52 protein-coding genes, 1 tRNA gene and 1 pseudogene (2 of these 54 cut by a window edge) are annotated in these 56668 nt (G+C 59.6%); 27 read left to right on the top strand and 27 right to left on the bottom strand.

Annotation, left to right across the window (positions count from 1 at the left end; genetic code table 11):
• Position 1: a 1-nt sliver of a molybdopterin molybdotransferase MoeA gene (moeA, locus tag ACNA0I_RS03065; RefSeq protein WP_415804577.1), read on the bottom strand. 1292 nt of this gene lie to the left of the window's left edge; only 1 of the gene's 1293 nt is visible here; only part of the start codon is in view: it crosses the left edge, with 1 base visible at position 1; its stop codon lies off the left edge, out of view.
• Positions 1-591, bottom strand: coding sequence for a molybdenum cofactor guanylyltransferase MobA (gene mobA / locus ACNA0I_RS03060; RefSeq protein ID WP_415804576.1), 591 nt, complete (start codon positions 589-591; stop codon positions 1-3). Before mobA ends, moeA begins: the two co-directional genes overlap by 1 nt.
• Positions 592-833: 242 nt before the next feature.
• Here mobA and apbC point away from each other — a divergent pair, with 242 nt between their 5' ends.
• The 12 genes from apbC (at position 834) to ACNA0I_RS03000 (ending at position 12740) form a co-directional block, all read left to right on the top strand.
• Positions 834-1922 (top strand): iron-sulfur cluster carrier protein ApbC, encoded by a 1089-nt coding sequence (gene apbC / locus ACNA0I_RS03055; RefSeq protein WP_415804575.1) that lies wholly within the window; start codon positions 834-836, stop codon positions 1920-1922.
• Between the two features lie 10 nt (positions 1923-1932).
• On the top strand, positions 1933-2493 hold the full coding sequence (locus ACNA0I_RS03050) for a DUF3305 domain-containing protein (protein WP_415804574.1): 561 nt from the start codon (positions 1933-1935) through the stop codon (positions 2491-2493).
• Entirely contained in the window at positions 2490-3173 is a 684-nt protein-coding gene (locus tag ACNA0I_RS03045; RefSeq protein WP_415804573.1) for a DUF3306 domain-containing protein, read from the top strand. The genes ACNA0I_RS03050 and ACNA0I_RS03045 overlap by 4 nt, the downstream gene beginning before the upstream one ends.
• Before the next feature lie 78 nt (positions 3174-3251).
• A complete protein-coding gene (locus ACNA0I_RS03040; RefSeq protein ID WP_415804572.1) occupies positions 3252-5348 on the top strand; it encodes a 4Fe-4S binding protein in 2097 nt (698 codons plus the stop codon).
• Entirely contained in the window at positions 5345-5965 is a 621-nt protein-coding gene (locus ACNA0I_RS03035) for a TorD/DmsD family molecular chaperone (RefSeq protein ID WP_415804571.1), read from the top strand. Before ACNA0I_RS03040 ends, ACNA0I_RS03035 begins: the two co-directional genes overlap by 4 nt.
• 142 nt (positions 5966-6107) lie before the next feature.
• Positions 6108-6314, top strand: a complete 207-nt coding sequence (locus tag ACNA0I_RS03030) for a twin-arginine translocation signal domain-containing protein (RefSeq protein ID WP_415804570.1) — start codon at positions 6108-6110, stop codon at positions 6312-6314.
• A gap of 11 nt (positions 6315-6325) precedes the next feature.
• Positions 6326-9292: a formate dehydrogenase subunit alpha gene (locus ACNA0I_RS03025; protein ID WP_415804569.1), complete on the top strand. Its 2967-nt coding sequence runs from the start codon at positions 6326-6328 to the stop codon at positions 9290-9292.
• 10 nt (positions 9293-9302) lie between these two features.
• On the top strand, positions 9303-9947 hold the full coding sequence (gene fdh3B, locus ACNA0I_RS03020; protein WP_094819611.1) for a formate dehydrogenase FDH3 subunit beta: 645 nt from the start codon (positions 9303-9305) through the stop codon (positions 9945-9947).
• Complete coding sequence (locus tag ACNA0I_RS03015) at positions 9944-10171, top strand: hypothetical protein (RefSeq protein ID WP_415804568.1); 228 nt, start codon at positions 9944-9946, stop codon at positions 10169-10171. The genes fdh3B and ACNA0I_RS03015 overlap by 4 nt, the downstream gene beginning before the upstream one ends.
• A gap of 12 nt (positions 10172-10183) precedes the next feature.
• Complete coding sequence (locus tag ACNA0I_RS03010) at positions 10184-11398, top strand: formate dehydrogenase subunit gamma (protein ID WP_415804567.1); 1215 nt, start codon at positions 10184-10186, stop codon at positions 11396-11398.
• A gap of 74 nt (positions 11399-11472) precedes the next feature.
• Entirely contained in the window at positions 11473-11859 is a 387-nt protein-coding gene (locus ACNA0I_RS03005) for a hypothetical protein (RefSeq protein ID WP_415804566.1), read from the top strand.
• Positions 11856-12740 (top strand): formate dehydrogenase accessory sulfurtransferase FdhD, encoded by an 885-nt coding sequence (locus ACNA0I_RS03000; RefSeq protein ID WP_415804565.1) that lies wholly within the window; start codon positions 11856-11858, stop codon positions 12738-12740. The genes ACNA0I_RS03005 and ACNA0I_RS03000 overlap by 4 nt, the downstream gene beginning before the upstream one ends.
• A 49-nt stretch (positions 12741-12789) precedes the next feature.
• Here ACNA0I_RS03000 and ACNA0I_RS02995 read toward each other — a convergent pair whose 3' ends face one another.
• Positions 12790-13932: a substrate-binding domain-containing protein gene (locus ACNA0I_RS02995; RefSeq protein WP_415804832.1), complete on the bottom strand. Its 1143-nt coding sequence runs from the start codon at positions 13930-13932 to the stop codon at positions 12790-12792.
• Positions 13933-14177: 245 nt separating this feature from the next.
• Here ACNA0I_RS02995 and ACNA0I_RS02990 point away from each other — a divergent pair, with 245 nt between their 5' ends.
• From ACNA0I_RS02990 to ACNA0I_RS02980, 3 genes are read left to right on the top strand one after another with little or no spacing between them, the layout of a single operon-like run.
• On the top strand, positions 14178-14921 hold the full coding sequence (locus ACNA0I_RS02990) for an ABC transporter permease (protein ID WP_415804564.1): 744 nt from the start codon (positions 14178-14180) through the stop codon (positions 14919-14921).
• Positions 14918-15676 (top strand): ABC transporter ATP-binding protein, encoded by a 759-nt coding sequence (locus ACNA0I_RS02985; protein WP_415804563.1) that lies wholly within the window; start codon positions 14918-14920, stop codon positions 15674-15676. Before ACNA0I_RS02990 ends, ACNA0I_RS02985 begins: the two co-directional genes overlap by 4 nt.
• A 29-nt stretch (positions 15677-15705) precedes the next feature.
• Positions 15706-16491, top strand: coding sequence for an ABC transporter substrate-binding protein (locus ACNA0I_RS02980; protein WP_415804831.1), 786 nt, complete (start codon positions 15706-15708; stop codon positions 16489-16491).
• A gap of 60 nt (positions 16492-16551) precedes the next feature.
• Here ACNA0I_RS02980 and ACNA0I_RS02975 read toward each other — a convergent pair whose 3' ends face one another.
• From ACNA0I_RS02975 to ACNA0I_RS02965, 3 genes and pseudogenes are all read right to left on the bottom strand, one after another.
• Positions 16552-17370: a DUF4377 domain-containing protein gene (locus ACNA0I_RS02975; RefSeq protein ID WP_415804562.1), complete on the bottom strand. Its 819-nt coding sequence runs from the start codon at positions 17368-17370 to the stop codon at positions 16552-16554.
• Positions 17371-17510: 140 nt separating this feature from the next.
• Positions 17511-18116 (bottom strand): DNA-3-methyladenine glycosylase I, encoded by a 606-nt coding sequence (locus ACNA0I_RS02970; RefSeq protein ID WP_415804561.1) that lies wholly within the window; start codon positions 18114-18116, stop codon positions 17511-17513.
• A gap of 82 nt (positions 18117-18198) precedes the next feature.
• Positions 18199-18684, bottom strand: a pseudogene (locus tag ACNA0I_RS02965) (methylated-DNA--[protein]-cysteine S-methyltransferase); the annotation flags it as partial.
• A gap of 270 nt (positions 18685-18954) precedes the next feature.
• On the opposite strand from ACNA0I_RS02965, the gene ACNA0I_RS02960 reads away from it, so the two are divergent.
• From ACNA0I_RS02960 to ACNA0I_RS02940, 5 genes are all read left to right on the top strand, one after another.
• Entirely contained in the window at positions 18955-19968 is a 1014-nt protein-coding gene (locus ACNA0I_RS02960; RefSeq protein ID WP_415804560.1) for a pyridoxamine 5'-phosphate oxidase family protein, read from the top strand.
• A 106-nt stretch (positions 19969-20074) separates the two neighbouring features.
• Positions 20075-20929, top strand: coding sequence for a helix-turn-helix domain-containing protein (locus ACNA0I_RS02955; RefSeq protein WP_415804559.1), 855 nt, complete (start codon positions 20075-20077; stop codon positions 20927-20929).
• Positions 20930-21032: 103 nt separating this feature from the next.
• Positions 21033-22106 (top strand): uroporphyrinogen decarboxylase, encoded by a 1074-nt coding sequence (gene hemE / locus ACNA0I_RS02950; protein WP_415804558.1) that lies wholly within the window; start codon positions 21033-21035, stop codon positions 22104-22106.
• A 350-nt stretch (positions 22107-22456) separates the two neighbouring features.
• Positions 22457-24538 (top strand): primosomal protein N', encoded by a 2082-nt coding sequence (locus ACNA0I_RS02945; protein ID WP_415804557.1) that lies wholly within the window; start codon positions 22457-22459, stop codon positions 24536-24538.
• A 12-nt stretch (positions 24539-24550) separates the two neighbouring features.
• Positions 24551-26608, top strand: coding sequence for a UvrD-helicase domain-containing protein (locus tag ACNA0I_RS02940; RefSeq protein ID WP_415804556.1), 2058 nt, complete (start codon positions 24551-24553; stop codon positions 26606-26608).
• A 31-nt stretch (positions 26609-26639) separates the two neighbouring features.
• Here the strand turns inward: ACNA0I_RS02940 and ACNA0I_RS02935 are convergent, their stop codons facing one another.
• From ACNA0I_RS02935 to ACNA0I_RS02895, 9 genes are all read right to left on the bottom strand, one after another.
• Positions 26640-27869, bottom strand: a complete 1230-nt coding sequence (locus ACNA0I_RS02935; protein ID WP_415804555.1) for an MFS transporter — start codon at positions 27867-27869, stop codon at positions 26640-26642.
• A 9-nt stretch (positions 27870-27878) separates the two neighbouring features.
• Positions 27879-28784: an amidohydrolase family protein gene (locus tag ACNA0I_RS02930; RefSeq protein ID WP_415804554.1), complete on the bottom strand. Its 906-nt coding sequence runs from the start codon at positions 28782-28784 to the stop codon at positions 27879-27881.
• 73 nt (positions 28785-28857) lie between these two features.
• A complete protein-coding gene (locus ACNA0I_RS02925; RefSeq protein ID WP_415804553.1) occupies positions 28858-29988 on the bottom strand; it encodes a M20 family metallopeptidase in 1131 nt (376 codons plus the stop codon).
• A gap of 36 nt (positions 29989-30024) precedes the next feature.
• Positions 30025-30930: an alpha/beta hydrolase family protein gene (locus ACNA0I_RS02920; RefSeq protein ID WP_415804830.1), complete on the bottom strand. Its 906-nt coding sequence runs from the start codon at positions 30928-30930 to the stop codon at positions 30025-30027.
• 5 nt (positions 30931-30935) lie between these two features.
• Positions 30936-31937, bottom strand: a complete 1002-nt coding sequence (locus tag ACNA0I_RS02915; protein ID WP_415804552.1) for an ABC transporter ATP-binding protein — start codon at positions 31935-31937, stop codon at positions 30936-30938.
• Positions 31934-32917, bottom strand: a complete 984-nt coding sequence (locus ACNA0I_RS02910; protein WP_415804551.1) for an ABC transporter ATP-binding protein — start codon at positions 32915-32917, stop codon at positions 31934-31936. Before ACNA0I_RS02910 ends, ACNA0I_RS02915 begins: the two co-directional genes overlap by 4 nt.
• Positions 32917-33834, bottom strand: coding sequence for an ABC transporter permease (locus ACNA0I_RS02905; RefSeq protein WP_415804550.1), 918 nt, complete (start codon positions 33832-33834; stop codon positions 32917-32919). The genes ACNA0I_RS02910 and ACNA0I_RS02905 overlap by 1 nt, the downstream gene beginning before the upstream one ends.
• Before the next feature lie 4 nt (positions 33835-33838).
• Positions 33839-34816: an ABC transporter permease gene (locus ACNA0I_RS02900; protein ID WP_415804549.1), complete on the bottom strand. Its 978-nt coding sequence runs from the start codon at positions 34814-34816 to the stop codon at positions 33839-33841.
• Between the two features lie 144 nt (positions 34817-34960).
• A complete protein-coding gene (locus ACNA0I_RS02895; RefSeq protein WP_415804548.1) occupies positions 34961-36574 on the bottom strand; it encodes an ABC transporter substrate-binding protein in 1614 nt (537 codons plus the stop codon).
• A gap of 405 nt (positions 36575-36979) precedes the next feature.
• Here ACNA0I_RS02895 and ACNA0I_RS02890 point away from each other — a divergent pair, with 405 nt between their 5' ends.
• Complete coding sequence (locus tag ACNA0I_RS02890; protein WP_415804547.1) at positions 36980-37903, top strand: LysR family transcriptional regulator; 924 nt, start codon at positions 36980-36982, stop codon at positions 37901-37903.
• Between the two features lie 214 nt (positions 37904-38117).
• On the opposite strand, the gene ACNA0I_RS02885 is transcribed toward ACNA0I_RS02890, so the two are convergent.
• The 3 genes from ACNA0I_RS02885 to ACNA0I_RS02875 form a co-directional block, all read right to left on the bottom strand.
• Entirely contained in the window at positions 38118-39743 is a 1626-nt protein-coding gene (locus ACNA0I_RS02885) for an ABC transporter substrate-binding protein (RefSeq protein ID WP_415804546.1), read from the bottom strand.
• A 479-nt stretch (positions 39744-40222) separates the two neighbouring features.
• Positions 40223-40456, bottom strand: a complete 234-nt coding sequence (locus tag ACNA0I_RS02880) for a hypothetical protein (RefSeq protein WP_415804545.1) — start codon at positions 40454-40456, stop codon at positions 40223-40225.
• 96 nt (positions 40457-40552) lie between these two features.
• Positions 40553-41452 (bottom strand): NAD(P)H-hydrate dehydratase, encoded by a 900-nt coding sequence (locus tag ACNA0I_RS02875; protein ID WP_415804544.1) that lies wholly within the window; start codon positions 41450-41452, stop codon positions 40553-40555.
• A 108-nt stretch (positions 41453-41560) separates the two neighbouring features.
• Between ACNA0I_RS02875 and ACNA0I_RS02870 the strand changes: the two genes are divergently transcribed.
• On the top strand, positions 41561-42394 hold the full coding sequence (locus tag ACNA0I_RS02870; protein WP_094823678.1) for an enoyl-CoA hydratase/isomerase family protein: 834 nt from the start codon (positions 41561-41563) through the stop codon (positions 42392-42394).
• A 35-nt stretch (positions 42395-42429) separates the two neighbouring features.
• Here the strand turns inward: ACNA0I_RS02870 and ACNA0I_RS02865 are convergent, their stop codons facing one another.
• Together ACNA0I_RS02865 and ACNA0I_RS02860 are read right to left on the bottom strand one after the other, a co-directional pair.
• Positions 42430-43173 carry an enoyl-CoA hydratase-related protein gene (locus ACNA0I_RS02865; protein WP_415804543.1) on the bottom strand — a complete coding sequence of 248 codons (744 nt, stop codon included), beginning with the start codon at positions 43171-43173 and terminating at the stop codon, positions 42430-42432.
• Between the two features lie 19 nt (positions 43174-43192).
• Complete coding sequence (locus tag ACNA0I_RS02860; RefSeq protein ID WP_415804542.1) at positions 43193-44188, bottom strand: NAD(P)H-dependent flavin oxidoreductase; 996 nt, start codon at positions 44186-44188, stop codon at positions 43193-43195.
• A gap of 156 nt (positions 44189-44344) precedes the next feature.
• Here ACNA0I_RS02860 and ACNA0I_RS02855 point away from each other — a divergent pair, with 156 nt between their 5' ends.
• From ACNA0I_RS02855 to ACNA0I_RS02840, 4 genes are all read left to right on the top strand, one after another.
• Positions 44345-44965, top strand: coding sequence for a TetR/AcrR family transcriptional regulator (locus ACNA0I_RS02855; RefSeq protein WP_415804541.1), 621 nt, complete (start codon positions 44345-44347; stop codon positions 44963-44965).
• 69 nt (positions 44966-45034) lie between these two features.
• Positions 45035-46183 (top strand): acyl-CoA dehydrogenase family protein, encoded by a 1149-nt coding sequence (locus ACNA0I_RS02850; RefSeq protein ID WP_415804540.1) that lies wholly within the window; start codon positions 45035-45037, stop codon positions 46181-46183.
• Positions 46184-46424: 241 nt separating this feature from the next.
• Positions 46425-47645: a CaiB/BaiF CoA transferase family protein gene (locus ACNA0I_RS02845; RefSeq protein ID WP_415804539.1), complete on the top strand. Its 1221-nt coding sequence runs from the start codon at positions 46425-46427 to the stop codon at positions 47643-47645.
• An 11-nt stretch (positions 47646-47656) separates the two neighbouring features.
• On the top strand, positions 47657-49183 hold the full coding sequence (locus ACNA0I_RS02840; protein ID WP_415804538.1) for a 3-hydroxyacyl-CoA dehydrogenase: 1527 nt from the start codon (positions 47657-47659) through the stop codon (positions 49181-49183).
• A 121-nt stretch (positions 49184-49304) separates the two neighbouring features.
• Here the strand turns inward: ACNA0I_RS02840 and ACNA0I_RS02835 are convergent, their stop codons facing one another.
• A complete protein-coding gene (locus tag ACNA0I_RS02835; protein WP_415804537.1) occupies positions 49305-50234 on the bottom strand; it encodes a c-type cytochrome in 930 nt (309 codons plus the stop codon).
• A 213-nt stretch (positions 50235-50447) separates the two neighbouring features.
• Here ACNA0I_RS02835 and ACNA0I_RS02830 point away from each other — a divergent pair.
• Positions 50448-50522: transfer RNA gene (locus ACNA0I_RS02830), tRNA-Arg, on the top strand.
• A gap of 205 nt (positions 50523-50727) precedes the next feature.
• Here ACNA0I_RS02830 and ACNA0I_RS02825 read toward each other — a convergent pair.
• The 6 genes from ACNA0I_RS02825 to ACNA0I_RS02800 form a co-directional block, all read right to left on the bottom strand.
• The gene (locus ACNA0I_RS02825; RefSeq protein WP_415804536.1) at positions 50728-51120 is read right to left on the bottom strand and encodes a hypothetical protein; all 393 of its coding nucleotides are present in this window, start codon (positions 51118-51120) and stop codon (positions 50728-50730) included.
• 57 nt (positions 51121-51177) lie between these two features.
• Entirely contained in the window at positions 51178-51771 is a 594-nt protein-coding gene (locus tag ACNA0I_RS02820) for a hypothetical protein (protein WP_415804535.1), read from the bottom strand.
• A 135-nt stretch (positions 51772-51906) separates the two neighbouring features.
• The gene (locus ACNA0I_RS02815) at positions 51907-52359 is read right to left on the bottom strand and encodes a type III secretion system chaperone (protein ID WP_415804534.1); all 453 of its coding nucleotides are present in this window, start codon (positions 52357-52359) and stop codon (positions 51907-51909) included.
• Between the two features lie 36 nt (positions 52360-52395).
• Complete coding sequence (locus ACNA0I_RS02810) at positions 52396-54603, bottom strand: hypothetical protein (RefSeq protein WP_415804533.1); 2208 nt, start codon at positions 54601-54603, stop codon at positions 52396-52398.
• A 113-nt stretch (positions 54604-54716) separates the two neighbouring features.
• Positions 54717-56339: a cache domain-containing protein gene (locus ACNA0I_RS02805; RefSeq protein ID WP_415804532.1), complete on the bottom strand. Its 1623-nt coding sequence runs from the start codon at positions 56337-56339 to the stop codon at positions 54717-54719.
• Between the two features lie 163 nt (positions 56340-56502).
• Positions 56503-56668, bottom strand: partial view of an ATP-binding protein gene (locus ACNA0I_RS02800; protein WP_415804531.1) — the 3' end only. 308 nt of this gene lie beyond the right edge of the window; the window shows 166 of its 474 coding nt (coding positions 309-474); its start codon lies beyond the right edge, outside the window — the gene reads right to left on this strand; its stop codon occupies positions 56503-56505.

The following is a 56668-nucleotide window of genomic DNA, read 5'->3' as shown; positions in this document are numbered from 1 at the left end:
TCAGGACAGTTGTTGCAATTCGGCCAGAGTGTTGGCACCGGCAAAGGCCTGCGCATCTTCGAAGGTTACGTCGATGCAGCGGTGTTGAGCCGTCCAGACGTCGATTTTGCGCTGGCCGCTATGTAAAAACTCCAGCAAACTGGATAGCAGCGACGTTTTCATCAGGCAGAAAACGGGCTGGGTACGTAACTTGCCATCTTGTTGCGTGGCGGCCATGGCGATGTCGGCGTCTTGTTCGGTGAGCGCTTGGGCCAGACGTTGCACCAGATCGAGCGGAAACCGGGGACAGTCGCACGGCACCGTGACCAGGTAAGAGGTTTCGCAGCGCTCCAGTCCGGCAGCCAATCCCGCCAGGGGGCCGGCAAAGTCCGGCAGGTTGTCTGGCCAGACGGCGACCCCCATGGCCTCGTAGGCGCCCAGATTGCGGTTGGCGTTGATCATGGTGTCGCCGACCTGAGGTGCGAGACGCATCAACGCATGCAAGGCCATGGGCATGCCTTGGTAGTTCTGCAGTCCTTTGTCTACGCCGCCCATGCGGCTGCCCCTTCCACCCGCGAGGATGAGGCCCGTAATATCGTTAGTATGGATCATGGCACGCGATAAAACGCGCCGCGCATAGCGCCGCGCAATGGCGGCCAGTATAGACCAGCCTCATTGCGCGGGCCGAACAGGCGCTAGACCCAACTGCCGCTCTGCTAACATGCCCGAAGGTAGCCGCCTAGCCGCTTTGGCGCGAAATCGCTCCCGCCGGGGGCAGCAAACCAAAGGCGCGGCCTTCGTCGTCTTTATTAACGACTCCTTTCTCTTTCGCTGATTTCAGAGACAGACCCTTCATGGTCACTTCCGATACTTTGCTTCAGGCCCTGCAGGCCGTCATTGATCCCAACACGGGCAAGCCCTTGGCCGACGCCAAGGCGGTGAAAAACCTTCAGATTGATGGCGCCGATGTGGCGTTCGATGTGGAACTGGGTTATCCGGCCAAGAGCCAGGTCCCGGCGTTACGCAGCGCATTGATTGCGGCAGCGAAATCGCTGCCGGGTGTGGGCAATGTGTCCATCAATCTGCGTTCAGTGATTGTGGCGCATGCAGCACAGCGCGGGGTGGCATTGCTGCCCAACATCAAAAACGTCATTGCGGTGGCGTCAGGCAAAGGCGGCGTGGGCAAGAGCACCACGGCCGTGAATCTGGCGCTGGCGCTGGCGGCCGAAGGCGCCCGGGTCGGGATTCTGGATGCGGATATCTATGGCCCCAGCCAATCCATGATGATGGGCATCAACGCGCGCCCGCAGAGCGAAGACGGCAACACGATGGAGCCCCTGGAAAACTACGGGGTGCAGGTGATGTCTATCGGCTTTTTGGTCGATGCCGACGAGGCCATGATCTGGCGTGGCCCGATGGCGGTGCAGGCATTGGAGCAATTATTGCGCCAGACAAACTGGAAAGATCTGGATTATCTGGTGGTGGACATGCCACCGGGCACGGGTGACATTCACCTGTCGCTGAGCCAGAAAGTCCCGGTGACCGGTGCTGTCATCGTCACGACGCCTCAGGACATTGCCTTGCTGGATGCGCGCAAGGGCGTCAAAATGTTCGAAAAGGTCGGGGTGCCGATCCTGGGCGTGATCGAAAACATGGCGGTTCACGTCTGTAGCCAGTGCGGCCATGCCGAACATATTTTCGGGTCGGGTGGAGGCCAGAAGATGGCGGCCGATTATCAGTTACCGTATTTGGGCGCCTTGCCCTTGGACATCAATATCCGTCTGCAGGCCGACGGGGGCCAGCCTTCTGTGATCGCGGATCCGGATGGCGAGGTCGCGGGTTTGTACAAGTCCGTTGCGCGCCACGTGGCGGTGTCGGTGGCTGGCATGGCCAAAGACCATTCTTCGAAGCTGTCGGCGATTTCGGTCAGTCGAGCGAAGTAGGTAAAGCGTCATGAGCGATTCCTTGCCTCTCAGTCTGGATGTAGCGGTGGTGATGCGCAAGGAGCGCATCATCGGCCCCATGAGCCGCTGGCAGGAATGGCGCTGGGTGCTGGATGATGTGGTCGTCAACGAAACGGCATTCGGGCCGACGGCACGTCTTTTATATAAGGACGATACCCAAGAGCGCTGGCTGCACCCCGGATATACGGTGCGCTTGTTCAAAGACGACGCCGAAGGCTATGTGTTGAACGCAACGACGGCGGCGCCATGCTGGTTTGTGCTGTGGCGTATGCATGACGCCGAAGATGGCGGCGAGCCCCAGGCCCGGCCCGAAATTGTGACGCTGAGCTACCACGATGCGGGCCGCTGGCTGGATGCTCAGGAAACGGTGGAGCAGGTGCCCGCGCCGCCGTCGGTGGTGCAATGGATGAATGCCTTTATTGCCGCGCATTATGTGCCCGAACCTAAACGGCGCAAGCGTCCGGCTAGTTTCCAATCACTGCAGGACCGTTTTGGTAACCCTGCTTCGGTGTCGACGCTAAAGAAGTTCCGCGGTGAGGGTTCGTCATGACGACGGACGATCGAAGCGGTTTTCTGCATCGCTGGTCCAGACGCAAGATCGAGGCCCGCGAGGGAGGAACCCCGGACGAGGACCCCCAGCAGCACGCGCCTGCGGCGCAAGCTGCTGAGGGTGAGGTTGCGGCAAAGGATCCCGCTAGCGGCGAATTTTCGCAGCGGACATCTGCGGCCTCGCCTGCAGAGGCCGTGTCGGAAACGGGCAACCGTGACGCCGGGAGCGAGGAGCCGCCGTTGACGCTGCAGGACGTGCAGGCACTGACCCGGGATTCGGATTTTGCACCATTCATGACGCGGCAGGTCGCGCCTGAGGTCAAAAACGCCGCTTTGAAAAAACTGTTTTCCGATCCTCATTACAACGTGATGGACGGCCTGGACATCTATATCGATGACTATTCGAACCTGGAGCCGTTGCCGGCGCCCATGTTGCGGCGCTTGGTGAGTGCGCAGGCGCTGAAGATGTTTGAAGCCGCCGTGGAGGATAGCGAAAGCCCCATCGCCGAGGGCGGGGAGGCAGACCCGAATGCGGCGGACAGTGAGCCCAGGCACGCAACGGGTCAGGCCGAGACGGAGGATGAGCGCGAGGCAGAGCGTGGAGAGGTGGCATCTGAAGCAGACCCAGCAGCACAGGCAACGGCCGAATCAATTCGAGCCGTCAAATCATCGACGTCATGACATGAATGCGTCTCGGTTCTTTTTCCGCATCGCGTCAGCGTAAACTCCTGTCGTTGGACCTTTTATTTTCTTGCGCTCATGACGACTTTAATCTGTGACTGCAACCGCACTATGCCGCTGGCTCCCGACGAGTTGAGCCGCGCGTTGGGCGAGCCTTTGGCTCCCCATTCGTTGCTGTGCCGCAGTCAAGCGGGCGATTTCCAGCAAGCGATCCGCGGCTCGGATCAGGTCGTGGTGGCCTGTACGCAGGAAACACGGCTGTTTGGCGAACTCGGGCGTCGCACCGAAGGCGCGATCGCGCCGGTGCGCTTTGTGAATATTCGTGAGACAGGTGGTTGGAGCCGGGATGCCAGTCAGGCCATGCCTAAATTGGCCGCTTTGCTCGCCGCGGCACATCTGCCTGAACCGGATCCGGTGGCGACGGTAACGTATCGCAGCGCGGGTCGCTTGTTGATCATAGGGCCGCTGGACCGTGCCGAGCAGGCGGCGGCGCTGCTGGACGATGTGCTGGAAGTCACCTTGTTTGCGGATGGCCACGGCCATGCAGGCGGTACGCAGGCACGTCAATACCCTGTGCTCGCGGGCAAGCTCGATCGTTTGCAGGGCAGGTTGGGGGCGTTTGAGCTGTCCTGGTCACAGCACAATCCGATTGATCTGGATCTGTGCACGCGCTGCAATGCGTGTGTGGCGGCCTGTCCCGAAGGGGCGATCGGCCTGGATTACCAGGTGGATCTGACACGTTGCACCGGGCATCGAAGCTGTACGGCGTCCTGTACGGTGGCGGGCGCGATTGATTTCCAGCGTCCGCCCAGGCAACTGACGGAAACCTTCGATCTGGTGCTGGATCTCGGAACGACGCCGCAGTATCACCGTCATGAGCCGCCACAGGGGTACTTCACCTGGCCCGACAATGCGCCGGGGACATTGCTGAAACTGCGCGAGATGGTGGGCGAGTTCGAAAAGCCAAAATTTTTCGACTACAAACAATCTCTGTGCGCGCATAGCCGTAACGAAACGGTAGGCTGCCGGGCGTGTGTGGATGTTTGCTCCGCAGAGGCGATCAGCAGCGACAAGCATCACCAACGGATCGTGGTAGATCCGCATTTATGCGTAGGATGTGGCGCCTGTACGACCGCGTGCCCGAGCGGAGCGCTGTCCTACACGTATCCGCGCAATCCCCATCAAGGACTGAAACTGCGCACGCTCTTGGGGACGTATGCCCAGGCTGGTGGACGCCATGCCGTACTGCTGTTGCATAGTCAGCAAGCCGGCCAGCAACTGGTCGAGGCGCTGGGCCGCGCGGCGCAGTTGAGGCAGGCGCAGGGCGTGCCTGCCAATGTGATTCCGGTTTCGCTGTGGCATACCGCTGGCGTGGGAGCGGACCTCTGGTTGTCGGCTGTTGCGTTTGGCGCGACCCAGGTGGCGGTATTGCTGACAGGCGAAGAGGCGCCGCAGTATCAAGCGGCCCTGAAGGCCCAGATGGATATCGCGCAGCGCATCCTGAATGGCTTGGGTTATGCGGGACAGCATTTGCATTTGCTGCAGGCGACAGACGTCGGGGCGCTGGACGGCGCTCTGCAGGAAGTGGCGAGCCGGCGGCCCACCGCGCCTGCCGAACCCGCCCGTTTTGCAGTGGCACCGGAAAAAAGGACGACGCTCAGTCTCGCGCTGGATCATTTGGTGGCCTTGGCTCCCGAGCCTTTACCCGAGGCGATCGATTTGCCGGGTGGAGTACCGGGCAGCGGGTCGCCGTTCGGTGCGATCACGGTCAGCGCCGATGCCTGTACGCTGTGCATGAGTTGTGTGAGCGCCTGCCCGGCCAACGCACTAAAAGACAACTCGCAGCTCCCGCAGCTGCGTTTCATCGAAAAAAATTGCGTACAGTGCGGCCTGTGCGAGCAGACCTGCCCCGAAGACGCGATTCAGCTGGTCCCACGGCTATTGCTGTCCGAGCGCCGCAAGGAGGCCGTGGTTCTGCATGAGGCCCAGCCATTCCATTGCGTTCGGTGCAACAAGGCCTTTGGTACGCAAAAGGGCGTGGAAACCATGTTGCAGCGTCTGGGCGGACACGCGATGTTCCAGGGTGCGGCGCTTGAGCGCTTGAAAATGTGCGGCGACTGCCGTGTTATCGATATGTATTCGTCTCCCAACGAGATCCGCATTACTGATCTATGACGATTATTCCTCCTACCGCCACCGAACTTGCCAGCCATGACGAAGACTTTGCGCGGGCAGAGATCTATAGCCTGCTGGCGCATTTGTTCTATGCGCCGCCTGCGCCAGAGCTACTGGCACAGTTGCGGGAGGCCGATGACGACGATTCGGATAGCGTGCTGGCGCCTTCGTGGAACGCCTTGCTCGCTTGCGCGCGCGAGCTGGACGTGACCGCCATACAGGCCGAGCACGATACGTTGTTCGGGGGGGTCGGCAAGCCGGACGTTTATTTGTTCGGATCGCATTACCTCGCGGGTTTCCTCAATGAGAAGCCTTTGGTCCGCTTGCGCGATGACCTGGCTGCGTTGGGGCTCACGCGTGATCCTGCCATGCCGGAAACCGAAGATCACATCGCCTATTTGTGCGAAGTCATGCGTTTCCTGATCACGGGCGCGAATGCGGACACGTCGAATCTGGCTCGGCAGCGGGATTTTTTTTCGGCGCACATCCGCCCGTGGGCAGACGATTTGTGCGCTGCAATCATGCAGCAACCGGCTGCACGATTTTATGCGCGCTTGGCTGAATTTTTCCGGGATTTCAACAACATAGAAGCACAGGGCTTCGACATGTTGCCTTAGCTTGGGCGAATTGCGGTCGGGAAGGCAGCTTTGACGTTGCGTGACCAATAGCCATACTCATGAAAGGGAATTGGCCCTTTGTCTGTTATCGCGGTACAGTATGCAAAGAGTTTCATATCTAGTAGCCCCGGAGGGGATCGACATGTCACAAAAGAATCCTCGACTTTCGCGCAGGATGTTCTTGGCCGGTGCAGCCACAGCGGGAGCTGCGGCTGCTGGTGCGGCCGTACTGCCTGAAAACCGCCAGACTGCTCAGACCCAGGCGGACGCCAAGCCGGCGCCCAAGAATGGGGGCGGCTACCACGTGAGCGAACACGTCAAGCGCTATTACAAGACCACCCTCGTGTGACGGAGTCCGGCATGTTGCTGACTAAGAAAACCGCTGCCGCGCGCGATAGCGCGGCGGAATCCAATTTTGTGCAAAGCCTGCGTCGGGGCCTGTCTCAGGCTTTGCCTACCATGGATCGCCGCACGTTTCTGCGTCGTTCAGGTATAGGCGTCGGCGCCGGGTTGGCCGCTGCGCCCCTGGCGCTGGTGAGGCAAGCGGATGCCGCCGAAACCAAAGAGGTCTTGACCGGCAAAACCAAAACGTCCGTGCGCCGTACGGTCTGTTCGCACTGTTCGGTCGGCTGTGCGGTCGACGCCGTTGTGGAAAACGGCGTCTGGGTGCGGCAAGAGCCCGTGTTCGATTCGCCCATCAATTTGGGGGCGCACTGTGCAAAAGGCGCCGCCCTGCGCGAGCACGGCCATGGCGAGCACCGTCTGCGTTATCCGATGAAGCTGGTCAACGGCAAGTACCAGCGCATCAGCTGGGACACGGCGCTGACCGAAATCTCCGAGCAGCTACTGAAGCTGCGCAAGGACAGCGGGCCGGATTCCATCTACTGGATCGGCTCGTCCAAGCATAACAACGAGCAATCGTATTTGTTGCGCAAGTTTGTCAGCTATTTTGGCAGCAACAATTGCGATCACCAGGCGCGTATCTGCCATTCCACGACGGTTGCCGGTGTGGCCAATACGTGGGGCTACGGCGCCATGACCAACTCGTACAACGACATGCAGAATGCCAAGGTCGCTTTGTACATTGGGTCGAATGCGGCCGAAGCGCACCCCGTATCGATGCTGCACATGCTGCACGCGAAAGAAACCGGTTGCAAAATGATTGTGGTGGATCCGCGTTTTACACGGACTGCCGCCAAGGCCGATCAACACATTCGCATCCGGTCGGGTACGGACGTGGCGTTTTTGTTCGGCCTGCTGTATCACATCTTCAAGAATGGCTGGGAAGACCAGGCCTACATCGATGCGCGTGTCTACGGCATGGATCAGGTCAAAGCCGATGTGTTGGCAAAATGGACACCGGACAAGGTTCAGGATGTATGCGGTGTCGACGAAGCCACGATGTATGGCGTGGCCAAGCTGATGCACGAGAACCGGCCCGGCACGTTGGTGTGGTGTATGGGGCAGACTCAGCACTCCATCGGTAACGCCATGGTGCGCGCGTCCTGTATTGTTCAGTTGGCGTTGGGAAATATCGGCAGATCGGGTGGCGGAGCCAACATTTTCCGCGGCCACGATAACGTGCAAGGCGCCACGGATGTGGGCCCCAACCCGGATTCACTGCCGGGATACTACGGCTTGACCGAAGGCTCGTGGAAACACTTCGCCAACGCATGGGGTGTAGATTACGAGTGGATCAAGAGCCGGTACGCCTCGCCCGAGTTGATGACCAAACCGGGCATCACGGTGTCGCGTTGGATCGACGGCGTGCTGGAGAATCCCGAGGTACTGGATCAACCCACAAATCTCAAGGCCGTCATCTATTGGGGCCACGCTCCCAACTCGCAGACGCGTGGGCTGGAAATGAAGCGGGCCATGGACAAGCTCGATCTGCTGGTCGTCGTGGATCCTTATCCGTCGGCGACAGCGGCCATGGCGGCCATGCCTGGCAAACCCGAAGAGCTCAATCCGAATCGCGCGGTTTATTTGTTGCCGGCTGCGACGCAGTTCGAGACCAGCGGTTCCTGTACGGCCTCGAACCGCTCACTGCAATGGCGCGAAAAGGTCATTGAGCCGCTGTGGGAAAGCCGCAGCGATCACATGATCATGTATCAGCTCGCCGAAAAGCTGGGTTTTGGCAAAGAGTTCGTCAAGAACTACGCGCTGCAAAAAGTCAAAGGCATGGACGAGCCGGTGATCGAGGACGTCCTGCGCGAGATCAATCGCTGTTGCTGGACAATCGGGTACACCGGCCAGAGTCCCGAGCGCTTGAAAGCGCATATGCGCAATATGCACGTGTTCGATGTGAAGACGCTGCGTGCCAAAGGCGGCAAGGACGCCGAAACGGGCTATGACCTGACGGGCGATTATTTTGGCCTGCCGTGGCCCTGTTGGGGCACCCCCGAGATGAAGCACCCGGGGACCGCGAACCTGTACGACACCAGCCTGAACGTGATGCAGGGCGGCGGGAATTTCCGTGCGAATTTCGGTGTCGAGCGTGATGGCGTCAGCCTGTTGGCCGAAGACGGCTCGCATTCGAAAGACGCAGATCTGACGACAGGTTATCCCGAGTTCGATCATGTGCTGCTCAAGAAACTGGGTTGGTGGAGCGAGCTGACCGATGCGGAAAAGACCGCGGCCGAAGGTAAAAACTGGAAAACAGACCCTTCTGGCGGGATCATCCGTGTGGTGATGAAGAACCATAGCTGCTATCCGTTTGGCAACGCCAAGGCCCGTGCCGTGGTGTGGAATTTCCCGGATCCTGTCCCGCAGCATCGCGAGCCTATCTATGGCACGCGCCCGGATCTGGTCGCGAAATATCCCTCGCACAACGACCTGAAGACATTCTGGCGCGTGCCGACGTTGTACACGTCGCTGCAGCAAAAGAACGTCGCGGACAAGCTGTACGAAAAATTCCCGATTATTTTGACCTCGGGCCGCTTGGTCGAGTACGAGGGCGGGGGCGAAGAGACGCGTTCCAACCCCTGGCTGGCTGAGTTGCAGCAGGAAGCTTTCGTCGAAATCAATCCAAAAGCGGCCGCCGATCGCGGCATTCAGAATGGCGATCGGGTATGGGTGCATACCCCCACGGGTGCGCGCCTGAACGTCCAGGCGTTGGTCACACCGCGGGTGGGTCCCGACACGGCGTTTATGCCATTTCACTTTTCGGGTCATTGGCAAGGGCAGGACATGTTGGCCAGCTATCCGGAAGGCGCAGCGCCGATTGTGCGCGGCGAAGCCGTCAACACGGGCACCACGTACGGATATGACTCCGTCACGATGATGCAGGAAACCAAAACCACGATCTGCAATATCGCAAAGGCTTGAGGAGAGCGTTATGGCGAGAATGAAATTCGTCTGTGATGCAGAGCGTTGTATCGAATGCAATAGCTGCGTCACGGCCTGTAAGAACGAACACGAAATCCCGTGGGGCGTTAACCGCCGCCGCGTGGTGACCTTGAACGATGGCGTGCCCGGTGAGAAGTCCATCTCGGTTGCCTGTATGCACTGCAGTGATGCGCCGTGCATGGCGGTCTGTCCGGTGAATTGCTTTTATCGCACCGAAGAAGGTGTGGTCTTGCATAACAAGGACACCTGTATCGGTTGCGGTTATTGCTCGTATGCCTGTCCGTTCGGCGCGCCGCAATTCCCGTCCGAAGGGGCCTTTGGCGTGCGTGGCAAGATGGACAAGTGCACGTTCTGCGCGGGCGGACCCGAAGAGCACGGCAGTGCCGCCGAGTTCGAAAAGTATGGCCGCAACCGTCTGGCCGAGGGCAAACTGCCCGCGTGCGCCGAGATGTGTTCCACCAAGGCCCTGTTGGGCGGCGACGGCAACGTGGTGGCGGATATTTTCCGCACGCGCGTGTTGCATCGTGGCAAGGGCGCCGAGGTCTGGGGCTGGGGGACGGCCTATGGCTCGCAACAGGCTGGTCAACCGCCTGCACAATCGCAGCCGGCCACGGACACAAAGGGTAAATCATGAGCGCACGTTTTGCCTTGGCCGTGATGGGTATCCTGATGCTGGCGGCCTGTACAGAGACGCCGCAGGAAATGCATTCCAATGGTTATCATGGCGTCCCCGAGTATGAGGGCACCGGCAGTAATTTTGTGGCGCCGGGCTGGACGCAAGGTGACAAGACCAGTTGGACCAGCGAGATGACCGCACGAACCCAGCGCGGACAGAACGAGTACAACAAACTTAACTGACCGGAGATCGCCATGTTACGGTCATTTTCCCAAGGTAAGAAACGCCTCCTGGGGGCTTGGGGAGCGCTGTGCGCGGCGATGCTGACGACAGTCGTATTGCTTGCACCTGCGGCAGCTCAGCAAGCCGCCCCGGCCGGCGGCGGGCTGGGTGGTATCCAGAGCGCCAATATTTTTGAGGTCAAGCCCGATGCCAATGAGCAGCCGGGCTATGCCGAGCAAACCAATGCCGAGCGCGCCAAAGTACAACCTGGCAATAACGCGCCCATGTGGCGCCAGGTCAATTCCGGCGAGCCTGGATACAGCAGTTTGCCGCATAGCCAGGCGCCCGAAGCCGGCGTGCTGATTCAGCGTTTTGTGCAGTATCCAGGGTCGCAATACACCACGGCTGGCGAGGCCTGGCGTCAGGTGCGGAACAACTGGCTGATCCCCTATGGCGGCGCATTGTTGCTGATTGCATTTGTGGCGATCGCGCTGTTCTATCTGGCCAAAGGGCCGATCAAGGTCCACGGCGCGGAAACGGGCCGCAAGATCGAGCGTTTCACGTATTTCGAGCGCGCCGCACATTGGGTTAATGCGACCGCGTTTGTCATCCTGGCCTTGTCCGGCATCGTGATGGCGTTTGGCAAGTTCTTCATGTTGCCGTGGATGGGAGCTGCCATCTTTGGCAAGCTGACCTGGTTCTTGAAAACCGCGCACAATTTCGTCGGCCCCGTGTTTGCCGTGTCTCTGATCGTCGTGTTGCTGACCTTTGCCAAGGACAACCTCTGGCGCCGTTACGACTGGACGTGGCTGCGCAAGGGCGGCGGTTTATTGCGGCCTCAGCATGTATCGTCGGGACGTTTTAACGCCGGTGAAAAGCTCATGTTCTGGGGCGGCATGCTGTTCCTGGGCATGGTGGTGGTGGTGTCTGGCCTGTTTCTGGATCATGTCGTGCCCGGGCTGGCGTATACGCGTGGCAATATGCAGATTGCCCATATGATTCACGGGGTGTCGGTTATCCTCATGATGTGCATGCTGTTGGGGCACATCTATCTGGGTACGATCGGTATGAAAGGCGCATATAAGGCCATGAAGACCGGGTACGTCGACGAAACGTGGGCGCGTGAACACCATGACCTCTGGTACGACGATATCAAGGCAGGCAAGATCCCGGCGCAGCGCACCGCCGATCGGGCGTCGAAAGGACGCAGCCACGCCATGGTACGGCCGACGTCTGGGTCACATTGAACAAGCGAGAGCTTGCGCAGAAAAGTTTTGCGCAAGCCGGTCCGAGCCATGCGTGACATGGAAAGAGAGGACGGATGAAGACGAGATTCGCAGTATGGTCATTGGTGCTGGGGGCGTTGAGTACTCAAGCCGCATGGGCGGCAATGAGTGCCCAAGACGAGGCCAAGGCCGCTGAAGCCAAAGCCAAGGCCGCCTGGAGCACCAAGGTGGCCGCCTATCAATTGTGTGCGGCGCAGGACAAGGTCGCAGAGCAATATCGTGCGCGCATGAAGGCGGCCGGCAAAGACGCGCCCGAGCCTGTGGCCACACCTGCCTGTTCAGATCCGGGGCCGTTTGCGTATGTACCTGCGCAACCGCCGCAGGCCCGAGAAGGCTCCGGGGCGCACTCGCCCGCAGAAACGGCATCGCAGCCTCCCAGTTCCGCCCAGCCCGACAATGCCGGCAAGCCGCTAGCTAAGTGAGCGTAGCACCGTTGTTGCCCCGACTGACTCAGGCAAGTGCGCCGTTGACCCGTGAGGTAACGGTCGTAAACGAGTTTGGCGCTGCCGAGACGGTGTCCATTCCGGCAGAGCGGCCTTTGACGATTTATGTCGATCGGCGCGAGATTGTGACCCTGATGACGCTGGGCGCCATGCCCGAGCTATTGGTGCTGGGGTACTTGCGTAATCAACGCTTGATCCGCGAGGCCAGCGACGTACTGTCCATCATGGTCGATTGGGAAGTCAATGCCGCGGCGGTTGAAACGCGCCACGGCATTACGGATATCGATGCCCGGACTGCGCAGCGTGTGGTGACGACCGGCTGCGGGCAGGGCAGTGTATTCGGCGGCCTGATGGAGGAGTTGGATCACATCCAATTGGCCGAGCATGCGCAGGTGACACAGACCGAGTTATATGGCCTGCTCAATGCCATTCGTCTGCAGGAAACAACCTATAAATCGGCAGGCTCAGTGCATGGCTGCGCATTGTTTCGTGGCGCCGAGATGCTGATGTTTGTCGAGGACGTGGGACGTCATAACGCCATCGATACCTTGGCCGGCTGGATGTGGATGCAGCCCCCGTCCGAGCAGCGGGGCGACGACAAGATCTTTTACACGACGGGGCGGTTGACCAGTGAAATGATCATGAAATCCGCGCAGATGGGCGTGCCAGTCGTGGTGTCGCGCAGCGGTATGACCCAGATGGGATACGAAATCGCGCGGGATCTGGGATTGTGCGCCATTGGCCGCGCCATCAATCGGCGTTTTGTTTGTTATACCGCGCCTGAACGTTTGGTGTTGCAGCCGGAACTGGCGGCGTCGCGTACGGCTAGCGATAGCCTGAGCGCTGCAGGCCGATCCTGATTGCCAGCGCGACGCTTTTGTCGGCGTCTCAGAAAAACAAAGGTGTGCGTCAACTCACCTTGCGCGCAGCGCGTTTTGTTGGACGAGCTTGCCGGTGTGTTTTTTGGGTATTGAATGTCCACCATGGCAATACCCGTTTCATCGAGAGTACTTGGCCGCTTTGCAACGGCCCGTAGCCTGGCATCGAGGACAGCGCGGCTTGCCATTGCGGGCTGCGCAGAATGGCAAGCAGAGCCTGCGTAGAGGGCTGATCCAGGGTTGATTTGAGGCAGACCAGGAAATAATTTTCCTGCACCAGCGGAACGTAATCCAATGCATGTCCGGGTATGGCGGGCTCTATGCCGAGGCCGGCATCTGCATAGCCGCTCGCAACGGCGTGAGCGACTGCGCTGTGCGAGGGCTCCGTGCGTTCGTATCCATTGATTGCCGCTGCCGGGATGTCTGCCTGTTCCAGCAGCTCGTCAAACAGGACGCGGGTGCCGGTACCGAGGGCGCGATTCACATAGCGTACGTCGGAGCGGCGCAGATCGGCCAGGGCGCTGATGCGTTTGGGATTGCCGCGCGCGACGATCAGCCCCTGGCTGCGTTGGGCAAAACCGATAATCTTGTGCAGTCCGGGCTTGAGCAGAGGCTTGTAGATGCGTTCGGTCAGCGAGCCTGGCACGGGATCCTGCCGGGTATGAAAGCCCGCAATGACGCAACGACCTTCGTTGAGCCCGCGGATCGCATCGACGCTGCCGGTATAGCTGATATCCAGATAGAGTTTGTCGCTGGCAACGGCGTGCTCGCGCAACGCGCCCAAGGCATCGTCATGACTGGCGTACAACGGGACAACGTGAGCTGCATCGTCAAACGCCATGGCGAAGGCGCGCTCGAGATCGGCGCGCAGCGCGTTGATCTGTGGGGCCAGCCGGGCTTGCGCCTGGCGTTCGGCCCACAGCAGTTTTTCGCCGAATTCGTTCAGCCGCGCGGGCTGCCCCTTGTCCCAGACGATCAGGGTGCGGCCCAGAATCTGTTCCCATCGTTTGAGCTCGCCCCATACGTGGCGGTACGACAACCCTAGCGCTTTGGCGGCACCTGAGATTGAGCCGTGCTCGCGCACGGCGAACAGCAAGTCCATCAGCGCGTTGCCGATGACGGACGGGGCCGCCGACGTGGCGCCCAATTGGTAGGAAAGGTCGATACGATGCACGGCGGAAGTATGCCCTAAATGCGTGTTGGGGGCGGTCCTCTGCAGATAGTAAGCCATGCCTATGCAAAAGTATTCATATGGTGAGCGGCGTTCCGGTGAGATACCCTCAGCACATTGCGCAGCGGACGAGTGTGTATTCGTTCTGATGGCACGGGGCTGAATGCGCGGTTCGGCTCGGTAGGCCTCGTGCCGCGCGCTCGTAAATCCAGATAGAAAAATGACATTCCGCTCTCTGCTCGCCTTCCATGAACACCGTATCTGAAAGCGTATTGACAGCTTTTGAGCTGATCATGTCGGCAGACCCGGTGTTGCTGTCCATCGTGTTGCGTTCGCTCGCTGTGAGCGCCTGTGCCTGTGTGCTGGCGTGCGCGGTAGGGATGGTGGCCGGCGCATGGCTGGCGGTCGCACGGTTTCGCGGCCACGGGTTCGTGCTGGTGCTGTTGAATACCTCGCTGGCATTACCGTCCGTGGTGGTTGGGTTGGTGGTGTATTTGCTGCTGTCACATTCCGGTCCTTTGGGATTTCTGGGCTGGTTGTTTTCGTTTCAAGCCATGGTGCTGGCGCAAGCAGTGCTGGTTTGCCCCGTTGTGACGGCGCTTGTGCGCCAAACGATTTCCGATGCAGAGCGGCTCCACGGAGAGCAGTTGCGATCGCTACGCGCGCGCGAGTGGCTGCGCGGCTTGTTGCTGGCCTGGGATGAGCGTTTCGCACTGTTGACGATTGTGATTACAGGGTTTGGCCGGGCGATCTCCGAAGTCGGTGCGGTGATGGTGGTGGGCGGAAATATCGAGGGCTATACACGCGTGATGACCACTGCGATTGCGTTGGAAACCAGCAAGGGCGATTTACCGTTGGCACTGGCATTGGGATTGTTGCTGTTGTGCGTGGTGTTGCTGTTGAATATGTTGGCTGCGGTCGTGCGGCGTTGGCGCGAGCGGCGTGACGCGGGCCTATCCGGTTTGTTTGGCCGCGCGGGGGCGGGCACATGACGCGCACATCCTCTTTCGAGACCCTGTTTGATCTGCGGGATGTTGACGTGGATTTCGGCAGCGTGCAGGCCCTGCGTGCGGTGTCCTTGACGATACGACCGGGTGAATGCGTGGCGTTGGTGGGTGCGAACGGCAGCGGCAAGAGCACGCTGCTGCGCGTGTTGCATTGCCTGCTGCAACCCTCGCGCGGCCAGGCTTCATGTGTGGCGCGCAAGTACCAGGCCATGCTGTTTCAGCAGCCGTATATGTTGCGCATGTCGGTGCTGAACAATGTGGCTTTGGGGCTTTGGTTGCGCGGCATGCGTTGGCGCGATGCGCGCGCGCAGGCTGGACCTGCATTGGCCAGAGTCGGTATGGAGGATCTTGCGGCACGCAGTGCCAAGGCCCTGTCCGGCGGACAGCAGCAACGATTGGCGATGGCGCGCGCCTGGGCCCTGAAGCCGGATGTGTTGTTGCTGGATGAGCCAACGGCCAGCCTGGATCCTCATGCCAAGCGTGAGGTCGAGCAGATGATGCACGACTTCGTGCAACCGGAGATGGCGCCCGATGAGGCACTTGATGCGCCAGACGAACTGCCACGCCGGCCTGCGATGGTGTTCAGCAGCCACAACCTGGGCCAGGTCAAACGGCTGGCGCAACGCGTGATTTATCTAGAACGCGGGCGGGTGGTGGTCGATTTGCCCGTTGACGATTTTTTTCACGGCTCGCTGCCCGAAGCGGCCAGTTTGTTCCTAAAAGGAGAACGCCTCTCATGACTCTCTCGACTCTTTTGCGACGCGCCGCAATGCCGGCTTTGCTCGTCGCAGCCACGTGGGCAGCGCCGGCGGTCCAGGCAGAAACCATTGTCATGGCGTCGACGACCTCCACAGAGCAGTCTGGCCTGTTCGCGCATTTGTTGCCTGCTTTTAAAAAGGCCAGCGGCATCGACATCAAAGTCGTTGCGCAGGGGACCGGGCAGGCATTGGATACCGCGCGTCGTGGTGACGCCGATGTCTTGTTCGTGCACGATCAAGTTGCCGAAGAAAAGTTCGTGGCCGAGGGCTACGCCACCAAGCGCTATCCCGTCATGTACAACGATTTCGTCCTGATTGGTCCGGCTGACGATCCGGCAGGAATCAAGGGCAACGATATCGTTCAGGCCTTGAGCACGCTGGCCAAGGACAATGCGTCTTTTGTGTCGCGCGGCGACAAGAGCGGCACGCATGCCGCCGAGCTGCGGTTCTGGAAAACCGCAGGCGTCGAGGACATGGGCAAGGGTTATAAAGCCTGTGGTTGCGGCATGGGACCGGCGTTGAATATGGCCTCATCGATGGGCGCTTATGTTTTGTCGGATCGTGGCACGTGGCTCAGCTTCAAGAACCCCGGCGGCCTGAAAATCCTGGTCGAAGGCGACAAGCGATTATTCAATCAGTATGGCGTGATGGTGGTCAATCCTGCCAAATTCCCGCACGTCAAAGCCAAGGACGCCCAACAGTTCGTGGATTGGGTGACTTCGCCAGCCGGGCAGGACACGATTGCCAGCTACAAAGTCAACGGGCAGCAGTTGTTTTTCCCGAACGCGGAAAAATAATGCCCGACCCGACGTCAGTCAAATCAGGCTCGGTGAATTCGAGCCTGTTCTTTTTGCCGTTTATTCCTTGGCGCTTTGCACCACCATGTCCAACACGTACACATAGCGCGATGCGTCGGCAGGCACGGGAGAGCGTTCATAGCGTTTTACGCGCAGTACGTTTCGTACGCCCGGTTGATGGGTATAGCCTTCGATTTCGCTGTAAAAAGCCTGCCATTCGCCTTGGCCGGTCTGGATGCCATTGGCATCGTATTGCACCTCGCGCACCTGCAGGCATTGCATATTCGGAATACCGGGGTGCGAGCAACGCATACGCTGCGAGGCGATTTCCAGGAATTGCGTTTCGCCTGTGCCACCATAGCGGGTCTCATCGGTGGGGGTGCCCGTCAGCGTCCATTGCGCGCCATCGGCAAAGCCCAGCGTCAATAACGGCCCCGTCGGACTCTGCGTGATCTGCCAAGTGGACGCTTGCGGCAAACGTTGGCCAAAGGCATGTTCGTATTGCATGAGTGCATTGTCGTTGCAGGCCATCATCGTGCCGACAGCGCCTGAGATTTTGATTTTGTTCGCATCCAGGCTATAGCCTGCGCCTAGCCGGTTGCACAGGCCGGACACGGATAGGCGTTGATCCTTGAAACTCAGACGCAAAGGCGCGCCATCGCGCGTTTGGGGCGGCGCCCATTCGGTTTGTGCGGCGCCGTTGGCATCACGGGCTGCGGTCAAGTCCCAGTGATAGGCCGAGAGCGTCGATGCGGCGGTGTCTGCGCCCGTCGTGGACGCACCGATGGTAGACGTTGTGTTCGTATTCATCGCGCAGGCACTCAGTACGCTGACCGTGGCAGCAAGTAATAAACGAGAAAGCAAAGTGTTCAACGGCATGGCGCGTGGTCCTGATAAAGCTAGTTCAAGGCTCGATTATGGACTGAATTGATGCGGAGGGCTGTCATTGACAGGAATGCCGTGTGAAGAAGCGCTACGTCGCGGCGATTTGTGTAATACGCAGGTGATTTATGTAACGTTCACCTTGTTTGCCAGACGCCAGAGCTGCCACGACGATGACTGTCAACCAAATGCGTGTCGATCATTCCCGTGGCTTCCATCAATGCATGCATGGTGGTCGGCCCGACAAAAGCAAAACCGCGCTTGCGCAGGGCTTTGCTCAGTGCAGTGGACGCCTCCGACACGGTAGGGATTTCTGCCAGCGTACGGGGGGAGGGAGTTTCTGCCGGTTGAAATGACCAGATGAAATCCACCAGTCCGCCGTCGGCTCGCAGTGCGATCGTTGCCGCGGCGTTGTTGATAGTAGCCAGGATTTTCGCCCGGTTGCGTACGATGCCGCTATCGGCCATCAGGCGTTCGACGTCTTTTTCACTGAACGTCGAGACGGCATCGGGATCGAACTGGCGAAACGCAGCACGAAACGCCTCGCGTTTGCGCAGGATCGTCGCCCACGACAAACCGGATTGAAAACACTCCAGGCTCAACCGTTCGAACAAACCGTGCTCGTCGCGTACCGGCATACCCCACTCGGTATCGTAGTACTGGCGCATTAAAGGATCTTGCGCGGCCCAGGGTGGGCGCGCCAAGCCGTCTTCACCGATGATGACGCCGGTGGGTGAGTTCATCTGTTGCTCCGGAAAACTGCGGCATGCATGCTGAAAAAAAGGCAGCGGCCATGCTGCCTACGGAATAATAAAACGTCTATGCGGCTGTGGCGCTGTGTTCGAGGCCCAGCAGCAGTTCCTTCGCGGGCAATCCGCCGGCAAACCCGGTGAGTGCGCCGGACGCGCCGACGACACGATGACAAGGTGCGACGATCGAGATCGGATTGCGTCCGTTGGCCGCTCCAACGGCACGCACAGCCTTGGGCCGACCGATCTGCGTCGCGATGTCGCGATAGCTGCGTGTCTGGCCGTATGGAATGGTCAGTAGCGCGGCCCAGACTTGCTTCTGAAACTCGGTGCCGGCGAAATCCAACGGCAGTTCAAAGCGTTCGCGTCGTCCCGCGAAATATTCTGTCAATTGCTGCTCGGTCTTTAACAGAATGGGGTGCTGGGTGTTCTCTTGCATAGGCCCCAGGCGTACGCGGCCTGGCCGGTCATTTTCCCACAAGATGGCAGCCAGGCTGGCATCCTTGGCGACGAGCGTCAATCGGCCCACGGGAGAGGCGATGGTCTTGTAGGCATAGGACATGATGGTTCCTTTCACGGATGGAGCGGATCTAGATTAGCGGTGAGGCACTTTGTGCCGGATGCAGAGCATCGTCCTGCTGTATCACCATGTCTGTAGTCTACGGATCGCGCCCGAGCGGTGCACTCGTATTCTTGCCGTTGAACTTGGTTTTTATGGACTCCGCCGGCCGGGAGAGCGAGGCGTCATTGCGTTTTATACAAGAAAATCATGGAAATAAATAATTCTCATTTATAAAATGGGGATTCTTTGTCGAATCAGCCGGAGACGGGAATGGACAGCGTGATCAATACGGTCGAGGCTCTGGAGTCTCAGGTGGGGGCGCGTGCAGATGCTGTGGACCTGAAGGTGATTGACCATCTGGATGTCCACGCGCAGCGTTGGCTGGCCGTTTCGCCGTTGGTATTCGCGGGGTTCAGCGACACACAGCAGATCGAGGTGACGGTGGCTGGCGGCCGTCCGGGTTTTGTATCGGCATCGGGTGCGGGCCTGTTGCGTATTCCGCGCGCGGCACTGGATGAGCCGCATTATGCCCAGGTGGGGCGCGGGGCTGGGTTGCTGTTCTTGATTCCAGGCTTGGGTGAGACCTTGCGGGTGAATGGCGCGGTGGAGGCGGTGTCCGGCGATGATGTGGTGATTGCAGTGCATGAATGCTATGCCCATTGCGCAAAGGCGTTGCTGCGATCGGCATTCTGGTCGTCAGACGAACCGCGTGCGCGAACGGGTCTCGACGATCTGCCAGGTTTGCTGGCGGTGTGCCGCTTTATGGCCCTGGCGACAGCCGATGCCGAATTGCGCACTGATTTGAGTCCCAAGGGTGATCCCGCGGGCCAGTTGATGCAGGGGGACTCAACGCAGCTTTGTTTTGCCGATCGTCCCGGAAATCGCCGTACGGACAGCATGCGCAATATGCTGGTGCGGCCGCAGGCAGCCATCATGCTGCTGGCGCCTGGGGCTGCCCAGGTCGCCGTGGTGAGAGGACGTGCGCACATGACGGCTGACGAAATATGGAGACAAAAGTTCGAAGTGCAGGGCAAGGTTCCAAAGGTCGTGACCGTATTGGAGTCACCACACGTCGTATTGCGAGAGAGTGCTGCGTTGTTGCGGGCAAGGCCTTGGATGACTGCGTCGGCGCCACGGGACATTGATCCTGCTGCAGTTTTTGCTGCGCACGTCAAACTGAATAAGACTCGTGGCTTGGGCGCAGCGATCGCGCGCGGGATGGTGTCTATTCCTGGGCTGATGCGTAAAGGGCTGGAGCAGGATTACAAACGGAATATGTACTGATTTGCACTCGGCTATACGTAGAACCCGCAGTGTGATAATTGCGAATATCGTGGGGTGACGATGATGTGTACGCTTGTTTTTTTGCATGCGTATACAGGAGTCCCTCTTGCGTGAAATATTGGATTGCGCCGTTCTGATGACCCCCGGCCATGAGGGCTGGGTACGGGAATGGGTTGATAGCCATCACGGGCAATTCGGCCGTTTGCGTCTGTACGTTCTGGATGTCGCCAGCCTGACTGCCGGGGCGCCTGCCGACCCGCAATGGCTGTCGCGGGCTCACTTGGCATTGCGGCGCTTTGATGGCTGTATATTGCCTGTGGCGGCCGAGTCGCTGTCATGGGTGCGCACCGTGTTGGCCAATGCCGAGGCGGGATTGCGCATTCCGCTGGTCGCCGTCGTTTTCGATATCACTGCGCCAGGGATGTTGGACTTGCTGTCGCTGGGTGTCGCCGATTTTGTGCGGGCACCAGTCTGCCCCGATGAGTTGCGCGCGCGTCTGGTGCATTGGCGCCGCCAGGCACGGCCCCATGGGCTGAGCGAGGCTGCGACGGCGCTATCGTTGACATCGTCGCCGGCTCCTGTGACGGAGGGGGACCAGACCTTTCGGCCTCGCAACAGACGTCCCGGCGGGTCCATACAGGAGCCTTTGCGCGTCTACGGCGGTCTGCCTGGCAGCAAACACCTGTCATCCAGAAAGAAATCGCCTCGGCCTGCCACCGAAAACGATGTCTTTGACATCGGAGCGATCGACCAGCCGTTCCGTCAAGCCAAGGCCAGGATGGTCGAGGATTTCGAGTGCGCCTATTTACGCCATGCTTTGTCCCGCCATTCGGGCAACGTTGCTCAGGCTGCGCGGGCGTCCAGCAAGCACAGGCGCGCGTTCTGGGCGCTGATGCGCAAGCATCGCATTGATGCCGCCCATTATCGCGATAACGCTTCTCTGGCTGAGCCGCCGGCCTGATTCGGGCACGGCGTACGGCGGCATGCCGGCGCAGATCGGGCAGGTGGCCGCGCGGTACGCGCCTAGGCAGTAAAATCACGGCTTCCGAAATCCAAGGATAGCTGTGTCCGCTGCTCCCCTGAAGAACGATGTGTTTCTGCGCGCCCTGTTGCGCCAGCCCGTCCCTTATACCCCCGTTTGGCTGATGCGCCAGGCGGGGCGCTATCTGCCCGAGTACAACGCGACACGTGCGCGGGCGGGCTCGTTCATGGGGCTGGCACAAAATCCCGATTACGCTGCAGAGGTTACGCTGCAACCCCTGGCACGTTACGACCTGGATGCGGCCATTCTGTTTTCCGACATCCTGACGGTGCCGCACGCCATGGGCTTGGGGCTGGATTTCGCCCCGGGCGAGGGGCCGCGTTTTGCGCGGCCGCTGCGCACCGAAAGCGATGTGGCGCAGCTCGCTGTGCCCGATATGGACTCTTTGCGTTACGTTTTCGACGCGGTGACGGTCATCCGCCGAGAGCTGGCTGGCAGAGTTCCCCTGATCGGTTTTGCAGGCAGTCCCTGGACCATCGCCTGTTACATGGTCGAGGGGCGTGGCAGTGCTGACTATCGCCTGATCAAGACCCTGCTGTATTCGCGCCCGGATCTGCTGCATCGCATCCTGGATATCAATGCTCAAGCGACCCAGCAATACCTGAACGCCCAAATCCAGGCGGGGGCGCAGGCCGTTATGTTGTTCGACAGCTGGGGGGGAGTGTTGGCCGATGGCTTGTTCCAGCAGTTTTCGCTGGCTTATACCCGCAAGGTCGTATCTGGCTTGATCCGTCAGCATGAGGGACGCCAAGTGCCCGTCATCGTCTTTACCAAGGGTGGCGGGTTGTGGCTCGAAGATATCGCCGCCTGCGGCTGTGATGCCGTGGGGCTCGACTGGACGGTGAACCTGGGACGAGCTCGCCAGCGTCTCGGCGATGCCGTTGCCCTGCAGGGTAACCTCGATCCGATGACGTTGTTCGGTGGCAGCGAAGCCATCCGGGCCGAAGTCCGCCGCACCGTGGACGCTTTTGGCCCTGTCGGGGCGGGGGGGCATGTCTTTAACCTGGGGCATGGCATCTCGCAGCATACGCCGCCCGAGGCGGTCACCGATCTGGTGGACGAGGTGCACGCCTACAGCCGGTCGTTTCACGCCTGAGTAAGTGTCCGCTAGCGCGCTAAAGGCCTAGTCTGTGTGCCGCTTGCTGAGACTTGTGCACAGCAGCGAAAACACCTCGGGCAACACCCAAAAATTAGGACAAATTCTGGGATATTTTTATAAGTCATTGAATTTAAAATAAAAATACAATGTCAATAGTTTGGAGGCATTTATTTTTATATTAAGCGTCTTGACAGGAAATCAGGTTATTGAATGTTTTTCCCCAAAGTTATCCACAGGTTGTGTCGTCGGGGATATTTCACACAGATTTGACAGCCTGTTAGCTCAAAAATCGAGAATTCACTTTAAGTTGTCCACGTCAATCGCCATGCATTCGATATCCGCCGCCCATGTCTGACGCACCCGATGGCCTCCGTCCCGGCGAGGGGTTCTGGGCGCGGGTGGCACTGGATGTCCCACTGCCGGGGCCTTTTGACTATCGCGTTCAGGCCGCTGTGCCGGTCGGCGCGCGGGTCATTGTGCCGTTTGGCCGTCGCAAACTGGTGGGTGTCGTTGTAGATAACCCCGCCGAGCCGTCAATAGATCCAGCTCAGGTGCGCGAGGTAGAGCAAGTCCTCGAGGACTTACCTCCGTTGCCTGCCGACTGGCTGCGTTTGGCGCGGTTTGCGGCCGATTACTACCAGCGGCCGCTAGGCGAAGTCATGCTGCCGGCCATGCCGCCGCCATTGCGCAAGCCCTCGGCTTACCAAGGCAAACGATCCGGACAAGGCCCGGTGGCGCGTTTGGACGCACGCAAGGCCAAGCGCGTTGCCGCCGCGGCCACGCCGGATCAGGCGCCGGTACTGAATGAGGACCAGCAGGCGGCGGTAGATACCGTTGCGGCGCTAGAAGGGTTCAAGCCCGTTTTGCTGCACGGAGTAACCGGCAGCGGCAAGACCGAGGTCTATCTGCATATTGCCGAACGCGTGCTGGCGGCGGGGCGCCAGGTCCTGTTGCTGGTGCCCGAAATCAATTTGACGCCGCAGCTCGAGGCGGCGGTGCGGGCGCGATTGGAGTCGGTGCTGGGGGTCGACGGCTTGGCCGTGATGCATAGCGGATTGTCAGACGGCGAACGCGTGCAGGCCTGGGCTCGTGCGCAGCGCGGCCAGGCGCGCATGTTGTTGGGCACGCGGATGGCGATTTTTGCGCCGTTGACCGAGTTGGGTTTGATTGTGGTCGACGAAGAGCACGACGCCTCGTACAAGCAGCAGGATGGCCTGCGTTATTCGGCTCGCGATCTGGCGGTATGGCGGGCGCGCGATCAAAATGTCCCGGTGGTGTTGGGATCTGCCACACCGTCACTCGAGAGCTGGTACCACGCCGGGCGCAACCACTATTTGCGTCTGACGCTGCCGGGCCGTGCGCGGGCGAGCAGCTTGCCGGCGATTCGTTTGATAGACACTCGCCGTCTGGCAATGCGTCAGGGGATGTCGCCACAATTGATCGATGCGATCAGTCAGCGGCTCGAGCGTGGCGAGCAGTCTCTGGTGTTCCTGAACCGTCGCGGTTATGCACCCGTGTTGCATTGCGCCTCTTGTGCCTGGGTCAGCCATTGCCCTCGCTGCTCGGCCTTTACCGTGTTGCATCGAGCGGCAGGCCGCGGCAATCGATTGCATTGCCACCACTGCGGTTATCAGGCGCCCGTACCACGGGCGTGTCCGGAATGCGGCGATCAGGATCTGGAACCCATGGGACGCGGAACGCAGCGCGTCGAAGAACATCTCGCGGAGCTATTTCCCCAGGCGCGGATTTCGCGTATCGATGCGGACAGCACGCGGCGCAAAGGCAGTGCGCAAGCCTTGTTCGCTGCCGTACATGCGGGCGAAGTCGATATCCTGGTGGGCACCCAGATGGTGGCCAAGGGACACGATTTTGCGCGATTGGGTCTGGTGGGCGTGTTGAATGCGGATTCGATGTTGTTTGCTCACGATTTTCGGGCGCCTGAGCGGTTGTTTGCTCAACTGATGCAGGTCGCGGGCCGCGCCGGCCGCCATGCCAATGGGGGCGAGGTCTTGATTCAGACCGGCTATCCCGAGCAGTCCATATACCAGGCCCTGCTGCGTCACGATTATGCGGGCTTTGCTCGCCACGCTCTCGAGGAACGCGAGACGACAGGGCTGCCGCCGTTTGCGTATCAGGCATTGTTGACGGCGGAGGCGCGCGAGTTGGCGCAGGCACTGGCGTTTCTGCAGGAGGCTCGTGATGTTGCCGAGCAGGGCGGTTTCTCGGGCGTGTCATCGTTGACGCTGTACGATCCAGTACCGCTGCGGGTAGTGCGTGTAGCCAATGTCGAGCGTGCGCAGTTGTTGCTGGAAAGCACCAGCCGGCCAGCGTTACAGGCGTTTTTGACGGAGTGGTCGGCACATCTGCCGGCGCTCGCGTCACAATCGCGTGTCCGTTGGCAGTTGGAAGTCGACCCTCTAGAGATTTGATTTTCGTTTTATATGTCCGATAGCGCACCCATAGGCCATGGTCTGAATCCCGCTCAGAAAGAGGCGGTGTTGTACCTGGACGGGCCATGTCTGGTCCTGGCGGGCGCGGGCAGCGGCAAGACGCGCGTGATCACCCAGAAAATCGCGTATTTGTTGCGCGAGTGCGGCTATATGGGCCGCAACGTTGTGGCATTGACATTCACGAACAAGGCCGCGCGCGAAATGGACGAGCGGCTGCGCTCCTTGGTCGATCGGAAGCTGGCCAAAGGCCTCACCATCAGTACGTTCCATTCGCTGGGCGTCAAGATGCTGCGCGAGGAGGCCCGCCATGCGGGACTCAAACCCCAGTTTTCGATACTGGATGCGGACGATGCCATGGCCATCATCCAGGAACTGCTGGTCACCACGGATCGTGGCCGTCTACGCACCGTGCAGTCGACGATTTCGTTGTGGAAAAACGCCTTGCTCAGTCCGGATGATGCCGCACGCGTCGCTGCGACGCCAGCTGAGTCAGAGGCTGCGACGGTATATCGCCATTATGCGGCGACCTTGGCGGCCTATCAGGCAGTGGATTTCGACGACCTGATTCGTATCCCCGCGCAATTGCTCGATAGCAACGAAGAGGTCCGCACGCGTTGGCAAAATCGCGTGCGCTATTTGCTCGTCGACGAATACCAGGATACCAACGCCTGCCAGTATCGCCTCGTGCAGTTGCTGTGTGGCGACCGGGCGATGTTTACCGCCGTGGGTGACGACGATCAGGCCATTTACGCGTGGCGCGGCGCCACCATGGAGAATCTGGCCAAGCTCACGACTGATTACCCGCAACTCAAGCTCATCAAGCTCGAGCAAAACTATCGTTCGGTACAGCGTATTTTGGCCGCGGCCAATACGGTGATCGAAAAAAACCCAAAACTGTTCGAGAAAAAACTCTGGTCAGATCTGGGTGTCGGCGAGCCGATCGTGGTGTCGCCCATGGATAACGATGAACACGAGGCGCAATCGATCGCGATGAAAATCTCGGCGTCGCGTTTTGAGCGTCAGGCGCAATGGAAAGATTTCGCGATCCTGTACCGGGGAAATCATCAATCGCGTATTTTGGAACAAGCGCTGCGCAATCTGAAAATCCCGTACACGATAGCAGGCGGGCAGAGCTTTTTTGACAAGGCCGAAATTCGCGACATCCTGGCGTATCTGCGGTTGGTCGCCAACGACGATGACGATCCTGCTTTCATCCGGGCTGCGACCACTCCCAAGCGCGGCATTGGACAGGCAACGTTGCAAGTCCTGGGCCAATACGCCGCACAGCGTGAGGTTTCTCTGCTGGCCGCTGCGGCCGAGTCAGGGTTGGAGAGTCTGCTGCAACCCCGTCAGTTGGAGTCTCTGCGAACCTTTGCGGAATATATCCGGCGTCTGCAATGGCGTGCGGGGCGCGGGCGCACGGACGGCACGGGCTCTCCTGAGCCTGCCGGCGCGATTCTGGACGACATGCTGGGGGCGATTCAATACGAACGCCATCTGTACGACACGCTGGAAGAAAAACCTGCGCAGACGCGCTGGGAAAACGTGTTGGAACTCACCGGTTGGCTGAAACGCAAAGCCGAGGAAGACGGCATGTCGCTGTTCGATCTGGTGCAGCACGTCGCCTTGATCACCATGCTGGAGCGCGGCGAGGAAGAAGAGCCCGACGCTGTCAAAATGTCGACGCTGCACGCGTCCAAGGGATTGGAGTATCCCCACGTTTATCTGGCGGGTGTGGAAGAAGGGCTGTTGCCTCACCTGGGTAAAGACGACGAGGACGGTGACCCCGCACGCGCTGCGGAAAACCTGGCCACACGGATCCAGGAAGAGCGTCGCTTGATGTACGTGGGAATCACGCGGGCCCAGCGCAGTCTGCATCTGAGCTGGTGCAAAAAACGTCGTCGTGCACGTGAGGATCTCATTCGCGAGCCCTCGCGCTTTATCGAGGAAATGGGGCTGGGCGACGTGCGCGTCGAAGAAGACGACGCGACACGTGCGATGAGCCCTAAAGAGCGATTGGGAATGCTGAAGGCGCTACTGAAAAAGTGAGCGCCGCGTAAAACCAGGAAAACCTGGGCGACTACTCCAACACTCGGCCTTTAGTTTCGGGCAACAGCAACGCGGTCAAGATCACGATGGCATAGGCACCTGTAGCAAAGGCGCCGATAGCCCAGGCCAGACCATGACTCTGGCTGAGAAAGCCCACCAGACTGGGAAACAGTGCGCCGATGCCCCGGCCAAAGTTGTACGCAAACCCTTGGCCCGACGCACGCACCTCTGATGGAAATAGCTCCGTCAGATAGGCCCCAATGCCGCTGAAAATACCCGAGGCGGCGAACCCCAGCGGAAAGCCCAGTATCAGCATCTGCGTATTGGTGAGCGGAACCAAGGTGTACACATAAACGCTCAGGGCTGATAACACCGAAAAAATCAGCAGATTGGCACGGCGGCCGAGTCTATCCGCCATATAGGCGCCCACGATGTAGCCGGCAAACGACCCGACAATGATCACCATCAGATAGCCGCCGGTATTCAAGACCGATAGGTGGCGTTCGGTTTTCAAAAAGGTCGGTAACCATGTCGTAATAGCGTAATAGCCGCCTTGCACGCCGGTGCACAGGATCGCGGTCACGACGGTCGTCTTGAGCAGGCCGGGCGAGAAAATGGCCCAGAATGAGGGACGCTCGCCGGACGCTTGCTTTTTGGCTTGCGTACGCTGAAAGACCTCGGGCTCAGGCACGTGTTTGCGGATATACAGCACCAGAAAAGCCGGCAACACGCCGATCCAGAACAAAGAGCGCCATGCCCATTCCGGCGGCAAAATCGAAAATGCCAAGGTGTATAGAATCGCTGCGGTTCCCCAACCCACCGCCCAACCGCTTTGCACAGTACCTACGGCTTTGCCACGGTGTTGGGCGCGGACAATTTCACCCATCAATACCGAGCCTACGGCCCATTCGCCGCCAAAGCCCAGCCCCTGCAAGGCACGCAGGATGAAGAGCTGTTCGAAGTTTTGCGCAAAGCCGATCGCAACCGTGCACACCGAGAACCATAGAATCGTGATCTGCAGTACACGCACGCGACCGTAACGGTCAGCCAATATTCCCGCCAACCACCCGCCCACTGCGGAGAACAGCAGCGTGACCGTACCGAGCATCCCTGCTTGACCTTTATCTATGCCCCACAGCTGAATCAGGGTAGAGATGACAAACGTAAAGACCATGAAGTCCAGCGCATCGATGGCCCATCCACCGAATGCGCCGATAAAGGTCCGGCGCTCTGTTTGATTTAGCTCTCTATACCATTGCATGGTTGCCTCTTAGAGGGAAGGGAAGCCGTAAAGGTTTTGAGGATTCGTGACCAGGATGCGATGCCGCGTTTGCGCGTCGGGTGCCCAGTCCGCGAGTTGATTGCGCAGCTTGCCCGTGTTGACCATGGGAGAGGTATGCACGTGCAGCCAATCACTGCCCCAGACCATGCGATCGGGGGCGGCAGCGATCAAGGCCTGGGCCCAGGGGATTACGTCGGTGTAGTGATCGAACTGATCGCTGATGCGGTATGAGCCCGATAGTTTTACCCACCAGCCGTGATCCTGCACCATGTGCAGCAGAGCCTGGAATCCCGGGCTTTGCAACCCCTCGGCGACGGGCATATGTCCCATGTGGTCCACGACGCCGGGCACCGGTAGCTTGCGCATGCGCGGCAGCAGTTCAGGCAGTTGGCGTGCGTCCATCAGGAATTGCATGTGCCAGCCCAGGTCCTTGATACGGTCCGCCAGCGTTTCCATCGCATCAAATCCGATGCCGCCGCCAAACAGCACGTTGATGCGCAGACCGCGTACGCCAGCCTCGTGCATGTCTTGCAGTTCGCGATCGGTGATCGTCGGGGCGACAACGCCGATGCCACGCAAACGATCCGGATTGCGGCGCAGGACTTCCAGCATGTAGCGGTTGTCTGTACCGTACACACTGATTTGCACCAATACCCCGCGCGACATGCCGTTGGTGTCCAGCATGGCCAAATAAGCGCTTTCTGTTGCCGGGTGCGGCGTATAGGTGCGCTCTGGCACCATGGGGTACGCTACCGCATCGTCAGCGACGACATGCGCGTGCGTATCGCAGGCGCCGGGCGGGATGTCGAACCGTGCAGGCTCTTGTTCAGACAGGGGTAGAGGTGGCAAGCAGAACGGCACCTCTTGTTCGGGGTGCGCAGTGGGGCTAGGCATACAACGTGTCTCCGGAAGTGGTGCTTGCGATATACCGGCGCTGCCGGATCACGCAAGCATCCGCACTACCGCGTCACGCCAGTTGACGCAGCAGCAATTCCCAGAATTTTACGCGCGTCTGCAGCGTTGAGATCAAGATGTACTCATCCAGCGTGTGGGCCCCGTTGCCGTCGGCGCCCAGACCGTCCAGCGTAGGCACGCCCATCGCAGAGGTGAAATTGGCATCGCTGCCGCCGCCTGTCATGGGTGCTTCTGCCAACTCAAAGCCGGCCTCGCGGGCGTAGCCTTGTGCCATTTCCAGCAAGGCGACGGCAGCATCGCTGCGCACCATGGGCGGGCGGTTCAGTTCGACATCAATGTCCAGTTCCACATCGGGGCCGACCGCGCACAGATTGCGCATGCGCCGCAGGACGTCTTCGGCGGCGCCCATATCGGGCACGCGGAAATCCACGACGCAGCGGCATTGTGCGGGCACGGTGTTGGTCACCGTGCCGCCGGCGATAGTGCCCACGCTGACCGTGACGCCGCGTTCGTAGTCGGTCATCGCTTCCAGAGCCAACACCTGGTGCGCCATTTCGCGAATCGCGCTGCGGCCCTTTTCATGTTGCATGCCCGCGTGGGCGGGGCGTCCCTTGACGTTCAGTCGCAGCATGCCGGTGCCTTTGCGCGCCGTCACGCAACCGCCTCCGTTGGGGCGGGCAGGCTCGCACACCAGACCATATTTGGCATTAGCGGCATAGCGCTCAATCGACGCACGCGAGGCGTGGCTGCCGGTTTCCTCGTCGGGCACCATCAGAAAATCCACGGGCAATTGTGTCGAGCCCGGTTTCACCAAATTCGATAAAGCCGCCAGCGCCAGATAAATGCCTCCCTTCATGTCATAGCTGCCGGGGCCATATAGACGGTCGCCTTCGATACGGCAAGGATTCTCTTGCAGTGTGCCGATCGGATGTACCGTATCCAGGTGGGCCAATACCAGAATGCCTTTACGGGTATCACCCGCCGCGCGGTTCGTGGCATACAGCAAGGGGCCGGTATCAGCGCCCAGCGACGTCAATTCCACTGCCAAACCGGCAGCGCGGGCCTGAGCCTCGACCAAGGCCGCCATCTTGGTCACGCCCTCGGGCGAGTTCGAGGGCGACTCGCAGCGCACCCACGATTGGATGCCGGCGACCAGGGCTTCAGTAGATGGGAGGGCGGACATATCGGTATTCCAGATAAATGATGAACAATACGAAACTCAAGCCACGTGCTGGCCGGCCAGTTTGGCCAGCTCTGCTTCGCTGGGCAGCTTGCCTTCGAACCACAGGCTGGCGCAGGCGGCCGACATGGCCCGGCCGTCGTGGCCTATGCCGGAGACGACTTGCAGGGTCCAGTTAAATGGCACACCGCGACGTGCGGCCTCGCGTTGACCCGCCTCGAAATAGTGATGCGCGCGGGCAAAACGATGCGGTCCCTGACGTAACGCAGGCGGTTCCGATGGCAGGTTGGGGTCGTTGGTGCTGATGTCTTGATCGCCCGCCAGGATCGTCATCGGATAGGCCAGCAGACGCACCAGGTGATCTTCGGTCAGGCCTACGCCGTCCAGCCCCTCGGGAAAGCGATGCTCGAACGTGGGCAGGGTGTACCAGCCGGGATTGCCGGCGGTGACTGCGCAGAATGGCGCGTGGGATTGGCTGCTCATCAGACGATGTACAAACTGGCCCCCGGCCGAATGACCGAATAAATGGGCTTGCTCCACCTCGGTGATGCCGGCGGCACGCAGATCGGCAAAGATCTTGCCGATCAATGCGTAGGTCCAGCCATCGACATGGCGCGGATTGCCGCCAGGGCTGAATACGCGGCCATTGTTGTAGCTCTCCACGCCGGGCCAGATATCGTTGGAAAACGTCGGCGCCACAATCAGAACATTGTGTTTGTCGGCCGCAGGGATCCAGAAATCACGATAATCATCGCCATTGCGCAGCACGCCATGCTGCACGATTACGACGGGCCGATCGGGCGTATAGCCATAGGGCCGATAGGTTTGCAATGTGAATGGCCGATCGGCATTGCGATCGTCATCGACATAGACAAAGGCATTGCGGCCGGCATGACCGAGTTCCAGCCCAATACGATCAACGTTGGTGAGTTCTGCTTTCATGATGCGGCTCAGGTGTTCAGATGGCAGGCCGACCAATGGCCTGGTGCGATTTCTTTGAGTTCGGGGACGGCTTCGCGGCAGCGTGCTGTGGCATGCGGGCAGCGCGGGTGAAAAGTACAGCCCGATGGGGGATTCAATGGCGAGGGGATTTCGCCCTGAATCGGCGTGAATTTGCGGCCGCGGCGACCGACGTCGGGTACCTCGGCCAACAGCGCTTGGGTATACGGATGGTTCGCACGCGCAAAGATCTCGGATGCGGGGGCGCGTTCGACAATCTTGCCCAAATACATGATGGCGACGCGGTCCGAGATGTGTTTGACCACGCCCAAATCATGGCTGATGAACAGATAGGTAAAACTGTGCTGTTCACGCAGGTCCATGAACAGATTGATGACTTGCGCTTGAATCGACACGTCCAGCGCAGCAACCGGCTCGTCGCACACCAGGAACTTGGGCGACACCATCAGTGCGCGTGCGATCCCGACACGCTGGCGCTGTCCACCGGAAATCTGATGGGGAAAACGGTCGCGATATTCGCGATCCAGACCGACTTCAGACAAGGCACGGTCAATGCGTTCGGGAATGTCGGTGGCCGGCGCAAGCTTGTGCACTTTCAACGCCTCGCCCAAAATCTGGCGCAGGCGCTGACGCGGATTCAGTGAGGCTTGCGGGTCCTGGAAAATCATCTGCACGCCTAGCGTATAGGCCAGGCGCTCGGCGCCACGCAGCGTGGCCGCGGACTGACCTTGGTACAGCAATTCTCCTTCCGTTTGCCGATGCAACCCGGCTACGACCCGGCCCAGCGTGGATTTGCCACAGCCAGACTCTCCGACCAGGCCAAGCACCTCGCCGCGCTGGATCGACAGGTCCACGCCGTTGACGGCATGAACGGTGCGGCGATCAATGGGTTTGCCGGCCAGCGCGAGGATGCGCTGGGCCAGATCGGGATGTTGCTCGAAACGCTTATGAACGTTGCGTAGCTCGATAACAGGCGTGTCTTGCGGGGTCATGCGGAAGCGGTCTCGAGGGCAATCGGAGCGTAGCAGCGGTAGCTGCGCGAACCTTCTTGCAGGATGGAAGGAGCTTGTTCAGCGCAACGCGTCACAGCGCGTGTGCAACGCGGACGGAACGCACAGCCTACGGGCCTGCCCGCGAGGCTGGGCGCCATGCCGTCGATCTGATGCAACCGTTCGCCTGGCGCAGTATTCGCCGGCATGGAATCAAGCAGCCCTTTGGTATAGGGGTGACGCGGCGCGTCCAACACCTGATTGACCGGACCCGCCTCGACGATGCGGCCTGCGTACATCACGGCTACGTGATCGGCCAACTCGGCGACCACGCCCAGATCGTGAGTAATCCAGATCAGCGCGGTATCGTGCTGGCGACAGATTTCCTGCATGCGATACAGGATTTGCCCCTGAATGGTCACGTCCAGCGCGGTAGTCGGTTCGTCGCAAATAATGAGATCGGGGCGATTCAACATGGCGATGGCAATCGCCACGCGCTGACGCATGCCACCGGAAAATTCGTGCGGATAGCTGTCCAGACGTTTTTCAGGCGAAGGAATACCCACCATTTCCAGGGCTTCGCGGCAGCGTTCGCGCGCCTGGGCCATGGGCACGTTTTCGTGCGTCAGGATGGCTTCCATCATTTGTTCGCCAACGCGCAAGACCGGGTTCAGCGTCATCAACGGATCTTGAAAGATCATCGCGATGCGGTTGCCGCGCAGGCGTCGCATGCTTTCTTCGTCGAGTGTGCGCAGGTCTTGGCCTTGGAACAGAATCTCGCCCGAGACGACTTCCCCTGGGGGATCAATCAGACCCAGCAAGGAAAATCCCGTGACGGATTTACCAGAGCCGGATTCGCCGACCAGGCCCAGAATCTCGCCGCGGCGCACGGTCAGGTCTACACCATCGACGGCCGGCCACGCGCCAGCTTCGGTATGAAATGCAGTGCGCAGGCCGCGCACCTGTAAGATGATGTCGTTCATTATCGGCGCGGGTCCAGGGCTTCGCGCAGGCGGTCGCCCACGATGTTGATGGTCAGGATCAGCAGCAATAGCGCGACCCCCGGGAACATGCTGATCCAGTAGTCGCCCGACAGCAGATATTGAAAGCCGTTGGCGATCAGCAGGCCCAGCGAAGGTTCGGTGATCGGCACCCCGACACCCAGGAACGACAAGGTGGCCTCCAGCGCGATCGCGGTGGCGATTTGAATGGTGGCGAACACCATCACCGGCCCGATACAGTTCGGCAGCAGATGGAAAACCATGATGCGCCATGCAGGAAAGCCCAGGTTCGCGGCTGCCTCGACGTATTCCTTGCGCCGTTCCTGCAATGCGCGGCCGCGCATGATGCGGGCGTAGTGCGCCCACTGCACGACGACCAAAGCCAGGATGACCTTGTCGACGCCGCGGCCCATCATCGCCAGCAATACCAGGGCGACCAGAATCGTGGGAAACCCCAGGATAAAGTCGACGATCCGCATGATCAATGTGTCGACAAAACCGCCAACGTAGGCAGCGATCAATCCGGCCATGCTGCCGATGGCCGTGGACAGCGCGACGGCCGACAAGCCCACCATCAGGCTGATGCGTAGACCATACAGGATGGCGCTCAACATATCGCGCCCCTGATCGTCAGTGCCCAGCAAATAAACCATGCCGTCCATCGAGGTCGAGCGCGGTGCGAGTCGGCCGTCCAGCAGATTCAGATTGGCCAGATCGTAGGGGTTTTGCGGCGCAAAATAGGGTGCCGCCAGCACCACGACCATCAGGATGGCCAGCGCAATGACTGAGCCTGTGACGGTGGGGCGGTCACGCAGTTTTTTCAGAATGGCGGCGCGGCGCGGCGTGTCTTCCAGTGGCTGGATAGTGCGCATGCGGGCGTTTTGAGTAGGATGAGCCATAGCGTTAATGCGAAGGAGCAACGAGTTGCACACGCGGATCGAGCGCGGCGTACAAGATATCGACAACAAAATTGACGATCACAAAGATCAGCGTGACCAGCATCACATAGGCCACGACAACAGGGCGATCCAATTGGTAGACGCTATCGATCAGGAGCTTGCCCATGCCGGGCCAGGCGAACACGGTTTCGGTAATCGTGGAGTAGGCGATCAGACTGCCAAACTCCATCCCGACCACGGTCACCACAGGGATCAGGATATTGCGCAGAATGTGCCGGCGCACGATGCGCCCAGGCTTCACGCCTTTGGCGCGCGCGAATTTTACGTATTCCTGGGTTTGCGCCTCGGCGACCCCTGTGGCCGTCAGGCGTAATACCAAGGCGATATTGGCCAGCGCCAGGTTGATGGCGGGCATGATCACATGCGACCAGCCATCGGCGGTCAATATCGACAGCGGGACGCCCAGCACGCTGACCGTGTCGCCGCGTCCGGACGCCGGCAGCCAGCCTAGCCAGACGGCAAACAGCAGGATCAGCATCATCCCCTGCCAGAAGTTGGGCAGTGAAAAGCCCAGCACCGACGTGGCCATGATGCCGCGTCCCAACGGCCGATCGCGGTACAGCCCGGCGACCAGGCCCAGCGGGATGCCGATGATACAGGTCAGGGTAATGGCGACCACCACCAATTCGAATGTGGCCGGCATGCGCTGCACGATCAGCTCGATCGCGGGGATTCCGTGCACGAAAGATGTGCCCAGGTCACCGTGCAGCGCACGTTCCAGAAAGGTGAAGTATTGCTGCCAGATGGGCTGATCGAGCCCCAGGCGGGCGATGGTGGCGGCGCGTGCCTCCACCGTGGCTTCGGGGCTGACCAGCAACTCGATCGGATCCCCCACGGCATACACCGCGAAAAACACCACGACCGAGACGGCCAGCAGGACAAACAGGCTTTGAATCAACCTGCGTAGGGTAAACAGAACCACGTTAGGCGTTCCTTACGACTTGCAAAAAAAGTCCTCATGCCGAGCCATCGATTGGCTTGCTTCATGAGGTACGGCGCGACGAGAGAAATGTCTCTCGCTGCGCCGTGGGCTCACCGCGCCAGAGGGGCGTTGTTACAAGCGACCTTATGGGACGGATTTCACTGACGAAGCGAGAGTGTACTGGTCTGCGCGTCCTTCGTAGGTCAACCCCTTGCGAAATGCCCAGATGCTGCTCTCGAAATGCAGGGGAATACTGGGTAAATCGGCGAGTGTCATCGTCAAGGCCTGCTGCAACAGTTTGGCACGTTGCGCGTCATCTACCGTGGTGACTGCCTGGCGGAATATTTGATCCAACTCCGGATTCGAGTAGCGGCCGTAGTTGCTGGTACCCATGCCCAACTCGGGCGCGAACGAGGTCACCCAGTACTGCAGAAAGGACGAGGCTTCACCGGTTTCCGATGACCAGCCCCCCATCGAAAAACTGAATTCCCGCTTGGCGCGTTTCGGGAAATATACCGAACGGGTCATGGCGTCGACATGTGTCTTGATACCAATGCGTGACAGATATTGCGCCACGGCTTGGGTGATCTGGCCGTCGTTGATGTAGCGATCATTGGTCGATGACAACGTCAGTTCGAAACCGTTGGGATATCCTGCTTCGGCCAGCAGTTTTTTCGCCCCCTCGGGATCGTAAGTCAACTGTGGAGGGTTGGGCAGCGTTCCAAACATCCCGTCAGGCAAGAACTGATTGGCGGGCATGGCCATTCCATCCATGATCCGGTCGACAATGGTCTTGCGGTCGATCGCCATGCTGATAGCCCGTCGCACGCGGACGTCTTGCAGGGGATTTTTGCCGTTATCGGCTTTCACGAGAGGGCTGTTTTCGCGGCCGACATCCGCCTGGAAATACACCACGCGCACCGAGGGTGTGACGACATAGCCAAAGCCCGGCGTATTCTTGATGCGTTGTACGTCACGGGCAGCAGGGCTTTCGACGACATCGAAATCGCCGGCCAACAAGCCCGTCAAGCGAGGGCCGGCATTCGGTACGGGCACGAACTTCACGTCGCGCCACTCGGGTTTTTGGCCCCAATAATCCTCGTTGCGTTCGAGTTCGATCCCGCTGCCTTTCACGTACGATTTGAGCTTGTACGGGCCTGTGCCAATGGCATGTTTGCCATTATTGAAATCTGCGACTCTGGGCCAGCCACCGTTGACACCGCATTTTTTTTCCAGATCGAACGTGATGGGGCCGTGTTCGGCGATGCCATTCCAAATGATGCCCATCCGCGTGAGATCGTTGGGCAACAGAGGGTACGGTTTTCGCGTTTTGACGATCAGCGTATGAGCATCCGGCGCCTGAACATCGGCGAATTTCTGCACCACGGCTTCATACGAGCCTGCGATGGACTCTTCGTTATTCATGGCGCGGCAGAACGTGAAAATCACATCCTGCGGCGTCAGCGGCTGACCGTTCGAAAACTTGACGCCTTTCTGCAGCTTGAATTCCCAGGTCGTGTCGTCCAGCGTTTTCCAGGATGCAGCCAAACCCGGGATCAAGCTCATCTTGGCATCCTGAGCCACCAAGGTCTCGAAAATCTGCGACGCCATGGCATTGTTCGGCGTGGCTTGGTGATAGTGCGGATCCACGGCGGTCGGCTCCGAGGCCAACGCGATGGTCAGTGTTTGGGCGTGAGCGCCGGCAGCCATGCCGAGCAGCGCAGTCAGAGTAGCCAAGCGAAGAAGAGAGACGGTCATAGTGTGTTCTCTGAGGCGGGGTTCTTGGGCGAATGCGAAGCGGGCGATACAGGGGTCAGGCTTAGGCACGGCGGCTACCCAGGAACCGGAGATATAAACGGGGGAATACCAGGGCGAGCACAATTCGCAGGCTCATGTATCGAGTCGCTCGTGTAAAAGCCATGCGCTTGTGCCGGACACAATGGCCGGTTTCGTGCCAGGATCACCAATTTCCCCCTGGGAAAGGCCGCTGGCCTGAGGCTCTTGCGGCGCTGATTCTTATCGTGGGGCTGATTCTAGGAGCCTGTCAGCTTTCTCGACAATTAGAATATTTGCCATGGCATTTGCTTTTTTAGCAAAGCTCTCGGGAGAATGCAGTCGTTAGTGACCCTGTGATCCCGACCCTTGAACAGAGGTTAAGCAGTCATGCATGGCATCGCATTGAAGTACTTTGTGGAAGTCGCCCAGGCCGGCAGTCTGAGTGGCGCCTCCAAGCAATTGCACGTGGCGGTATCGGCCATCAGCCGCCAAATCGCCAGCTTGGAGGAAGAGGTTGGTTCGCCGTTATTCGACCGGGCGCCTCGTGGCATGGTCTTGAGCGAGGCCGGCCGGCTGTTGCTGGCCCATGCACGCCGCACGCAACTCGAGGCGGACGAAGTGCTGCGGCAGATCGCTGGGCTGCAAAGCGCGCCGCATGACGAAATTCGGGTCGGGGCATCAGAGGGGCCTGCGCAAGGGTTTCTACCTGTCGCAATGGTCGATTTTCGAAAGCAATATCCGCGCACGCGCTTCGCGTTGCATGTTTTGACCCCGCCTGAGGCGATGCGCGCCATTGGCAACGGTGATATCGACGTTTCGGTGTCTTTCAACGTCGAGCCTGCCCAGGGGGTGAAAGTGCTGCATTCGTGGCGTGCGCCCGTTTACGCCGTCATGGCTGCGAGCCATCCATTGGCGGGCCGCAGCCAGTTGGATCTGGAGGAGGTGTTGGCCTATCCCTTGGCGTTGACTGACGACAAAAGCACCGCCCGGCGCCTATTGAACCGGACATGTGCTCTAGAGGCCGTGCCATTGCACGCAGCCCTGGTATCGAACTACTCACCGGCACTGCATGGTTTCGTGCGGCATTCCAACGCCGTGATGTTTGCTGGATATATCTCTGTGGCGTGGCGATTGGTTCAGGACGGCCTGGTTGCACTCCCGGTCGTCAGTGCCGAGCTGCAATCGCGTAATTTGCAGATCCAGACCATGGAGGGCCGTTTGCTGCCGATCGGGGTGACGCGTTTCATTGAGCACCTGAAGGCGCGTATCGATGCTCTGGAGTCGACGCTGGAGGGGGCATCGGGACGCTGACGCGGCGGTGCTGCCCCCAGGGCATTTCGTCTCGGGGACTCCCGGCGAAAAATGCCCCACGCTGCGCTTGCGGCTTGTTCCCTCCCGAGGGGGCGTTGTATCTTGGGGACGGCCCAGCGACAAAAAACCCCTCAAAACTGGATCTGAATCCCATTTTGAGGGGTGGATGCACGATTGCTCGCGCACTCGGTCGCGTCATGCAACCAACTCAGGCTTACTTGCCCTTTGCCGAATGCACCGACATGGCCAGCGTGTACTGATCGCGGCGGCCTTCATAGCTCAGGCCTTTGCGGAATGCCCAGATGCTGCTTTCAAAGTGCAGCGGGATCAGCGGCAGCGTGTCCAGTGCGATTTGCGTGGATTGCTGCAGCAGTTGCTTGCGCTTTTCCGGGTCGATGGTGACGATAGCCTGCTCATAGACCTTGTCGAAATCGGGATTCGAATAGCCACCGTAGTTGCTGGTGCCCAGGCTGCGGTTCGAGTCCAGCGACGCAACCCACAATTGGAACAGCGCCGAGGCCTCGCCCGTTTCCGCCGGCCAGCCGCCCATCGCAAAACTGAACTCACGCTTGGCGCGTTTGGGGAAATAAATCGAAGCCGTCATTGCATCGACATGGACCTTGATTCCGATGCGCGACAGGTACTGGGCCACGGCTTGCGTGACCTGAGCATCATTCACATAACGGTTGTTCGTGGATGACAGTGTCAGTTCAAAACCATTCGGGTAGCCGGCTTCCGCCAGGAGCTTCTTGGCGCCTTCCGGGTCGTACTTGATTTCGGGGGCTTTGGGCAGGGCGCCAAACATGCCATCAGGCATGAATTGGTACGCCGGGGTGGCCAGCCCGTCCATGATGCGCTGATTGATGGTCTTGCGGTCGATCGCCATATTGATCGCCTGGCGCACGCGCAGATCTTGCAGCGGGTTCTTGCCATCGGCGCTCTTGACGAAGGGGCTCGGGTTGCGGCCGACATCCGGTTGGAAAAACACCAGGCGCGTCGATGGGGTAGCGATAAAGCCAAAATTGCTGTTGTCTTTCAAACGGGGCAGATCTCGTGCCGCCGGGTTTTCGATGACATCGAAATCACCCGAGAGCAAACCGGTCAGGCGTGGACCGGCGTTCGGCACGGGCACGAACTTCACCGTCTTCCATTCGGGCTTCGTGCCCCAATAGTTTTCGTTGCGTTCCAGCTCGATCCCGGTGCCTTTGACGTACGACTTCAAGGTGTACGGCCCGGTGCCAATGGCGTCTTTGCCATTATTGAAATCTGCCACCGTCGGCCACGGACCGGTCACGCCGCAGCCTTCCTTCGGCGCGAATTTCAGCGGGCCGTGTTCTACGATGCCGTTCCAGATGATCGGCAGTTGCCGGGCCAATTCGGCCGGCATCAGGGGAAAGGGCTCCGCCGTCTTCAGAATGACGGTGTGCTCGTCGGGCGTCTGTACGTCCGTCAGCAGCTTGGTGACCGTCATGTACGACTGCGAGATGTTGGTCTCGTTATTGAGCGTGCGGCAGACTGAGAAAAGCACGTCTTGCGATGTAAACGGCTGGCCATTCGAGAACTTCACGCCTTCGCGCAGCTTCAGTTCCCAGGTCAGGTCGTCCAGGTTCTTCCACGACGTCGCCAGGCCAGGGATGAGCTCCATGTCGGCATTGCGATTGATCAGCGAGTCATAGACGTGCGCGGCGAACGCATCGTTCTGGGTCTGCTTATGATAGTGAGGATCGGCAGAGGTGGGCTCGGACGACAAGGCGATCGTCAGGGACTGGGCCAGGACAGTCGGCGCGACAGCAAGGCTGGCGCTCGCGGCCAGCAAGGCCAGGGAAGTACGCAATTTCATTGGGGCTCCGAATCGGCAAATGACTGCGCCACGATCAGCAGGGGGCCGAAAGTCGTAATCAATCATTGCAAGGGGGCGATTATCGGAAGCGATTTCGTGCGTTGTCAATGCGCACAGTCCGCTATTGCCGGACCGGATTTCCGCGCTCGCGACCCAAAAGCCCCGTGCTGCGCCTTTGGTGCTGTCCGCCGAGGGGAGTCTTGTTTTGGGCGCCCCGGCAACAAAATATAAAGGCGCCGCGCCCCGCTTCGGGGTGCGGCGCCTTGGAGCGCATCGTGTGATACCGCGGAGATTGCCGGGCTGCTACCGGGCTGCCTCAGTGCAAAGAACAGTGTTCAGCGGACTGCATCGCCACATCATCATGGCACGCGTGCGAAAGTCTTTGCGAGGCAACGGGCAAAGCCAGCGGATATCACGGCAAACGAGCAAAACCTTGCCGCCGGCCTCCTTTCAGAGGTGGGCGGCAAGTTGCCCGCGGATTACCACTGCGAGCCGGTGTAGTGGGCGCTGGCGGCACGGGCGCGGTTCATGGCGTCGTGGACTTCAGCGACGTAGTCGGCAAAGGCGCCGGCAGCGCGGGCGATCGCAGCACCAGCTTGCTTGAGCAGGGCTTGCGGTTGGATGTTCTGTTGGCTTTCCATTGCGCCACGGAGCAGGTCGCGCTCGAGGGCATCGGTCAGGCGGGCATTTTGGTTCAGGGTCAGTTCAGTCATGGTATTTCTCCAGTCCGTTTCGTCATGGGGTAAACCATTATAGGGATAACCCTAAGTGCAATGCAACATAAACCTGTGGATAAGTTGTAACTCCCTCTAACCGTGGTGGTTTCGCAACTGCCGGGCTGCGTCTGCCAGTTCTCCCGCTGTCAGTCCTATGGGGCCGAGCCCGCCGGAGACCAGTGCGTCGGCCGCGGCCCCATGCAGCCAGACCGCGCCCGGGATTGCCTGATCCAACATGATGCCCTGCGCAATCAGGCTGCCCATCATGCCCGCCAGGACGTCTCCCGTCCCTGCCGTTGCCAAGCCTGGATTACCGCTGCGATTGATCCAGCACCGGCCGTCCGGCCGGCAAACAAGCGTGCCGGCCCCTTTGAGGACGACCCACGCTTGATGCCGTTGCGCCAAGGCCCGAGCCGCATGCTGACGATTTGCTTGAATTTCCCGGCTGGTGCAATTCAGCAGCCGGGCGGCCTCGGCGGGGTGGGGAGTCAAGATCACCGTGCCGGGGCCCCACGGAGGTAATAACCCTCCTGCCAGGAGATTGAGCCCGTCGGCGTCCAACACCAGGGGAGTATTGCTGCGCAGCGCGAACAACCTGTTGAGGGTGTTCAACGCCTGGGTACCTGTTCCGAGGCCGCAGCCGGCTACCCAGGCGTCCACCGGAAGACCGGCCTGGAAGAGCGAGGCTGCATCGCGCAGCATCAACTCCGGCTGCAGCAAATCGCACGGGATCGGGCAATCTGCTTGAGCAAATCCGATCAATACCTTGCCAGCTCCGGTTTTCAGTGCCGAGCGTCCGGCCAGTAACGCCGCCCCCACCATACCCGGGCCGCCCCCGATGATCGCCACCGTGCCAAATGTGCCTTTGTGAGCGTCGGTAGGGCGCGCCGCAAACAAGGAGGGCAAATCCTCGGGGCGGATCGGCGTAGGCTCCCCCTCGGCCGCAGGCAGAGGGGACGCAAGCGGAGAGATATTGGTCTGGTGGTCGGGCATGGTCAGGCGGCATCCGCTAGGTTGAACTCCCGCTTGCTGCCCGAAAGCAGCGGCAGGCGACTATCCACTATAGTGCCCGGAAAGCATTCACATCGCACGGAGGAGACCATGTCCGATACATCGCTTGCGCATTACGCGCGTTACCAATCCCTGAAACTGCGCCGCCATCCGCAGGGTGTCCTGGAAATCATCATGGGCGCCCGAGGCGGCGTGCCGGGGAAGCTGTCGACGGCCGATGAGCACCTGCATCGAGAGTTGGCCGATATCTGGCGCGACGTGGATACGGATCCGGACACCCGGGTCGTGGTGCTACGCGGCGAAGGAAAGGGCTTTTCTGGCGGCGGGGATCTGGAATTGGTCGAGCAGATGGCCGACGATTTTCAGGTGCGGTCCCGCGTCTGGCGCGAGGCGCGCGATCTGGTCTACAACGTGATCAACTGCAACAAGCCCATCGTATCTGCCATGCACGGCGCGGCCGTGGGCGCGGGCTTGGTCGCAGGGCTGCTGGCCGATATTTCCATCGCCGCTCGTGACGCCCGCATCATTGACGGACACACCCGGCTCGGGGTGGCCGCCGGCGATCATGCCGCCATCGTCTGGCCGCTGCTATGCGGCATGGCCAAGTCCAAATACTATTTATTATTGTGCGAAACCGTCAGCGGCGAGGAGGCCGAACGCATCGGTCTTGTCTCGCTCTGTGTGGACGAGGCAGAGCTTATCGCCAAGGCTTTCGAGGTCGCAGGCAAATTGGCCAATGGCTCCCAAACCGCCATCCGCTGGACCAAATATGCGCTGAACAACTGGCTGCGCATGGCGGGGCCCAGTTTCGACGCCTCGCTGGCATTGGAATTCATGGGCTTTGCCGGGCCAGACGTTCGTGAGGGAATACAGTCCTTGCGCGAGCGCCGCCCGCCGAATTTCAGCCCGGACGCGCCGTTCTGAGCGGCGCAGGCAGGGACGCAACCAAGGCGCGCCGATCAGCGTTTATTCAAAAAGCGCGCGAAAGCATCTTGCGCCTCTTGGGTCTTCAGGCGTGCCCGAAACTGCGTCGCTTCAAATTCCAGCGCTTCCAGAATGGCCGCGCGATCGGCGCGCTTGAGCATGCTCTTGGTCAGGCGCAGCGCTTCGCGCGGTTGCTCAGCCAGCGCCGCCGCGACTTGTTTTGCCGCGGCCAATGCCTCGCCCGGCTCGGTGACCGCGGTGGCCAACCCGGCATCCTGCGCCTCGTCGGCGCTGAATGCTTTGCCCTGCAGCAGCCATTGCGCGGCCTTGCGCGCGCCAGCCAGGCGCGGCAGCAACAGACTGGAAGCGCCCTCTGGGCACAGGCCGAGCGCGACAAAAGGAATCCGCAGGGTGGCATTGCGGGCCACATAGACAAAATCGCAATGTTGCAGCAGCGTCACGCCGATCCCGATGGCATAACCCTCCACCGCCGCGATGACCGGCACATCCGTGGCGATCAGGGCTCGCAGAAAAGTCATCCCGGCACTATCGCCTTCGGGGCGGTCTGCCTGAAAATCATGCAAATCATTGCCGGCGGTGAAATGTTCGCCCGTCCCCGACAGGATGACGGCGGACAGACTCGGATCCTCGGAGGCTTGACGCAATTGCGCCGCCAACGCGTGGTAAGTCGCGATATCCAGCGCATTCCGGCGCTCCGGCCGGTTGATCGTCAGTTGCAGCACAGCGCCGTCGCGTTGGACAATCAGACTTTCTGGCATGGTGTCCGTCCTCCGTTACTCAACCAGCCAAGGTCTTGCCCGCCAAACGGCGCTGACTTTGCTGGTATTCCTGTCGCAGCGTGGCTACGATCTCGGCCGCTGGACGCACGCTCTCGATGCCGCCCACTCCTTGCCCCGCGCCCCAAATATCTTTCCAAGGCTTGACCCGCGTCGTTCCAAAATTGGACGCGCCGGCATCGGGGGTGGGCAGGTTGGCAGGATCCAATCCTGCTGCCGCAATACTGGCCTTCAGATAGTTGCCGGGTATGCCGGTAAAGAACGGCGTATACAAAATATCCGAAGCACTGGCATCCACAATGGCCTGTTTATACGCCTCCGAGGCGTTGGCCTCCGCGCTCGCGATAAATCGCGTCCCCATATAGGCAAAATCAGCCCCCATTGCCAGCGCGCCCAATATTCCTGCACCCGAGGTGATCGCGCCTGACAAAATAACCGGGCCGTCATAAATACGCCGCACCTCGGACAACAGGGCAAACGGGCTGAGCGTGCCTGCATGGCCGCCTGCTCCCGCGCACACCAGAATCAGGCCGTCGACCCCGGCCTCCAGCGCTTTCTCGGCATGGCGCAGCGTCGTCACATCATGGAAAACCTTTCCTCCCCATGCATGAATCCCCGCGACCAGATCTCCGGGCGCACGCAGGCTGGTGATGATAAAGGGCACGCGATGTTTGCCGCAGCTCTGCAGATCGTGTTCCAACCTGTCGTTGGACTGATGAATGATCTGATTCACCGCAAACGGCGCAACCACCGCCGATGGATTGGCCTGGCGATGATCGGCCAGCCCGGCCTGCACTTCGGACAGCCAGTCATCCAACAGGGTCTGGGGGCGGGCGTTCAGTGCGGGAAAGGATCCCATCACGCCGCTCGTGCACTGCGCCACCACCAATTTGGGATTCGACACAATAAACATGGGCGAGCAGATGACCGGCAACGTCATCTGCGCATAGAGCTGATTGACCAGAGAATTGGGCTGGGCTTCGTCGCGTGCGTTCATGAGGATGAAACGTAGTAGTTGAAAGAGGGTAGAACACCTGCCTATAATTACCTACCGGCTGTCCGGTAATTAATTGTCTTTCATTTAACGGCATGCGCCGCAGGCCTGTCAATGCAGGTTTATCGGTGTAGCCGGCCGTGTCAAATTCAGGTCGTCATGTCCACTAGCCCGCTTGCCGCAAAACGCCCCCGTGCGGGCCGGCCGCCCACGATAGCCGCTCCTCGGGAACGCATTCTGGAAGAGGCCGCTCGGCTATTCGCCCGTTGCGGCTACGAAAGCAGCTCGATTGCCGATCTGGCCGCCGCTATCGGCGTGTCCAAGGCGGCCATTTATCACTACTACACCACCAAGCAAGACATCTACGACGCCATCATTCTGGATGTACTGGCCGGCCTGACTGCCACCGTGTCGCAGGCAGTTTCCCAGGCCACGGCAGCGCCGGAGCGTCTGCGCCAGTTCATGGTGGCTCACGCCCGTTATTTTGAAAACCATCACGCCCAGTTTGTCACCATGCTGATTGGCTATTCCGGTATGGCCATCACTGAGCGCGAGGATGCTGCGCGCCTGCGCGATGGGTACGAACGGCTGCTGCGCCAGATCATCTCCGATGGCATAGCCCGTGGCGAATTCCGTTCTTTAGACGTCGCTGCGACCGGCCGTGCCGTGCTCTCCATGCTGAATTGGATGGCGCGCTGGTATCAGCCCGGCGGTGCGCAGACTGCCGAGGCGATCGTCGCCGGCTATTTCGATTTGTTGAGTGGGGGGCTGAATGCGTAACGAACGCCGCCCTCGTGCCCAGCAGACGACTTTTTCTTCCTTATTCCTTTTGCATTAACAGACCTCATCATGGCTCTTGATACTGAAACCCTGAACTTGTTGCTGGACGCGGTCCGCCGCTTTGTGACCGATCGGCTCGTCCCCGCCGAAGACGCGTTGGCGCATAGTGGCGAGATACCCGACGATATCGTCGCGGAGATGCGCGATCTGGGTTTGTTTGGCTTGTCCATCGCTCCCGAATATGGCGGCCTGGGTCTGACCATGGAAGAAGAAGTCCGCGTCGTATTCGAGCTCGGCCAGACGTCGCCCGCTTTTCGCTCACTGGCCGGCACCAATATCGGTATCGGCTCACAATCTATCGTCCTGGCCGGTACCGACGAGCAGCGCAGCCATTACTTGCCCAAGCTGGCCAGCGGCGAATTGATCGGCTCTTTTGCGCTGACCGAACCCGATGCAGGCTCTGACGCGATATCGTTGCGCACGACTGCCGTGCGCGATGGCGATTACTACATCTTGAATGGCACCAAGCGCTTCATTACCAATGCCCCCATCGCCGGTCTGTTTTCCGTGATGGCCCGCACTGCGCCCGAGCGCAAGGCCTCATCTATCTCTTGCTTTCTGGTGGATGCCGGCACCCCGGGCGTGACCTTGGGCAAGCCCGACAAAAAAATGGGCCAGGCCGGCGCGTTGACCTGCGATGTGATCTTCGATAATTGCCGTGTTCCTGCCTCGACCTTGTTGGGAGGCGAGGAGGGCAATGGTTTCCGCACCGCGATGCGTGTGCTCGATAAAGGCCGCCTGCATATATCAGCGCTGTGCGTCGGTATCGCCGAACGTTTGATCCGCGATGCCGTCCAATATGCGACGCAGCGCAAGCAGTTCGGCCAGCCCATTTCCGAGTTCCAACTCATCCAGGCCATGATTGCCGACAGTCAGGCCGAGCTGTACGCCGCACGCTGCATGGTCTTGGACGCCGCACGCAAGCGCGACCGCGGCGAGAACACCACGCTGGAGGCCGCATGCTGCAAGCTCTACGTCACCGAAATGGTCGGCCGCGTGGCTGACCGCGCGGTACAGATCCACGGCGGCGCGGGTTATATCTCCGAATACGCCGTCGAACGTTTCTATCGTGACGTGCGTCTGTTCCGTATTTTTGAAGGCACATCGCAAATCCAGCAGTTGGTCATTGCGCGCGAAACGATCAAGGCATACTCGTAATGCGATGGCGCGATGCATGCGCTAGCGCGCTGTGTGTCTATATGCAGCATCAGACACGCTGCGCATCTGACAGCAGCTAAGCGTGCCCCATGCATCCGTACTGGACTGCGCTTCATGTGCGAAATACGCACAAGAACGTTCGCAAAACAGAATACGCCTGGACCGCGGCAGGGGCTAATATCCAAAGGCTTTACCCTCCGACCGCTTGATCACGCAGCTACTGCATTTACCTATCGCTCACATGTCACAACGACCCGCTCCCCTGACCGGCATTCGCGTTCTGGATCTGACCCGCGTTCTGGCCGGCCCCTGGTGCACTCAGAATCTCGCCGATCTGGGCGCCGAAGTCATCAAAATCGAACGTCCGGGCTCGGGTGACGATACCCGTGCCTGGGGCCCTCCTTATCTGAAAGACGCAGACGGTGCGGACACCACCGAGGCCGCCTACTACCTGAGCGCCAATCGCAACAAGTATTCGGTGGCGCTGGATATCGCCTCGCCGCGCGGCGCCGAACTCGTGCGCCAACTGGCTCGCCAGAGCGACATCCTGGTCGAAAACTTCAAGGTCGGCGGCCTGCGTAAGTATGGTCTGGACTACGAGACCCTGAAAGCTGAGAATCCCGCGTTGATCTACTGCTCGATTACCGGCTTTGGCCAGACCGGCCCCTACGCCAGCCGCCCGGGCTATGACTTCATGATTCAGGGCATGGGCGGCTTGATGAGCATCACCGGTGAGCGCGATGATCTGCCCGGCGGCGGTCCGCAGAAAGCCGGTGTCGCCGTTGCCGATTTAATGACCGGCATGTATTCCACCGTCGGCATTCTGGCTGCTTTGCATGAGCGTAGCCGCAGTGGCTTGGGCCAGCACATCGACATGGCACTGCTGGATTGCCAAGTCGCCATGATGGCTAATCAAAACCTGAACTTCATGACCTCGGGCAAGGCCCCGCAACGTGCCGGCAACGCGCATCAGAACCTGGTGCCTTATCAGGTCTTCGCCGCGGCCGATGGCCATTTGATTGTGGCGGTGGGCAACGATAGCCAGTTCCGCAACTATTGCCGCGTCATTGGCACCCCCGAGTTGGCCGAGGATCCGCGCTTTGCCACCAATCCGCAGCGCGTGAAAAATCGCGAAGCTCTGGTGCCGTTGCTCAGCGAGCGTATGGCAACAGGCAAACGCGACCATTGGCTGGCCGAGCTGGAGTCCGCCGGCGTTCCTGCAGGTCCGATCAACACCCTGGATCAGGTGTACGAGGATCCTCATGTGCAAGCCCGCCAAATGCGGCGCGAGTTGCCCCATCCCACGGCTGGCGTGGCCCCTATTGCCGCCAGCCCGTTGAAATTTTCGGATAGCCCGGTGCAATACCGTCGCCCCGCCCCCTTGCTGGGTGAGCACACTGAGCAAGTGCTGTCAGAGCGGCTGGGCCTGTCCGAAGCAGAAATCCAGGCACTGAAAACATAGGAGTAGACACGATGACAACTGATATTCAAACCATCGCCGTGGTTGGCGCGGGCGCCATGGGCCGAGGTATTGCGCAAATCGCTGCGCAGGCAGGCGTGCTAGTTCGTCTGTACGACACGAGCGCAGATGCCGTGGCCGCCGCGCGTGAGTCCCTGCGTCAGTTGTGGGACAAGCTCGTGCAAAAGGGCAAGCTCAGTCCCGAGCAGGCCGAAGCGGCATTGGCGCGCGTCGTGGCCGCCGCCAGCTTGCAAGATCTGGCAGACACGCAACTCGTCATCGAGGCCATCGTCGAGCGCTTGGATATCAAGCGTGATCTGTTCTCTCAACTCGAAGCCATCGTCAGCGCAGACTGCATCCTGGCCTCCAATACTTCGTCGTTGTCGATCACTGCGATTGCCGCGGCGTGCAAGCATCCCGAACGCGTAGCAGGCTTTCATTTCTTCAACCCCGTCGCATTGATGAAGGTCGTCGAAGTCATCGACGGCCTGCGCAGCGATCCGGCTGCGGGCGATGCCCTGGCCGCCTTGGCGCGCCGCATGGGCCATACGCCTGTGCGTGCCAAAGACATGCCCGGCTTTATCGTCAACCATGCAGGCCGCGGGATGAACATCGAGGGTTTGCGCGTCGCACAGGAAAACGTCGCGTCCTTTGCGCAGATCGACGCCATCATGCGCGAACAGGCGGGCTTCCGGATGGGGCCCTTTGAGCTGATGGATCTCACTGCCCTGGACGTCTCGCATCCGGTGATGGAATCCATCTATCGCCAGTTCTTTGATGAGCCGCGCTTCCGGCCGTCGCCCATTACCACCGTGCGATTGGCAGGCGGCCTTATCGGCCGCAAAGCCGGCGAAGGCTTTTACGCCTATCCAGACGGTCAAAAGCAAGTTCCTGCCGAGCCACCCGTGCCGGCGGCCCAGGCGGGTCTGCAAGTCTGGATCAGCCCCGAGCATTCCGAGGGGTACGCACGCGCCCGTGCCTTGTTGCAAAGCCTGAACGCCAATATCGTCGAATCCGCCGAGCCACCCGCTCAGGCTCTGATCATCGTGACGCCGTTCGGCGAAGACGTCTCCACCAGCGTTTACCAACAGCAATTGGACTCGACCCGTACCGTAGGCCTGGACACGCTGCATCCCTTGGAAAGCGGCAAACGCCGTACGCTGATGCTTTCGCCAGCCACCCAGGCGAATTGGCGTGATGCTGCGCATGCCTTGCTGGCCGGCGATGGGGCGCCCGTCAGCGTCATTCAAGACTCCCCGGGATTCGTCGCGCAACGCATCGTGGCCGCTATTGTGAACGTGGCTGCCGAGATTGCCCAACAAGGCATTGCGACACCGGCCGATATCGATCGTGCCGTGACGTTGGGTCTGGGTTATCCGGCCGGCCCGCTTGCCATGGGCGATGCCTTGGGCGGCGAGCGCATTCTGGAAATCCTGCGTAGCCTGCAGCGCGTCACGGGCGACATGCGGTACCGTCCCAGCCTGTGGCTGCAGCGCCGCGTGCAATTAGGGTTGCCGTTGCTCGCCGAAGCAACCGCCTAACTCACTGTGTCACTGCGAAGCGAGGCATCTCTACGAGGCGCCTCGCTGTCTCGTCCCGAACCGGCTGACTCTCGATGGCATGAGAGCGAGCGTGCCAGCCTTCGATGCTGCTTATTTGCTTCTATTTAGCAGCATTCACCATGTATTCGACCGCGGCGCGGATATCGTCTTCAGAGGCATTTGCCGCTCCGCCCTTTGGAGGCATGGCGCCCTTGCCCTGCATGGCGACCTTTACCATCGCGTCGACGCCTGTCTTGATATAAGGCTCCCAGGCCGCTTTGTCGCCGAACTTGGGTGCACCAGCGATCCCAGCGCTATGACAGGCGAAACAGGTGCTTTTATAGAGCTTTTCCCCTGCCGGATTGACGGCGGCTTGTGCCTGCTGAGGGGCAGGCGCGGCAGCAGCGGCGGGCGCCGGGGGCGGGGCAGAGGTATTACTGGCCGCAGGGGCCGGGCTCGGTGCAGCTGCGGCAGGAGCAGCCGGAGCTGCAGCTGCGGGCGCAGCAGGCTGCGAGCCTGCTGCCGATGTACCCGCTTGCTCAGGCGCCGCCGGCTCGTCAAGCGAGGCGCCGGATTGGTTTGCCATGTACACCACGGCGCGAGCCACTTCGTAATCGCTTAACGCAGGGTTGCCGCCTTTTGCGGGCATGGCGCCTTTGCCATGCAGCGCGACGTTCAGCATGCTGTCGTAGCCGCTCTGGATAAAAGGCGCCCAGGCCGCTTTATCCCCGAGTTTTGGCGCGCCAGCTACACCCGCGGTGTGACAGGCCGTACAGACAGCTTGAAAGACCTGCTCTCCGGTTTTGAAAACCTTGGGCGCATTGGCGTCGACCAGCTCGAAACCTGATACCGGGGCAATGCGCTTATTAATGGACTCTGTAGTTAATGTGTCAGAGCCCGCACCCACCTTAGTGCCCGATGTGACCATATTCACGAGCAAAATAATGATGAGGATGGGGAGGACAAAAGCCAGCACGACCGTGACGATCAGCTGTTTGGGGGTCTTGATGGGCGAGGCGTGTTCTTCGTTGTGTTCCTGCTCGTTGCTCATAACCTATATCCTGCAAATCGGGTACCGGGGCGCCTAATGGCGGCAACAGACGACGAATCAACTACTACGCAAGGAGTGGTCGCAAAGCAAGACCCACCCCGCATGCAAACATCCGATTATATAACGCATGTGAGGCAAAAACAGGGACGGCAGGACATTCCTCATGCCGCATCGCCGCAAGAAGCAAAAACTTAGGTACAATACCGCCTCTTTGCGCCCGTAGTTCAATGGATAGAATGAGAGTTTCCGAAGCTCTTGATACAGGTTCGATTCCTGTCGGGCGCGCCATAGAATCAATGGCTTGGATTGCATTTGTGTCCGCGTCGTGCCCAAAGCGCCGTGTTGTTTGCGCGTAACGCTCGACGAGCCCTTCGCATCTTGTCTGGACGATTTCAGTCCTCTTCCTCGCAACGGCCAGCGCTCACAGCGCGATCACTCAACCGTACTGGCCCAAGCTCTCGGGCGTACGTCGGGCTCTCGCAGAGGCGCGAATCTACATATATGTACTCCTGGCAAAGATGCCAGCGTGTATGGCCAGCGCAGTGAGTTCTGCCTCTGCAGGCCATGGCAAAGCAGATAAATTCCTAATTTTGTCCGCTTCTTTTTCGATACTTTTCGCGAAACCAGCCAGTGCCGATAGGGATTTGGTCCCTGGGCGTTGCTGGGCTTCTAGAGCTCCTCTGGGCAGATCAATGCCGTTGCGCTGCGCGCGCACAATGAGTTCACGGAACTCTTCCTGTATGTGCTGTGGCACCGCGTATTTCTTTATCGACGCGTTGCGTGGCTTGATCGTGGGGACGCTGTCTATGTCAATGCTGCTCGGCTTTTCATGACGTTGTTCAGGCTCACTAGAGAAGCGAAAGTCATCGATAGATGAGATCTTCATGGAAAATCCTCACTGTCACGGCTCGCGCCTGACATTCATGCCGCTCATGTAATTGAGCTATTTTTCAAATTCTTTGATGAACTCGGCGGCTTTATTCCGCAGCAAGCCGTACTCACTTAACTGGGGCTTGGCCGGTGAGGCTCGCCACTCCATCTCTTTTTTTTCCGCCTCTGCGTGAATTTTTTTGGCCACGTTGACGAGATCAGAGACGTGCTTGCTCCCCGAACGGCCTTCAGCTTTAACGAAAGTTTCGGATAGCCCTAGTCCTGAGCTTTTGGCACCCCAGATCAGTTCGTTGTACCTATCGCGGACCTGCGGAGGCAGGCCAGCTGTCACCTTGGGGGTTCCGCGTGGTTTTGCTAGGTGCGCCGCATTTGCCCTGATCTCATCGGGATTCTCGGTGCGCTTCTCAGGCAGTACGCTCAGCAGCGTGCTGACAGCGGCGTTCCCGACAGCGATCAGATTCGACGTCACAGTGTTGAACAACGAGGCCGGCAGCATGATGACAGACCAACCAAACGAGCTTAAGCGCGAAGCGAAGCCCGCTTTGTGATTTGACAAATTGTCTTGAGCGTCACAGGCTTGCTTACTATCCCCGTTACTGATGGAGTGTCCGGATAATGGACCCATTGCGCCTACCAGGTCGTTCATGGTGCTATCGCTGTGGATCGTAGCGCTGTCCGATGACGCTTGTGCCATGTCAACGGGTGCCTCTCGAACGAGAGAGCGCATAGTGCTTTGCCCAGGATCGGTGTTCATTCTCGTCGTCATGAAGGCTATTCCTTGTTAAGGCCTATGGGAAAACGCCAAGCGTTGTTCCAGTCCGGTCGGAGGCCCGACCCGATCCAGTTCGCCGTTGGCATACCGCCGCCAGAATGTGGCCGTTTGAGTAAAGGCACCGACTACGTTGGCTAGTGAATGCGCATCCAGTAGAACCAATGGAACGCGTAGCGACATGGCCAAGGTCTCGCCGCTCATTCCCAACGTGGCGCCGCCGGTAGCTGCCCACAGATAGTTGGCCTCCATAGCGACTTGCAGGATCTCGGCCCTACGCTCGGCCGAGATTTCGACCAACGCAGAAAACAGAACGACGTCTCCCGTTCGATCGTCTCCCTCATAAAACAGGCTGATGGTGATGCCATCGACAATGAGTTCTTTCGTTTTGAGAAATTGCTCTGTCGATGGCAATCCAATTTCGTCAGCGAATGCGGTCAACAACGCTACGTAACGGGAAGCCATGGCACAGTCCTTTCTACGTGAAGCAAGGCTGACGTCTTAGATTCCGGCAGGGAATACCGAGGTCGAGAGTGTGTCGTTCTGAATGCCAGTAGGTATGACCGCGACCGGTTTATCAGGCGCCGCAGCGAACGGATTGATTCTGTTCCACAGTCCTGCCACAAAACCGCCATCGGTCGCAGCCACCTTGACTGCAGGGCTCATCAACGCAGTTGCGAAACTGCCTGCTGCCATGATCTGCTCGCCAATCGTTTGAACCCGCGCCCCTACAACCGCGGCGCCTGTTTGTGCCGCGCTGGTCGCGTAATCCAGGGCAGTATTGCCCACATATTGCACGCCGCTTACGGTGCGCTCGGCCGCGTACTGAGCCGTGACCGGCACGCTATTGAGCGCGATTCGATGAGCTGAGAATCCGCCGTGGAGCTCATTCTGATTGACATCAAGCAGATTGGCTAAGGCCTTATATTCCGGGTTTTGGGGATGCTTGAAATCGCCCCCATCGATATAGGGACGCAGATGCTGGAGCGCAATCTTAACCGCCAATTTTGGGATAGCCCGTCGAACCCAGGATGCCTCCTTCTTTTCGGTTTGCTGCTCGCCCTGCACTGGCGGTTTCTTCAGATCATTTGCCGTCGCTGTCTCTGTTCTTTGCGTGACCTGTTCCGGTTTTGCTTCCGGGATTCTTAGCGCCGCATTTTGATTGTTTGGATTCTCATTGGCCCATTGCGCTGCATACTCGTTTGCCGCCTGCTGCGCTCTCAATGCTACTGCGTCGCGTTCGGCTTTTTTTGCCGCCCGCTCCACAGCCTTTTTCTCCATGTGCTCCAGGTTTCTTTCAACCACGTTCTCCAGCAACGCCGCCAGGCGATCCCAATCATTTAAAGCTACATAGGTGCCGATGGTGTTCTGCGCGGGCAGCTGAGTCGTTTCGGACAGGATGCTGGCCAAGGACTTCCTGATCCCAAAATCTGCCGCCGGCAGGGCCTGCAACAAGACATCCACGGCCTCCCTGATACGCGCAGCGTTTCTCTTGTCCATGTCTGTCACGAGCAAGACCCCGATTGCCTGGTTCATTGCTTTGAATTTTGTAGCTTGCTCATAGGCCTTTTTCGCGTCCTTCACCGCCATTTGCGCGCTCGTCTCGAGCTCTACAAAATCGCTGATACCGGCTGCCTCTTCCGATGATTCAGTCGGCCGAACTTTGCTCTGAGCGACATGCGATATTGGTGCGCTGCTCAGTGCACCTTTGTTCTCGTCGATACCATCATCCGATGCGTCGACCAACAAAAAATCAGCTATCTCTTTGTCCACGTCGCTTTGCGCGGCGGACTCGGGCTCTTGCATCTGCAGGGCGGGCACGGGCGATTGCGCCTGTACGGGAAATGTGGCGTTCTCTTTCTCAAGTGCTTTTTGAGCCTCCTCCAGTACGTTTTTCGCGTCGCTGTGAGCTTTCGCAGCAAATGCCGTGGTCAAATCGGCGACGTTACGCAGGAACGGCTCGTTGATCAGTGGCTTGGTCGGCGTGTAGTTGTTCAACGCTTCTATGCAGTTCTCAGGGTTAACCAGATACGCGTGTAGGCATCCAGCTGCAAGCGTCAATTCGGGTTTCGCGTGGAACTTCTCGTCTTGGTGAAATGCCGGATTCTGCAAAATTGCCCGATCGACCAGGGCCCGTATGAAACCAGTTCCCGCACCAACGCCCGCGAGGATCAATTGGCTACGGTAAGTGTCCGATTCCTCTGGGACGACGGCATTCTTGATTTTTTCGCTGAGCGAATCCCAGCCGTGATTTTGTGCATAGACGCCCAGGAACTGGTGAATAGCTTGTTTGCCGATGTAGTCGTTAAGCAGCGTCTGCGCAAGATTAATAGCGGGTTCTTTGGCGCTATCAGGAATATTGCCGGCAGCAGTTTGCTTCTTCAAGGTGTGCGTCAGCAACTCTTTGACGCTGGCAGAAAACTGCTCGTCATCGGCGCCGCGCAAAATCTGATCGGCATATTCGATCAGCTCGGCGCCGGTGATGCCCGCAATGGACTCCGCATACTTGTCGACGGCTTTATGGGCGCTGGCGATACCTAACCCCAGTCCGATCGCCTGGTGCAGAACGGCTTCGGCAAGCGTGTTGCGAGTGACTCGGCCGCCGGTGAGGCGCGAGGTCAGGTCATTCAGGTTGTCTGAATAGTTCAGAGCACCGAACGCAGCGGTGTGCACCGCCAGCGAGATGGATTGGTAGACAGGGATGTGCATAATAATTAGCCGAAAAAAGTAGTTAGAACCCCGGCAGCGTCACGATAGGCTGAACAGTCATCGGCGACCGCGATTAAACGTATGTGCAATCAAGGCGCGCGAGCGAGAAGAGCTTATGCATGGACGGGCAGGGACTGGGCGACGTTGACCGCGGCCTGTACGACTTTTTGCTCCCAGTCTTCGATCAGATGGGGCAAATAGGCGCTCCAGCGGCCGGCCTGATTGACGAGGGCTTCCAGTTGTGCGATCGCCGCGGGGCTATCGAGATCGGATAGCGAAATGGTCTTGAACAGAATCACCTGATCCTGCTGCGGCTCAAAGCCAAACATGCAGCCGTCTGTTGCCGCACCGAACATATGAGCTTGCAACAGCATGGCGAAGAACGCATCCCGATGTGTCGCGGGTGCGTTGCTGAGCATGCAATAGGCGTGCGTGATGCCCTTACTCTTGTCGTGATGGATGTTCTCCCGCAACTTGCTGTCCATATCCATAAAGGCCGTGGCGAGCCGGCCCACTTCGTCTCTGTGCAGATCTGGAAGGGTTGCGATGTGACGAGGTACGCTGCTCTCTGCCTGCACTGCTTGATCGGGGAGCTGCCGCGCATATGATGTCAGCCTCTTTAGGGGCTGTACGATGCGCGCGGCGAAGAACCATGCGCTCATTAATGCAACCAACAACATGGCGCCAAAGATCAGGGCCTGGCTGCGTAGCAGTTTTCGGGCTGGCGCGGTCAAGTCTTTTTCCGGAACCGCCGCCACAATCGTCCAACGCAGTGGCGCGTAGTGTGCACTGTCAATGGTCCAAAGATCCCGAGAACCTTCCACCTGCAGGCCGTGGAGATTTGCGCGAGCGGGACCGTCCAGACGTTGGCGCAATGTCTGGTCATCGTCGAAGCGGCTATCGAGAAAGCCGCTATGCGCATCTGGTGGGGCGACTACGAAGCGTCCATCGTCGGCAACAATGAACACAAAGCCGGAACGCGCCAGTTTCAACGACAATAACGTTGTCCGCACGGCGTTCTCCATTTGCGTGCGGTATTCCTCGATCTGATTGATGACATCTGCCGCACTGTCACTGACGGCCAAAACCCAGTTCCACGGACCAAAGTAATCGAAGTAGGCGTAGCGCGAGTTGTCGTCGTCGCCAATCATCAGTCCGTCAAGATCTGGTTGAACATGGCCAGCAGGCTGAGTGGAGGTCGGCCTGCGATAGATCCCGAAGCTATAACCGGAATCGTAGCTTTCTTCGAGCGCGAACTGTGCCAGCGGCCGATTTTTGTAGTCATTGATCGACGAGAGGTCACGGCCCCTCATCGGAGGGTAGCCGCTGGCCAGCACGATGTATCGAGTATCAAAGACAAAGGCATAGCGATCGCCGTCGAAGTGCAATTGGTTGATCCATTCACGTGCCAGGTCCTGGGCCATCGCTTCTGTGACCACGCCGTCGTCGGCTAGATCGGCATAGGATTCCAGCGTAGCCTCGATGAGTTTTCCGGTTTGCATGAGCTGGCGTCTGCCATTGCGCACGATCGACACTTTGTTATTGAGCATGGCGCCCCAACGCGCCGCTGCGTCATGACGGATCAGGTCCAGCACGTTGTTGATGGCGTGCTGCTCGCTCGCCATGACCGTATCGGTCACGTTGCGCTGCGATGTCAGCATCACCACAATGGCGACCGCGACCAGCATCGTCGTCACCAGCGCGAAGATTTTGCTATGTAGCGATTGGAATGACATGAATCGGTACGTTAGGGGTCAAGCGGGTGAACAGGGGGAGAGCTCATGCGACGGGAACGGGCGGTCAGCGGCAATACGAGATTTCGGTTGCGCAATGACGCTGAGTAACATCAGCGAACGATTAGTTCCATGCGAAGAGACATCAAAAATGATGGCTCATTGTTTACCCCTTGGGACTGTTCGTCAGATCTGCCAGCAGTGTCAGGCAGTTTCGTTGACGGCGGCGCACATAAGACATGCCTGATAAATAATGGCGCATGAGACGCAAACCATGTCCGCCTAAATGGGCTTCGTCCAGCGATGCGGCCAACGATGGCGTGATGGATTGA

Origin of the sequence: Bordetella muralis (genome assembly GCF_965139205.1) — a bacterium.
Taxonomy (GTDB): domain Bacteria; phylum Pseudomonadota; class Gammaproteobacteria; order Burkholderiales; family Burkholderiaceae_B; genus Bordetella_A; species Bordetella_A muralis.
This window is presented reverse-complemented; position numbering and strand designations above follow the sequence as displayed.

What these genes read in the sequence shown, in the direction of transcription:
- ACNA0I_RS02915 (WP_415804552.1), bottom strand. Translation starts at nt 31,937, where the DNA reads ATGACCCCGCAAGACACGCCTGTTATCGAGCTACGCAACGTTCATAAG.
- ACNA0I_RS03040 (WP_415804572.1), top strand. Translation starts at nt 3,252, where the DNA reads ATGACGACTTTAATCTGTGACTGCAACCGCACTATGCCGCTGGCTCCC.
- ACNA0I_RS02925 (WP_415804553.1), bottom strand. Translation starts at nt 29,988, where the DNA reads ATGTCCGCCCTCCCATCTACTGAAGCCCTGGTCGCCGGCATCCAATCG.
- ACNA0I_RS02935 (WP_415804555.1), bottom strand. Translation starts at nt 27,869, where the DNA reads ATGCAATGGTATAGAGAGCTAAATCAAACAGAGCGCCGGACCTTTATC.
- ACNA0I_RS03045 (WP_415804573.1), top strand. Translation starts at nt 2,490, where the DNA reads ATGACGACGGACGATCGAAGCGGTTTTCTGCATCGCTGGTCCAGACGC.
- ACNA0I_RS02905 (WP_415804550.1), bottom strand. Translation starts at nt 33,834, where the DNA reads ATGGCTCATCCTACTCAAAACGCCCGCATGCGCACTATCCAGCCACTG.
- ACNA0I_RS03035 (WP_415804571.1), top strand. Translation starts at nt 5,345, where the DNA reads ATGACGATTATTCCTCCTACCGCCACCGAACTTGCCAGCCATGACGAA.
- ACNA0I_RS02975 (WP_415804562.1), bottom strand. Translation starts at nt 17,370, where the DNA reads ATGCCGTTGAACACTTTGCTTTCTCGTTTATTACTTGCTGCCACGGTC.
- apbC (WP_415804575.1), top strand. Translation starts at nt 834, where the DNA reads ATGGTCACTTCCGATACTTTGCTTCAGGCCCTGCAGGCCGTCATTGAT.
- ACNA0I_RS02850 (WP_415804540.1), top strand. Translation starts at nt 45,035, where the DNA reads ATGGCTCTTGATACTGAAACCCTGAACTTGTTGCTGGACGCGGTCCGC.
- ACNA0I_RS03010 (WP_415804567.1), top strand. Translation starts at nt 10,184, where the DNA reads ATGTTACGGTCATTTTCCCAAGGTAAGAAACGCCTCCTGGGGGCTTGG.
- ACNA0I_RS02815 (WP_415804534.1), bottom strand. Translation starts at nt 52,359, where the DNA reads ATGGCTTCCCGTTACGTAGCGTTGTTGACCGCATTCGCTGACGAAATT.
- ACNA0I_RS02865 (WP_415804543.1), bottom strand. Translation starts at nt 43,173, where the DNA reads ATGCCAGAAAGTCTGATTGTCCAACGCGACGGCGCTGTGCTGCAACTG.
- ACNA0I_RS02845 (WP_415804539.1), top strand. Translation starts at nt 46,425, where the DNA reads ATGTCACAACGACCCGCTCCCCTGACCGGCATTCGCGTTCTGGATCTG.
- ACNA0I_RS02960 (WP_415804560.1), top strand. Translation starts at nt 18,955, where the DNA reads ATGGACAGCGTGATCAATACGGTCGAGGCTCTGGAGTCTCAGGTGGGG.
- ACNA0I_RS02945 (WP_415804557.1), top strand. Translation starts at nt 22,457, where the DNA reads ATGTCTGACGCACCCGATGGCCTCCGTCCCGGCGAGGGGTTCTGGGCG.
- mobA (WP_415804576.1), bottom strand. Translation starts at nt 591, where the DNA reads ATGATCCATACTAACGATATTACGGGCCTCATCCTCGCGGGTGGAAGG.
- ACNA0I_RS02820 (WP_415804535.1), bottom strand. Translation starts at nt 51,771, where the DNA reads ATGAACGACCTGGTAGGCGCAATGGGTCCATTATCCGGACACTCCATC.
- ACNA0I_RS02810 (WP_415804533.1), bottom strand. Translation starts at nt 54,603, where the DNA reads ATGCACATCCCTGTCTACCAATCCATCTCGCTGGCGGTGCACACCGCT.
- ACNA0I_RS02855 (WP_415804541.1), top strand. Translation starts at nt 44,345, where the DNA reads ATGTCCACTAGCCCGCTTGCCGCAAAACGCCCCCGTGCGGGCCGGCCG.
- ACNA0I_RS02940 (WP_415804556.1), top strand. Translation starts at nt 24,551, where the DNA reads ATGTCCGATAGCGCACCCATAGGCCATGGTCTGAATCCCGCTCAGAAA.
- ACNA0I_RS02870 (WP_094823678.1), top strand. Translation starts at nt 41,561, where the DNA reads ATGTCCGATACATCGCTTGCGCATTACGCGCGTTACCAATCCCTGAAA.
- ACNA0I_RS03015 (WP_415804568.1), top strand. Translation starts at nt 9,944, where the DNA reads ATGAGCGCACGTTTTGCCTTGGCCGTGATGGGTATCCTGATGCTGGCG.
- ACNA0I_RS02980 (WP_415804831.1), top strand. Translation starts at nt 15,706, where the DNA reads ATGCCGGCTTTGCTCGTCGCAGCCACGTGGGCAGCGCCGGCGGTCCAG.
- ACNA0I_RS02930 (WP_415804554.1), bottom strand. Translation starts at nt 28,784, where the DNA reads ATGCCTAGCCCCACTGCGCACCCCGAACAAGAGGTGCCGTTCTGCTTG.
- ACNA0I_RS02890 (WP_415804547.1), top strand. Translation starts at nt 36,980, where the DNA reads ATGCATGGCATCGCATTGAAGTACTTTGTGGAAGTCGCCCAGGCCGGC.
- ACNA0I_RS03005 (WP_415804566.1), top strand. Translation starts at nt 11,473, where the DNA reads ATGAAGACGAGATTCGCAGTATGGTCATTGGTGCTGGGGGCGTTGAGT.
- ACNA0I_RS02880 (WP_415804545.1), bottom strand. Translation starts at nt 40,456, where the DNA reads ATGACTGAACTGACCCTGAACCAAAATGCCCGCCTGACCGATGCCCTC.
- ACNA0I_RS02825 (WP_415804536.1), bottom strand. Translation starts at nt 51,120, where the DNA reads ATGAAGATCTCATCTATCGATGACTTTCGCTTCTCTAGTGAGCCTGAA.
- ACNA0I_RS02895 (WP_415804548.1), bottom strand. Translation starts at nt 36,574, where the DNA reads ATGACCGTCTCTCTTCTTCGCTTGGCTACTCTGACTGCGCTGCTCGGC.
- ACNA0I_RS02970 (WP_415804561.1), bottom strand. Translation starts at nt 18,116, where the DNA reads ATGAACTCACCCACCGGCGTCATCATCGGTGAAGACGGCTTGGCGCGC.
- ACNA0I_RS02875 (WP_415804544.1), bottom strand. Translation starts at nt 41,452, where the DNA reads ATGCCCGACCACCAGACCAATATCTCTCCGCTTGCGTCCCCTCTGCCT.
- ACNA0I_RS03030 (WP_415804570.1), top strand. Translation starts at nt 6,108, where the DNA reads ATGTCACAAAAGAATCCTCGACTTTCGCGCAGGATGTTCTTGGCCGGT.
- ACNA0I_RS02835 (WP_415804537.1), bottom strand. Translation starts at nt 50,234, where the DNA reads ATGAGCAACGAGCAGGAACACAACGAAGAACACGCCTCGCCCATCAAG.
- ACNA0I_RS03025 (WP_415804569.1), top strand. Translation starts at nt 6,326, where the DNA reads ATGTTGCTGACTAAGAAAACCGCTGCCGCGCGCGATAGCGCGGCGGAA.
- ACNA0I_RS02985 (WP_415804563.1), top strand. Translation starts at nt 14,918, where the DNA reads ATGACGCGCACATCCTCTTTCGAGACCCTGTTTGATCTGCGGGATGTT.
- ACNA0I_RS02840 (WP_415804538.1), top strand. Translation starts at nt 47,657, where the DNA reads ATGACAACTGATATTCAAACCATCGCCGTGGTTGGCGCGGGCGCCATG.
- ACNA0I_RS02885 (WP_415804546.1), bottom strand. Translation starts at nt 39,743, where the DNA reads ATGAAATTGCGTACTTCCCTGGCCTTGCTGGCCGCGAGCGCCAGCCTT.
- ACNA0I_RS02805 (WP_415804532.1), bottom strand. Translation starts at nt 56,339, where the DNA reads ATGTCATTCCAATCGCTACATAGCAAAATCTTCGCGCTGGTGACGACG.
- ACNA0I_RS03050 (WP_415804574.1), top strand. Translation starts at nt 1,933, where the DNA reads ATGAGCGATTCCTTGCCTCTCAGTCTGGATGTAGCGGTGGTGATGCGC.
- ACNA0I_RS02990 (WP_415804564.1), top strand. Translation starts at nt 14,178, where the DNA reads ATGAACACCGTATCTGAAAGCGTATTGACAGCTTTTGAGCTGATCATG.
- fdh3B (WP_094819611.1), top strand. Translation starts at nt 9,303, where the DNA reads ATGGCGAGAATGAAATTCGTCTGTGATGCAGAGCGTTGTATCGAATGC.
- ACNA0I_RS02860 (WP_415804542.1), bottom strand. Translation starts at nt 44,188, where the DNA reads ATGAACGCACGCGACGAAGCCCAGCCCAATTCTCTGGTCAATCAGCTC.
- ACNA0I_RS02910 (WP_415804551.1), bottom strand. Translation starts at nt 32,917, where the DNA reads ATGAACGACATCATCTTACAGGTGCGCGGCCTGCGCACTGCATTTCAT.